This is a genomic window from Paenibacillus sp. B01, from assembly GCF_009649995.1.
Classification (GTDB): Bacteria; Bacillota; Bacilli; order Paenibacillales; family Paenibacillaceae; genus Paenibacillus_O; species Paenibacillus_O pasadenensis.
The window spans coordinates 4,554,772-4,610,748 of sequence record NZ_CP045802.1 but is presented as its reverse complement, the minus strand read 5'-3'; the positions used below and the strand labels follow the sequence as shown (position 1 = coordinate 4,610,748).

At 65.8% G+C, this 55,977-nt stretch carries 53 protein-coding genes (2 of these 53 cut by a window edge); 37 read left to right on the top strand and 16 right to left on the bottom strand.

Annotation, left to right across the window (positions count from 1 at the left end; translation table 11 throughout):
* The 8 genes from GE073_RS19730 to GE073_RS19695 all read left to right on the top strand — a co-directional run.
* On the top strand, nt 1-972 hold the 3' portion of the coding sequence (locus tag GE073_RS19730; protein WP_101808062.1) for a glycosyltransferase family 4 protein. 396 nt of this gene lie to the left of the window's left edge; 972 of the gene's 1,368 nt are visible here — the last part of the coding sequence; the start codon falls outside the window, past its left edge; the stop codon is at nt 970-972.
* Nucleotides 972-2,348, top strand: a complete 1,377-nt coding sequence (locus GE073_RS19725) for a sugar phosphate nucleotidyltransferase (protein WP_153784776.1) — start codon at nt 972-974, stop codon at nt 2,346-2,348. The genes GE073_RS19730 and GE073_RS19725 overlap by 1 nt, the downstream gene beginning before the upstream one ends.
* A gap of 61 nt (nt 2,349-2,409) precedes the next feature.
* Complete coding sequence (locus GE073_RS19720) at nt 2,410-3,609, top strand: glycosyltransferase family protein (protein WP_153784154.1); 1,200 nt, start codon at nt 2,410-2,412, stop codon at nt 3,607-3,609.
* Between the two features lie 33 nt (nt 3,610-3,642).
* Nucleotides 3,643-4,989, top strand: coding sequence for a UDP-glucose dehydrogenase family protein (locus GE073_RS19715; protein ID WP_153784153.1), 1,347 nt, complete (start codon nt 3,643-3,645; stop codon nt 4,987-4,989).
* A gap of 248 nt (nt 4,990-5,237) precedes the next feature.
* Nucleotides 5,238-7,958, top strand: a complete 2,721-nt coding sequence (locus GE073_RS19710; protein ID WP_153784152.1) for an S-layer homology domain-containing protein — start codon at nt 5,238-5,240, stop codon at nt 7,956-7,958.
* A gap of 94 nt (nt 7,959-8,052) precedes the next feature.
* A complete protein-coding gene (locus GE073_RS19705) occupies nt 8,053-8,607 on the top strand; it encodes a hypothetical protein (protein ID WP_028600490.1) in 555 nt (184 codons plus the stop codon).
* Between the two features lie 6 nt (nt 8,608-8,613).
* A complete protein-coding gene (locus GE073_RS19700; RefSeq protein ID WP_153784151.1) occupies nt 8,614-9,771 on the top strand; it encodes a copper amine oxidase N-terminal domain-containing protein in 1,158 nt (385 codons plus the stop codon).
* A 43-nt stretch (nt 9,772-9,814) separates the two neighbouring features.
* On the top strand, nt 9,815-10,726 hold the full coding sequence (locus GE073_RS19695) for a hypothetical protein (protein ID WP_101808059.1): 912 nt from the start codon (nt 9,815-9,817) through the stop codon (nt 10,724-10,726).
* A gap of 1,469 nt (nt 10,727-12,195) precedes the next feature.
* On the opposite strand, the gene GE073_RS19690 is transcribed toward GE073_RS19695, so the two are convergent.
* Nucleotides 12,196-12,558, bottom strand: a complete 363-nt coding sequence (locus GE073_RS19690; protein ID WP_028600493.1) for a helix-turn-helix domain-containing protein — start codon at nt 12,556-12,558, stop codon at nt 12,196-12,198.
* Nucleotides 12,559-12,916: 358 nt separating this feature from the next.
* On the opposite strand from GE073_RS19690, the gene GE073_RS25560 reads away from it, so the two are divergent.
* The 3 genes from GE073_RS25560 (at nt 12,917) to GE073_RS19675 (ending at nt 16,091) form a co-directional block, all read left to right on the top strand.
* Nucleotides 12,917-13,945, top strand: a complete 1,029-nt coding sequence (locus GE073_RS25560; RefSeq protein ID WP_228551655.1) for an HNH endonuclease — start codon at nt 12,917-12,919, stop codon at nt 13,943-13,945.
* Nucleotides 13,946-14,396: 451 nt separating this feature from the next.
* The gene (locus GE073_RS19680) at nt 14,397-14,945 is read left to right on the top strand and encodes a CAP domain-containing protein (RefSeq protein ID WP_323744206.1); all 549 of its coding nucleotides are present in this window, start codon (nt 14,397-14,399) and stop codon (nt 14,943-14,945) included.
* 489 nt (nt 14,946-15,434) lie between these two features.
* Nucleotides 15,435-16,091: a 3D domain-containing protein gene (locus GE073_RS19675; protein ID WP_228551653.1), complete on the top strand. Its 657-nt coding sequence runs from the start codon at nt 15,435-15,437 to the stop codon at nt 16,089-16,091.
* Between the two features lie 75 nt (nt 16,092-16,166).
* Here the strand turns inward: GE073_RS19675 and GE073_RS19670 are convergent, their stop codons facing one another.
* A complete protein-coding gene (locus GE073_RS19670) occupies nt 16,167-17,006 on the bottom strand; it encodes a polysaccharide deacetylase family protein (RefSeq protein ID WP_153784150.1) in 840 nt (279 codons plus the stop codon).
* 156 nt (nt 17,007-17,162) lie between these two features.
* Complete coding sequence (locus GE073_RS19665) at nt 17,163-18,419, bottom strand: methyl-accepting chemotaxis protein (RefSeq protein WP_153784149.1); 1,257 nt, start codon at nt 18,417-18,419, stop codon at nt 17,163-17,165.
* Nucleotides 18,420-18,687: 268 nt separating this feature from the next.
* On the opposite strand from GE073_RS19665, the gene GE073_RS19660 reads away from it, so the two are divergent.
* Nucleotides 18,688-19,116 carry a hypothetical protein gene (locus GE073_RS19660; RefSeq protein WP_028600498.1) on the top strand — a complete coding sequence of 143 codons (429 nt, stop codon included), beginning with the start codon at nt 18,688-18,690 and terminating at the stop codon, nt 19,114-19,116.
* A gap of 72 nt (nt 19,117-19,188) precedes the next feature.
* On the opposite strand, the gene GE073_RS19655 is transcribed toward GE073_RS19660, so the two are convergent.
* The 3 genes from GE073_RS19655 to GE073_RS19645 all read right to left on the bottom strand — a co-directional run bounded on the left by GE073_RS19655 (nt 19,189) and on the right by GE073_RS19645 (nt 21,355).
* Nucleotides 19,189-19,407 (bottom strand): alpha/beta-type small acid-soluble spore protein, encoded by a 219-nt coding sequence (locus GE073_RS19655; protein ID WP_028600499.1) that lies wholly within the window; start codon nt 19,405-19,407, stop codon nt 19,189-19,191.
* Nucleotides 19,408-19,479: 72 nt separating this feature from the next.
* Nucleotides 19,480-20,337 (bottom strand): TIGR03943 family putative permease subunit, encoded by an 858-nt coding sequence (locus tag GE073_RS19650; RefSeq protein ID WP_153784148.1) that lies wholly within the window; start codon nt 20,335-20,337, stop codon nt 19,480-19,482.
* 19 nt (nt 20,338-20,356) lie between these two features.
* The gene (locus GE073_RS19645) at nt 20,357-21,355 is read right to left on the bottom strand and encodes a permease (RefSeq protein ID WP_153784147.1); all 999 of its coding nucleotides are present in this window, start codon (nt 21,353-21,355) and stop codon (nt 20,357-20,359) included.
* A 451-nt stretch (nt 21,356-21,806) separates the two neighbouring features.
* On the opposite strand from GE073_RS19645, the gene trpS reads away from it, so the two are divergent.
* Nucleotides 21,807-22,790 (top strand): tryptophan--tRNA ligase, encoded by a 984-nt coding sequence (gene trpS / locus GE073_RS19640; RefSeq protein ID WP_153784146.1) that lies wholly within the window; start codon nt 21,807-21,809, stop codon nt 22,788-22,790.
* A gap of 139 nt (nt 22,791-22,929) precedes the next feature.
* Here the strand turns inward: trpS and GE073_RS25140 are convergent, their stop codons facing one another.
* Entirely contained in the window at nt 22,930-23,097 is a 168-nt protein-coding gene (locus GE073_RS25140) for a hypothetical protein (RefSeq protein ID WP_164820167.1), read from the bottom strand.
* Between the two features lie 135 nt (nt 23,098-23,232).
* Here GE073_RS25140 and GE073_RS19635 point away from each other — a divergent pair, with 135 nt between their 5' ends.
* Complete coding sequence (locus GE073_RS19635) at nt 23,233-23,454, top strand: alpha/beta-type small acid-soluble spore protein (RefSeq protein ID WP_028600503.1); 222 nt, start codon at nt 23,233-23,235, stop codon at nt 23,452-23,454.
* 145 nt (nt 23,455-23,599) lie between these two features.
* On the opposite strand, the gene GE073_RS19630 is transcribed toward GE073_RS19635, so the two are convergent.
* A complete protein-coding gene (locus tag GE073_RS19630) occupies nt 23,600-24,586 on the bottom strand; it encodes a metal-dependent hydrolase (RefSeq protein ID WP_153784145.1) in 987 nt (328 codons plus the stop codon).
* A 180-nt stretch (nt 24,587-24,766) separates the two neighbouring features.
* Here GE073_RS19630 and GE073_RS19625 point away from each other — a divergent pair, with 180 nt between their 5' ends.
* Nucleotides 24,767-25,057 (top strand): hypothetical protein, encoded by a 291-nt coding sequence (locus GE073_RS19625; protein WP_153784144.1) that lies wholly within the window; start codon nt 24,767-24,769, stop codon nt 25,055-25,057.
* On the opposite strand, the gene gerQ is transcribed toward GE073_RS19625, so the two are convergent.
* Both gerQ and GE073_RS19615 read right to left on the bottom strand, forming a co-directional pair.
* Nucleotides 25,054-25,497: a spore coat protein GerQ gene (gene gerQ / locus GE073_RS19620; RefSeq protein WP_043111933.1), complete on the bottom strand. Its 444-nt coding sequence runs from the start codon at nt 25,495-25,497 to the stop codon at nt 25,054-25,056. The two genes, GE073_RS19625 and gerQ, sit on opposite strands and share 4 nt — an antisense overlap.
* 52 nt (nt 25,498-25,549) lie before the next feature.
* A complete protein-coding gene (locus GE073_RS19615; RefSeq protein WP_028600505.1) occupies nt 25,550-25,972 on the bottom strand; it encodes a cell wall hydrolase in 423 nt (140 codons plus the stop codon).
* Nucleotides 25,973-26,263: 291 nt separating this feature from the next.
* On the opposite strand from GE073_RS19615, the gene cyoE reads away from it, so the two are divergent.
* From cyoE to GE073_RS19595, 4 genes are all read left to right on the top strand, one after another.
* Nucleotides 26,264-27,160 carry a heme o synthase gene (gene cyoE / locus GE073_RS19610; protein ID WP_416362095.1) on the top strand — a complete coding sequence of 299 codons (897 nt, stop codon included), beginning with the start codon at nt 26,264-26,266 and terminating at the stop codon, nt 27,158-27,160.
* Between the two features lie 74 nt (nt 27,161-27,234).
* Complete coding sequence (locus tag GE073_RS19605; protein WP_153784142.1) at nt 27,235-27,870, top strand: SCO family protein; 636 nt, start codon at nt 27,235-27,237, stop codon at nt 27,868-27,870.
* Between the two features lie 93 nt (nt 27,871-27,963).
* Nucleotides 27,964-28,896 (top strand): AEC family transporter, encoded by a 933-nt coding sequence (locus GE073_RS19600; RefSeq protein WP_028600507.1) that lies wholly within the window; start codon nt 27,964-27,966, stop codon nt 28,894-28,896.
* A gap of 90 nt (nt 28,897-28,986) precedes the next feature.
* Nucleotides 28,987-31,356: a bifunctional diguanylate cyclase/phosphodiesterase gene (locus GE073_RS19595; RefSeq protein ID WP_101808052.1), complete on the top strand. Its 2,370-nt coding sequence runs from the start codon at nt 28,987-28,989 to the stop codon at nt 31,354-31,356.
* A gap of 106 nt (nt 31,357-31,462) precedes the next feature.
* On the opposite strand, the gene GE073_RS19590 is transcribed toward GE073_RS19595, so the two are convergent.
* The 3 genes from GE073_RS19590 to GE073_RS19585 form a co-directional block, all read right to left on the bottom strand.
* Nucleotides 31,463-31,837 (bottom strand): toprim domain-containing protein, encoded by a 375-nt coding sequence (locus GE073_RS19590; RefSeq protein ID WP_028600508.1) that lies wholly within the window; start codon nt 31,835-31,837, stop codon nt 31,463-31,465.
* Between the two features lie 201 nt (nt 31,838-32,038).
* Nucleotides 32,039-32,176 (bottom strand): hypothetical protein, encoded by a 138-nt coding sequence (locus tag GE073_RS25135; protein ID WP_164820166.1) that lies wholly within the window; start codon nt 32,174-32,176, stop codon nt 32,039-32,041.
* A 131-nt stretch (nt 32,177-32,307) separates the two neighbouring features.
* Nucleotides 32,308-33,471 carry an MFS transporter gene (locus GE073_RS19585; protein WP_153784141.1) on the bottom strand — a complete coding sequence of 388 codons (1,164 nt, stop codon included), beginning with the start codon at nt 33,469-33,471 and terminating at the stop codon, nt 32,308-32,310.
* Between the two features lie 203 nt (nt 33,472-33,674).
* On the opposite strand from GE073_RS19585, the gene GE073_RS19580 reads away from it, so the two are divergent.
* From GE073_RS19580 to GE073_RS19500, 17 genes are all read left to right on the top strand, one after another.
* The gene (locus GE073_RS19580) at nt 33,675-34,103 is read left to right on the top strand and encodes a hypothetical protein (RefSeq protein WP_028600510.1); all 429 of its coding nucleotides are present in this window, start codon (nt 33,675-33,677) and stop codon (nt 34,101-34,103) included.
* 51 nt (nt 34,104-34,154) lie between these two features.
* Nucleotides 34,155-35,522, top strand: coding sequence for a transglutaminase domain-containing protein (locus tag GE073_RS19575; protein WP_153784140.1), 1,368 nt, complete (start codon nt 34,155-34,157; stop codon nt 35,520-35,522).
* A 251-nt stretch (nt 35,523-35,773) separates the two neighbouring features.
* Nucleotides 35,774-36,742 carry a metal ABC transporter solute-binding protein, Zn/Mn family gene (locus GE073_RS19570; RefSeq protein ID WP_052333610.1) on the top strand — a complete coding sequence of 323 codons (969 nt, stop codon included), beginning with the start codon at nt 35,774-35,776 and terminating at the stop codon, nt 36,740-36,742.
* Complete coding sequence (locus GE073_RS19565) at nt 36,739-37,659, top strand: metal ABC transporter ATP-binding protein (protein ID WP_153784139.1); 921 nt, start codon at nt 36,739-36,741, stop codon at nt 37,657-37,659. The genes GE073_RS19570 and GE073_RS19565 overlap by 4 nt, the downstream gene beginning before the upstream one ends.
* A complete protein-coding gene (locus tag GE073_RS19560; protein ID WP_153784138.1) occupies nt 37,656-38,624 on the top strand; it encodes a metal ABC transporter permease in 969 nt (322 codons plus the stop codon). Before GE073_RS19565 ends, GE073_RS19560 begins: the two co-directional genes overlap by 4 nt.
* Before the next feature lies 1 nt (nt 38,625).
* The gene (locus tag GE073_RS19555; protein WP_028600514.1) at nt 38,626-39,510 is read left to right on the top strand and encodes a metal ABC transporter permease; all 885 of its coding nucleotides are present in this window, start codon (nt 38,626-38,628) and stop codon (nt 39,508-39,510) included.
* A gap of 166 nt (nt 39,511-39,676) precedes the next feature.
* A complete protein-coding gene (locus GE073_RS19550) occupies nt 39,677-40,732 on the top strand; it encodes a glycosyltransferase family 2 protein (protein WP_153784137.1) in 1,056 nt (351 codons plus the stop codon).
* A gap of 190 nt (nt 40,733-40,922) precedes the next feature.
* The gene (locus GE073_RS19545; RefSeq protein WP_028600516.1) at nt 40,923-41,675 is read left to right on the top strand and encodes a Cof-type HAD-IIB family hydrolase; all 753 of its coding nucleotides are present in this window, start codon (nt 40,923-40,925) and stop codon (nt 41,673-41,675) included.
* A gap of 2 nt (nt 41,676-41,677) precedes the next feature.
* On the top strand, nt 41,678-42,166 hold the full coding sequence (locus tag GE073_RS19540; protein ID WP_028600517.1) for a DUF456 domain-containing protein: 489 nt from the start codon (nt 41,678-41,680) through the stop codon (nt 42,164-42,166).
* 41 nt (nt 42,167-42,207) lie between these two features.
* Nucleotides 42,208-42,936, top strand: a complete 729-nt coding sequence (locus tag GE073_RS19535; protein WP_028600518.1) for a ThuA domain-containing protein — start codon at nt 42,208-42,210, stop codon at nt 42,934-42,936.
* A gap of 229 nt (nt 42,937-43,165) precedes the next feature.
* Complete coding sequence (locus tag GE073_RS19530) at nt 43,166-44,851, top strand: putative polysaccharide biosynthesis protein (RefSeq protein ID WP_043111935.1); 1,686 nt, start codon at nt 43,166-43,168, stop codon at nt 44,849-44,851.
* Between the two features lie 77 nt (nt 44,852-44,928).
* Nucleotides 44,929-46,491, top strand: coding sequence for a copper amine oxidase N-terminal domain-containing protein (locus GE073_RS19525; protein ID WP_153784136.1), 1,563 nt, complete (start codon nt 44,929-44,931; stop codon nt 46,489-46,491).
* Between the two features lie 26 nt (nt 46,492-46,517).
* Nucleotides 46,518-46,862: a thioredoxin family protein gene (locus tag GE073_RS19520; RefSeq protein WP_028600519.1), complete on the top strand. Its 345-nt coding sequence runs from the start codon at nt 46,518-46,520 to the stop codon at nt 46,860-46,862.
* Nucleotides 46,863-49,207: 2,345 nt separating this feature from the next.
* Nucleotides 49,208-50,137, top strand: a complete 930-nt coding sequence (locus tag GE073_RS19515; RefSeq protein ID WP_028600520.1) for a COX15/CtaA family protein — start codon at nt 49,208-49,210, stop codon at nt 50,135-50,137.
* On the top strand, nt 50,134-51,906 hold the full coding sequence (locus tag GE073_RS19510) for a UbiD family decarboxylase (protein ID WP_101808046.1): 1,773 nt from the start codon (nt 50,134-50,136) through the stop codon (nt 51,904-51,906). Before GE073_RS19515 ends, GE073_RS19510 begins: the two co-directional genes overlap by 4 nt.
* Before the next feature lie 25 nt (nt 51,907-51,931).
* Nucleotides 51,932-52,657: a Cthe_2314 family HEPN domain-containing protein gene (locus GE073_RS19505; RefSeq protein ID WP_028600522.1), complete on the top strand. Its 726-nt coding sequence runs from the start codon at nt 51,932-51,934 to the stop codon at nt 52,655-52,657.
* A 26-nt stretch (nt 52,658-52,683) separates the two neighbouring features.
* Nucleotides 52,684-53,469, top strand: coding sequence for an SDR family oxidoreductase (locus GE073_RS19500; RefSeq protein WP_028600523.1), 786 nt, complete (start codon nt 52,684-52,686; stop codon nt 53,467-53,469).
* A gap of 59 nt (nt 53,470-53,528) precedes the next feature.
* Here GE073_RS19500 and GE073_RS19495 read toward each other — a convergent pair whose 3' ends face one another.
* Nucleotides 53,529-53,774: a NifU family protein gene (locus GE073_RS19495; protein ID WP_028600524.1), complete on the bottom strand. Its 246-nt coding sequence runs from the start codon at nt 53,772-53,774 to the stop codon at nt 53,529-53,531.
* Between the two features lie 67 nt (nt 53,775-53,841).
* Between GE073_RS19495 and GE073_RS19490 the strand changes: the two genes are divergently transcribed.
* Nucleotides 53,842-54,111 carry a YuzB family protein gene (locus tag GE073_RS19490; RefSeq protein WP_028600525.1) on the top strand — a complete coding sequence of 90 codons (270 nt, stop codon included), beginning with the start codon at nt 53,842-53,844 and terminating at the stop codon, nt 54,109-54,111.
* A 23-nt stretch (nt 54,112-54,134) separates the two neighbouring features.
* Here GE073_RS19490 and GE073_RS19485 read toward each other — a convergent pair whose 3' ends face one another.
* Both GE073_RS19485 and mqnE read right to left on the bottom strand, forming a co-directional pair.
* Complete coding sequence (locus GE073_RS19485; protein WP_028600526.1) at nt 54,135-55,202, bottom strand: NAD(P)/FAD-dependent oxidoreductase; 1,068 nt, start codon at nt 55,200-55,202, stop codon at nt 54,135-54,137.
* A gap of 79 nt (nt 55,203-55,281) precedes the next feature.
* On the bottom strand, nt 55,282-55,977 hold the 3' portion of the coding sequence (gene mqnE, locus GE073_RS19480; protein ID WP_028600527.1) for an aminofutalosine synthase MqnE. Its footprint extends 408 nt past the window's final position; 696 of the gene's 1,104 nt are visible here — the last part of the coding sequence; the start codon falls outside the window, past its right edge; it ends in the stop codon at nt 55,282-55,284.

The window sequence follows — 55,977 nt, the reverse complement described above, 5'->3', positions numbered from 1 at the left end:
CACATCTACAACATCCAGGACTTCAACCCCGAGCAGGCGCAGGCGGTCGGATTCATGAACCATCCGCTCCTGCAGCGGACGGCGCTCCTGCTCGACAAGCTGAACTGCCGCCTGGCGGACCACGTCATCCTCGTCGGCCAGGATATGAAGGAGACGCTCGTCCGCCGCTTCGGCGGCAAGAACGTGCCGCCGCACTCGGTCATCAACAACTGGACCGACGAGCAGGACATCGTGCCGCTGAGGCGCGACGATCCCGGCGTGGCGGCGTTCCTGAAGCGGCACGGGCTGGAGGACAAGTTCGTCGTCATGTACTCCGGCAACCTCGGGCTCTACTACGATCTCGAGAACCTGATCCGCATCGCGCCGCAGTTCCGCGAGCTGTCCGACCTGATGTTCGTGTTCATCGGCGAAGGCGCGGTCAAGCCGCTCATGGAGCAGTTCGCGCGCGAGCAGGGGCTGACGAACGTCCTGTTCCTCCCCTACCAGCCGAAGGACCAGCTCCGCTACTCGCTCGGCGCGGCCGACGTGCATCTGGTCGTCAACCAGAAGGGCATCAAGGGCGTGTCGGTGCCGAGCAAGATCTACGGCGTCATGGCGGCGGGCAAGGCGGTCATGGGCGTGCTGGAGGAAGGCAGCGAGGCGCATCGCCTCATCCGGGACAGCGGCTGCGGCACGTCGACCGAGCCCCAGCGCTACGGCGACGCCGCGCGCCAGCTGATGGCGCTGTACAGCCTCGGCCGCGCCGGCCTCGCCGAGCGGGGGCTGCAGGGGCGCGACTATCTGGAGCGCCATCTGCGCCGCAGCCTGTCGCTCGAGAAGTACCGCGAGCTGCTGCTGTCGCTGCATGCCGGCGGCGGCCGCGGCCGCAAAATTCCGGCTGGCCGCGCGGCGGCGGCCGGCCGGCCGCAAGCAGAGGCGGGAGCCGGCGCGCGCGTCCTTACCCATTCCAATCTGAAAGGCGGAGATCGATGATGAAGCTCGTCCTGTTGTCCGGAGGCTCCGGCAAGCGGCTGTGGCCGCTTTCCAACGACCTGAGGTCGAAGCAGTTCCTGAAGGTGCTCGAAGACGGCGAAGGCTCCCGCGTCTCCATGGTCCAGCGCGTCTGGGGCCAGATCGAGGAGGCGGGCTTCGCCGGCTCCGGCTACATCGCGACCGGCGCCACGCAGACGGAGCTGATCCGCGGCCAGCTCGGCCCGGACGTGCCGCTCATCGTAGAGCCCGCGCGGCGGGATACGTTCCCGGCGATCGCGCTGGCGGCGGCGTACCTGTTCTCCGTGGAGAAAGTCGATCCCGGCGAGACGGTGGCGGTGCTGCCCGTCGACCCGTACGTCGAGGACCGCTTCTTCCAGACGGTGGCGAGCCTGGACGGCGTGCTGCGGGACAGCGGCGCCGACCTCGCGCTGATCGGCGTCAAGCCGACCTACCCTTCGGAAAAGTACGGCTACATCGTGCCGGAGGCGGGAGGGGACGCTCCGGGCGCAGGCGGGACGCTGCGCGTCGGCGGCTTCCGCGAGAAGCCGTCCGAGGCGGCGGCGCAGGAGCTGATCGCGAGCGGCGCGCTGTGGAACTGCGGCGTGTTCGCCTTCAAGCTCGACTACATGCTGAACATCATGGCGGCCAAGGGCATCCCGCTCGCCTACGACCGGCTCGCCGCCGAGTACGAGAGCCTGGAGAGCATCAGCTTCGACTACGAGGTCGTGGAGCGGGCGCAGAGCATCGCGGCGGTGTCCTATGACGGCTATTGGAAGGACCTCGGCACATGGAACACGCTCACGGAGGAGATGAAGGACGCGCGCATGGGGCGCGGCATCGTCAGCGGCGACTGCACGAACACGCATCTCGTCAACGAGACGGACATCCCGGTCACGGTGATCGGCCTCTCCAACGTCGTCGTGGCGGCCAGCCCGGACGGCATCCTCGTCGCCGAGAAAGGCGCCAGCACGCGGCTGAAGGAATTCATCGGCCATGACCAGCGCCCGATGTACGAGGAGCGGCGCTGGGGCTGGGTGCGCGTGCTCGACGACCGCAGCTACGACGACGGCACCGCCGTGCTGACCAAGCGCGTCGGCATCGACAGCGGCGCCAGCATCGGCTACCGGCTGCATCAGCACCGCGAGGAGGTGTGGACGGTCGTGAAGGGCTCGGGCGAGTTCATCTGCAACGGCACTTATATGAAGATCCGCGCGGGCAACGTCGTCCACATCCCGATGAAGACGCTGCACGGCGTCCGGGCGGCGGACGATCTGGAGTTCATCTCCGTGCAGACCGGCCCGAAGCATCTCGAGAACTCGATCATGGAGCTGTACGGCAGCTGGGAAGAGATCGAGCAGAACTGCCTGCGGGCGTAGAGCGCCCGCGGATGCCGCGGTCATCCGCAGATTTCAGCTAGGGCAAAGGAGGCCGCGAGGCATGGTGTTATCGATCGCCTATTACGTTTCGGACTACGGCTACGGCCATGCCTCGCGCTCCATCGCGGTCATCCGCGAGCTGCTCCGCCAGGCGGACGAGGCCGGGCTGCCGCTGCAGCTGCATCTGGCCAGCGGCCGCACGCTGCCGCTGCTGGAGCGCTCGCTGGCAGGCGGCTTCGCCGCAGCGGCCCGGTCCGGCGGCCTCGATCATCGGCTGCTGGCGCGGCGCATCGACTCGGACCCGGGCTACGCGCTGCGTCCCGGCAGCCTGCAGGCCGATCCGCCGCGGCTGCGCGCGGAGGTCCTCGCCTACCTGGAGGGGCTGCCGCTGCGCATCCGCCGGGAGGCGGCCTGGCTCGGCTCGACCGGAGCAAGCCTGACCGTCTCGGACATCGTCGCGGAAGCGTTCCCTGCGGCCCGGCGGGCGGGCATCCGCAGCGTCGGCCTGTCCAACTTCACCTGGTACACCGCCTATCAGGAGCTGCTGCCCGAGGAGCTGCTCGCGCCGCTGGCCCGGCCTTATCTGGACATGGACGCCTTTGTGGCGTTGGCCGGAGCGAGCGAGCCGCAGTGGGGGAGCGAGCCGATCGAGCGGACCGGATATTTTTGCCGGGCTGCCGATCCGGAGCGCGCGACCGAGCTGCGGCGCCGGCTTGATCCGAGCGGAGAGAGGCGGCTGCTCGCGCTGTTTCCCGGTATGGGCTCGGGACCGGGCAGCCCGCTCGAGCGGCTCGGCCTGCTGCGCGATCCGCGCTGGCTGGCGGTCGTCTCCTCCGGCATGGAGCTGCCGGACGGGGCGGAGGCGGTCCGCATCCCGGAGAGCTGCACGGAATCGCAGCTGTACGTCGCAGCCTGCGACGCGGTGCTGACGAAGCCCGGCTGGGGCACCGTCTCCGAGGCGGTCTGCCTCGGCAAGCCGCTCGCGCTGCTGGAGCGGCCCGGCTTCCGCGAGGACCGCTGCATCGCGGAGACGCTCCGCGGCCGGCATCCGCTGCTGATGCTCGGCGAGCCGGAGCTCGCGTCGCCGGAGCTCGGCTGCCGGCTGCTGAAGCTGCTTGCCGGCGGGCCCGGCTCGGCGGCGGCTGCCGGCAGCCTGCTGGAGGAGGCGCCGCTCGCGCCGCCGGGAGAAGCGGCGCGGATCGCCGCCCGGCTGCTGGAGCGGGCCGCCGCAGGCGGACAGGCGCCCGGACTGAGCATGTAGAGAGTGTCCAATAAACGATCGGGAGTGGAAGCGATGAAGATTACGGTAGTAGGGACAGGATATGTCGGCCTCGTATCGGGCGTTTGCTACGCGGAGCTGGGGCACAGCGTCATCTGCGTGGACAAGGATCCGCTGAAGGTCGCGACGCTCCAGAACGGGGAGATCCCGATCTACGAGCCGGGCCTCCAGGAGCTGTCCGTGCGAAACGCGGAGCTCGGGCGGCTGCGCTTCACGTCGAGCCTCGGCGATTCGGTCAAGGGCGCGGATCTGATCGTCATCGCCGTCGGCACGCCGCCGCTTCCGGGCGGCCAGGCGAATCTGGCGTACATCGAGCTGGCGGCGCAGGAGATCGCGGACGCGATGGAAGGCCATCCCGTCGTCGCCATCAAGAGCACGGTGCCGGTCGGCACGAACGAAAAGGTGCGCGAGCTGATCCGGGAGCGGACCGACTGCCCGTTCGACAGCGTCTCGCTGCCGGAGTTCCTGCGGGAAGGGTCCGCCGTCTCCGACACGATGCATCCCGACCGGATCGTCATCGGCACCGACTCGCCGCGCGCCGAGGCGCTGCTGCGCGAGCTGCACGCCGGCCTCGGCTGCGCCTTCGTCGTCACCGACATCCGCAGCGCCGAGATGATCAAGTACGCCTCCAACGCCTTCCTCGCGACGAAGATCTCGTTCATCAACGAGATCGCCAACATCTGCGAGAAGGTCGGGGCCGACGTCACCCGCGTCGCCGAGGGCATGGGCCGCGACAAGCGGATCGGCGCCTCGTTCCTCAAGGCGGGCATCGGCTACGGCGGCTCCTGCTTCCCGAAGGACACGCAGGCGCTCATCCAGATCGCCGGCCACGTCGACTACGAGTTCAAGCTGCTGCGCTCGGTCGTCGAGGTGAACCAGGACCAGCGGTTCAACGTCATCCGCAAGCTCGAGACGATTTTCGGCGGCGAGCTGTCCGGCCGCACGGTCGCCGTCTGGGGCCTCGCGTTCAAGCCGGACACCGACGACGTGCGCGAGGCGCCCGCCCAGGAGATCATCGGCGAGCTGCTGGCGCGCGGCGTCGAGGTGCGGGCGTACGATCCGATCGCGATGGACAACTTCCGCAGCCAGTTCGGCAGCGGAGACGGCTCCGTCGTCTGGTGCGGCAGCGCGCTGGAGGCGGCGGCGGGCTCCGACGCGGTCTGCCTGCTCACCGAGTGGAGCGAGTTCGGCGAGACGGACCTGCAGCGGCTGCGCGCCGTCGTCCGCGAGCCGGTGCTGATCGACGGGCGCAACGCGTTCGACGAGGCCGCGCTCCAGGGAACCGACTTCATCTATTATTCCGTCGGCAGGCCGAGCCTCGCCCGCGGCGTCAAGGCTCCCGTGCCGGAGCTGAGCTACTAGAACCAAGCCGCACGCCGCTTCGGCGGCGGCTTTGCGCGTCAAGCCGAGCGCCGGGCCGAGCGGCAGGCAGAGCGTCAAGCTGCACGCCGGGCCGTGCGCTCGGGCAGCGCGCCGGGCAGCGCACTGGGGCTGCGCGCTCGGGCAGCGCTCAAGCCGCGCCTTAAGCCGGGCGCGGTACGGCGCCTTGCTCGGCGGCCGGCCTGCTATCTCCCGCAACGCCTATCCGAACAATCGAGGTGAGGAAACCTATGACGAATCATCGCAAGCTGTCTCTGGCCATGCTCGCCGCTGTCATGGCGGCCGGCCCGTTGTCCGCGCTGCCTTCGGCCGCGCTTTCTTCCCTGTCCGGCGGCGGCATCGCCAGCGCGGCCGGCTCGCTGCCGCAGCCGCCGAACATCGACGGCGCGCTGGCGCAGCTGTACGCGCTGCATGAAGCGCTGCTGGCCGGAGATCCGGCCGACCTGCAGGACGTGCTTCGCTTCCGCGAGGAGCTCGAGGCGCTCGATCCGGCCGCCGAGTTCCAGCTCGCCGCGCCGGTATGGGACAAGATCGACGCCAAGCTGCCGGCTTCGGCGGACCGCGAGTTCATCCGGAACAACCTGTTCGCGCTGTACCGCGACACGCTCGCGCTGACGTACCGTCCTACCTACGACGACCTGCGCAAGCTGCGCTCCAACGCCGACTACCGCGCGGCGCTGGCCGCGATCGTGCGCGCGGGCGGCGACAGCGATCTGACGATGGACGAGGTCGTCGCGTTCTTCTACGGCGACGGCGGCTCGCGCCTCGGCGTCGAGGGCACCGTGCGCAAGCGTATCGCCGAGCTCAGCCAGGCGCAGCTGTTCCAGCTGCTCTACGAGCCGCAGAAGCGCAACGAGCTCATGCTGCGCGTGCTGAACGACCTGCTCGCCCGCACGGACGAATATACGTTCGCCGCGATGCTGCAGGAGTACGGCATTACGAGCATGGACCTGCAGCAGACGATGGTGGGCTTCCAGGAGCGGCTCGCGTACGAGAAGCCGGCCGCGTCGGCGCTGCTCGTCGCGCTCATGCGGCTGACGAGCGCCGAGCAGGTGCAGGTGTCCCAGCAGGGACGGCAGCATCAATACTCGCTGACCGTCAGCGGCATCGCCATTCCTTCGGTAGCGCTCACCTGGGCCAAGCTGTCCGGCAGCGACGACGTGGCCGTCACGGGCAGCGGCATCGTTACGATCCCCGGCAGCGCCTCCTCGGGGAGCGCGGTCATCCAGGCCCGGCTGCTCAACCCGTACGGCGGCCCGGACAAGGTCATCTTCCAAAAGGAGATTACGCTGACGGCCGAAGGCGCGACGCCGACGCCAAGCGCGTCTCCGACGCCGACGCCGAGCGAGTCCCCGACGCCGACGCCAAGCGCGTCTCCGACGCCGACGCCGAGCGAGTCTCCGACACCGACGCCAAGCGCGTCTCCGACGCCGACACCGAGCGAGTCTCCAACGCCGACGCCGAGCGCGTCTCCGACGCCAAGTCCGACGCCGGACCCTGGCGGAGGCGGCTTCCCGGGCTTTCCCGGGTTCCCCGGGTTCCCCGGCTTCCCGACGCCGACCCCGGGCAGCGGAGGCGGGTCCGGCGAGGAGCCGGGCAACACCGGTCCGGGCAGCGTAGCGGAGCAGATCGCGGCGATCCTGCAGCAGTATTTCGCCAAGCTCGAGTCGATCAAGCAACGCTACAACGCCACGAGCTCGATCAGCGAGAAGCTGAAGCTGATCCGAGAGGCGTTCAAGGCGGCGCAGGAAGCGCTCGATGCGATCGGCAAGATCAAGATGCCGGCGCCGACGCCGCGCTCGGCCGGAGCCTTCAGCGCCGAGTGGAACGCCGAGGAGGCGGGCAGCCAGTTTTCGGCCATCTCGGACGCGGCGGCCCAGATCAAAGGCGCGCTCGCCGATTTCGAGGGAGCCGGACAAGCCGGCACGGGCTCGCTGCGGGTGAGCGCGGAGCTCGACTTTGAGACGGAGCAGGCCGACAGCTGGTCGCTCGACATCCCGGCCGAGGTGCTGGAGTCGGCCAAGAGCAGCGGCATCGACTTCATCGGGCTTCAGGCGGAGGGCGCGCGCGTCTCCGTGCCGGTGGCGGCGCGGACCGGCAAGCTGTCGATCACCTTGAGCCGCCTGCAGGACAGCGCCGTCACCTCCGCCTCCAGCCTGCCGCTGGCGTCGAGAGCGTACACGTACGAGATCGAGCAGTCCGGCCGCAAGATTACGAGCTTCGGCAGGCCGGTGCGGCTCGAGCTGCCTCTCTCGCGTTCCGGATCGGTCGACGCCGACCGGCTGAGCCTCGTCAAGATCCGGGCGGGCCGGGCAGCCGACTTCCAGTCGGGCGTCGCGGGCTCGGTCTACTCGGCGGACGTGCAGGATGCCGGCTCGGTGTACGCGGTCGTCGAGAACCGGGTGGCGTTCAAGGACATTCCGGCTTCGCATTGGGCGCGGACGACGATCGAGACGATGGCGGCCAAAGGCATCATGAACGGCGTATCGGCCGGCGCCTTCGAGCCGTCGCGCAGCGTGACGCGCGCCGAGTTCGCCAAGATGCTCGTGCGCACGTTCAACCTTGGCGCCGACGCGGTGCCGCTGACGTTCAAGGATGTCCGCGAGTCCGACTGGTTCGCTCCGTATGTGGGCACTGCGGCGGCGAGCGGCATCACGAGCGGCCGCAGCGCCGACAGCTTCGCTCCGCATGCGGCGATCAGCCGCCAGGAGATGGCCGCGATGATCGCGCGCGCTCTCCAGCAGGCGGGCGGCTATCCGACGTCGCTGCTCACCGAGCAGGCGCTCGCGAGCTTCAAGGACCGGGCTTCCGTCAGCGCTTCGCTGAAGCCGGCCGTAGCGATCGCCGCGCAGCTCGGCATCATCGGCGGCGGCGGCGAGCTGAAGCCGCAGCAGCAGGCTTCGCGCGCCGAGGCGTCGGCGATGCTGTACCGCGCCGCCAAGCAGCTGTAGCCGAATCGAATCGCGGGGGCGGAGCCTTCGCCGGACGGAGGGACATCCGTTCGGCGTCCGCCCTTGCTTTCGTTGCGGGGAAGGAGGATGGATCATGCGCAAGCGCGTGAAAAGGCTGCTGATCGGCCTCGCGGCCGCGCTGCTGCTCGGAGGCGGAGGCTGGATCGCCGCCGAGCGCGCCGCCGACAAGGCGCTGGCCGCCTTCATGGAGCAGCTCGCTCCCCAGCTGGCGGCGGAGGCGGGAGCTTCGGCAGCGGCCGCAGGCGATCCGCTCCTGGCGGGAGCGGTCCCGCCCGCTGCGGGCGCTGCCGCCCCGCCGCTGGAGGCGGAAGGGGCTCCGGCAGCGGCCGGCTCCGAGGCGAGCGGCGGCCCGTCCGGCGCGGCAGCCGCGCCGGCAGTGCCGGCGGCCTATGCCGACGCTGCCGCCCGGCTGTCCGCAGCCGAGAAGCGGGAAGCGCTCTCCATCGTCGCCGGCGCGATGGACCGGCAGGAGGCGCTCGGCCTGCTGCGGCTCGCCGCAGGCGGGGTGACGGCGGAGGAGAAGGAGCAGATCAAGCGCAAGCTGCGGGCCGGACTGGACGAGGCCGATTACGGCCGGCTGCGCGAGCTCGCGCGCAAAGCGCTGGACAAGAAGGATGAAGGAGGCTGATCGGATATGAATCGGAATGGGGCAAGCAAAGGGGCGCTGCTGGCGGCCGCGCTGCTGCTGTTCTCGCCCGCAGCGGCGGGATCCTCGGCGGCCGCTCCGGCCGCCAAGGCCGCGGCAGCGGCGAAGACGGTGTCGGCGCTGTCGCTGCCGGCGACGATCGCGGTCGGGGGCCAGGTGCTCGTGCTGGACAAGGGGAGCTCGGTCTTTTTGCATGAAGGAAGGACGTACCTGCCGCTGCGGGCGGCGTCGGAGGCGCTCGGACTGGAGGCGGCGTGGGACAACGCCGCCAAGAAGCTGTCGCTGCAGCAGCCGTCCGATGCCGGGCGCCAGGCGCTGGCGGCGAAGCTGGCCGCTCGGCTCAAGGCGGAAGGCCGCTCGGCGGACGGAGGCGTCAAGCTTGCCCTGACGCCGGTCCCGGTCCGCTTCCACGCCTTCGGGCAGGAGGCCGCGCTTCCGTCCGGGCAGCAAGTATTCATCGCCAAAGGCACGCTTTACGTCCCGCTGCGCTTCGCCGCGGAGCTGACGGGAGCGTCCGTCGCCTGGGACGGCAAGCGGCTGCGCGTCGACATCACGCCGGAAGCGCAAGCCGGCAGCGGCGGCGGGGCCGAGGACGGACTGAGCGGCGGGGAGGACGTCGCCGCTCCGCCGGCCGGCGGAGCCTCGTCGCCGGCCCCGACCGCTTCGCCGTCTCCGGCCGTCCCGCCTGCAGGCGGAGGCGGAGGAGGCTGGGCTCCGCCTCCGGCAACGCCTGCGCCGAGCGCCTCTCCGGCTCCATCGGCGCCTCCGGGCTCTCCGGCTCCATCGCCGACGGCATCGCCGTCTCCAGGCGCAACGCCGACGCCGTCTCCTTCGGCATCGGAGGAGGAGATCCACCGCCAGGCAAGGAGCGAAGCCGACGCGCTGCGCGGCAAATGCCGCAGCGATCTCGTCGCGCTCGCGCTGCGCTACTCGTCCGCCTCCACGGGCGCGGAGAAGGCGAAGGCGCGGCAGGAAGGAGAAGCCGTATTCGCGGCTTGCGACGCTGCGTTCGAGCGCATCATGAGCGGGACGAGAGCGAAGCTGGAGGCCGGGGGCTATTCGACCGAGCGTCTGCAGGAATACCGCAAGGAATATGAACGGGAGCTGGCGGAAGGGCGCGCGCTGCTGGAGGGACTGCTCGGCTGATTCAAGGACGCGCGCAGCATAAGCGAAAGAGGGGACGGTCATCATGGGCCATCGAAACAAGCGCAAGAAACGTTCCGTCGTCGGCCGCGGAGGGCCCCGGGCCGGGCGCCTGCTGCTCGCGCTGGCGATGGCGGCGGCCGTCGTGCCGGCCGTGCTCGGGTATCTGAATCATCGCGAGCTGGAACGGGGAACGACGGAGACGGCGATGGCGCTGCTGCCGCAGCGCTCCGCGGCTCCCGCGCCCTCGCCGGCAGGCGCAGCAGCGGACCCTGGCGAGGGCACGGGGGCGAGCGGCGCGGCGGCGAGCGGAGACGGAGCGGCCGAAGCTGCGCCTCCGCTCGCCGCTGGTGCCGGCGACGCTGCGAAGGAAGCTTCCGGCGAAGCTCCCCAGTCGGCCGCCGCCGGTGCCGAAGGCGACGCGGAGGAAGCATCCCAGTCGGCCGGCGCGGGAGCGGGCGGCATCGCGAAGGAGGCTTCTCGGCCAGGCGGCGCGGGAGCGGGCGGGCCTTCGCCTGCGGGAGGGCAGTCGGCCGGACAGCCGGCGGGAGCTGCTCCATCGGCGGCGCCGTCTGCGGCGAAGCCGCCGGCCGCGAGTGCCGAGCCGGACACTGCCGTCTACGAGCGGAGGCTGGAAACGATCCGCGAGCAATGCGTCTCGGCGGGAGCCTCGGTGCTCCAGGAAGGCGAGGCACGGCTCCGCGAGGCGAGGAGCGGAGAGCTGACGGAGCAGCAGCGGCAGCAGGCCGGCGCGGAGCTTGCCGGCGAGATGGAGGCTGCCGAATCTGGCTGCCGCAGCCGCTTCGACCGGCTGATCGCGGAGGCGGAGCAGGCGAATGTCCCTGAGAGCGAGCGCAGCAAGTGGAAGCAGAGCTACGAGCAGTCCCGCGTGCTGCTGCGCGCCGGGCTGAGCAAGCAGCTCGACGCCTTGGCGTCGGCTGCAGACCCGCTTAGTTAGTTAGGGGCATCTATCCCCGCCTTTTTGCCCTCTGCTTCGTCACGCAGGCTCGACGTACCCCTGGGTACGCCTATGCCTGCATTCCTGCAGGGATCAAAAATCCGGCCCTATCTGCCTCCTTCGGAGTATGCAAACACGCCCTAGAGCGTGCCCTAGAGCGTGCCCTAGAGCGTGCCCTAGAGCGTGCCCTAGGGCGTGTTCCGCGACGGCCGGCGCCTGATCCTCGACGGGCCGTGGGCGTTGGCTGGCAAGCGAAAGGGGCCGCAACTTCAAGAGGGCTGTCCCGCAGGTCGATATCTGACCTCGGCCAGCCTGTTCGTTGCTTCCGCATGCGCGGTTATTCCGCGCGTAGGAGGCGCGCCCAAGCCGCAGCGGCAAGCTACGCGCGGTTTTTCCGCGCGTAGGAGGCGCGCCCAGGCCGCAGCGGCAAGCTACGCGCGGTTTTTCCGCGCATAGGCGGCGCGCCCAGGTCGCAGCGGCAAGCTGCGCGCGGTTTTTCCGCGCATAGGCGGCGCGCCCACGCCGCAGCGGCAAGCTACGCGCGGTTTTTCCGCGCATAGGCGGCGCGCCCAGACCGCAGCGGCAAGCTACGCGCGGTTTTTCCGCGCATAGGCGGCGCGCCCAGGTCGCAGCGGCAAGCTACGCGCGGTTTTTCCGCGCATAGGCGGCGCGCCCAGGCCGCAGCGGCAAGCTGCGCGCGGTTTTTCCGCGTGTAGGAGGCGCGCCCAGGCCGCAGCGGCAAGCTACGCGCGGTTTTTCCGCGTGTAGGCGGCGCGCCCAGGCCGCAGCGGCAAGCTACGCGCGGCTTTTCCGCGTGTAGGCGGCGCGCCCAGGCCGCAGCGGCAAGCTACGCGCGGTTTTTCCGCGTGTAGGCGGCGCGCCCAGGCCGCAGCGGCAAGCTACGCGCGGTTTTTCCGCGCGTAGGAGGCGCGCCCAGGCCGCAGCGGCAAGCTGCGCGCGGTTTTTCCGCGCGTAGACGGCGCGCCCAGGCCGCAGCGGCAAGCTGCGCGCGGTTTTTCCGCGTGTAGGAGGCGCGCCCAGGCCGCAGCGGCAAGCTACGCGCGGTTTTTCCGCGTGTAGGCGGCGCGCCCAGGCCGCAGCGGCAAGCTACGCGCGGTTTTTCCGCGTGTAGGAGGCGCGCCCAGGCCGCAGCGGCAAGCTACGCGCGGTTTTTCCGCGCATAGGCGGCACGCCCAGGCCGCAGCGGCAAGCTGCGCGCGGTTTTTCCGCGCATAGGCGGCGCGCCCACGCCGCAGCGGCAAGCTACGCGCGGTTTTTCCGCGTGTAGGCGGCGCGCCCAGGCCGCAGCGGCAAGCTACGCGCGGTTTTTCCGCGCGTAGGAGGCGCGCCCAGGCCGCAGCGGCAAGCTACGCGCGGTTTTTTCGCGCGTAGACGGCGCGCCCAGGTCGCAGCGAGCTGTGGCGGTGTCTGACTGCTCTCAGGCAGATAAAAAAACCGGTCAAGGCGGTTCAGCCTTGGCCGGTTTGATCGTTGCGGAGCCTTTCGCGGACGACGCGCTCGAGCAGCAGCCGGACGAGCTCGACGTCCTCTTCCTCCAGCGGAATTCCGTCCCAGTGCAGCTGCTGGAGGTTCAGCCATTCGCGGGCGTTGCTGCTCGGCTCGACCGGCTCGGCATATTCCGTGAGGCCGAGCAGATAATCGGACGTCGTATGCAAGCGGCGCGCGATCGTCTGGATCGATTCCAGGGTCGGCTGGCGGTATCCGGACTCATAGCCGGCGTAGGTGCTTTTGGCGACCCCAACATAATCGGCTACTTCCTGCATCGTAAGCTTTCTCTTTTTACGCAGCGCTTTGAGTCGTTTCGCAAACATCCGCCACCATCCCCCCTGCGGCCTACGTTCCCGTCCGGTGCCGCCAAGGCGTTCCAGAGGGTTCATGCCGGTCTGAAAATGTCACATGTACTGAATATTCGTATTATAGCATGGCTTCTAGGAAGATGCACCCGTAATTATAGGACATTAGTAACATGGCATTGAGACTATAGTCTCAACATCGAGCCGAAAATTTGTATAAATTGTCATTATTGGACGTGACGGGTTATTTCAAGCGGGCTTTCTCGTTCCGCACAGCGGTGTTTCGAAAAGCGAACCGCTTACGGCGCTGTTTATCGGCAAGCTCCGTTATGGTATGCTTTGGAGAAAGACACTCGGCGAACGGAGCGTACGATTCATGGATACCAAACAATGCGCCGTATGCGGCCGCGACAAACCAGAAGGAGCCTTCCCGAAGCGCACCGGCCGCAAGGGGCGCAGAGGCACGTGCAGAGCTTGCCAGCGCAGGCGCAAGCGGGACGAAGTCGGTGCGGAGGCTCTGCTCCCGCCTGCCGCCGCTCGTCGTGCGCGCGGCCGCGCGGCCGTCCTCGCCCCGGGAGCGTCCGCCGCCGCGCCGACCGCCGGCGGGGGCGAGCGTGCCCCGGGAGCGTCCGTCGCCGCGCCGGCCGCCGGCGGGGGCGAGCGCGCCTCGCAATCCGTCGCCGCGCCGGCTGCCGCCGCGGCCGAACGGGACCCTGCCGCCGGCAAAGGAGCGGCCGCCGTTGCGGCGGCGCGGAGAACCGCGCCCGATCCGCCGGCCGCCGCTTCCGGACGGGAGCCGAGTCCGGACAGCCCGGCCGCGGAGGCGCGGCCTTCCGCCGGCGCTTCCGGCACGGACGCCGCGCGCTCGCCGGAGGCGGCCGTCTCGTCGGCCGATGTCGTCTCGGAGACGGGACCGTCCAAGCGCAAGCGCAAGCGCCGCCGCCGCCGCAAAGGGCGCAAGGCGGCCGTCGCCGCTTCGCATTCCCATACGCCGGGAGTGCGCTTGCCGTACAAGCCTATCCGGCCGTTCAAGGGTCCTTTTTCGTACGATCCGTCGGTGCTCAACGATAGAGGAACCGGCCTCATCCAGCTGCGGGGCCGCCGCGAGAGCGGCAAGCGCTGGCATACCGAAATCGACCGCGACATCGCGGTGCGCATGGTTCAGGAAGGGGCGGCCGGCATTCTGCATCCGCGCCTCATCCACAAGCTGTACACCAAGAGCGATTTCCGCCTGCTCATCCTGCAGCGGGACAACTATGTCTGCCACTATTGCGGCCGCTTCGGCGATACGATCGACCATGTGTTTCCCAAGTCCAAGGGCGGCCTGAGCACCCCAGACAACTGCGTCTGCGCCTGCTCCGCCTGCAACCTCAAAAAAGCCGATACGCTGCCGGACTATCTCTAGATCCAAAAGTCGAGCCGGATGCGCTCGGCTTTTTTTTTTTTCGTTCTCTTTTTCCCGTTTAGAACTCCGAACGCCGATGAGAGAATTCTCATTGCTCTCAGGACGCGTTTCGCAACCCGCATCCCGACTGAATTTCGAGCCTTCGAGCGTTCTCATTTTTCAGTCTCCAGCTTGAGTTGCCAGGAACTAACAGCGTTTTTCGGCGGATCGGCGTGCTAGGATAGAGGAGCGAAAGGCTTGCACGGCCTTTTACTCGACCTTCGGCTGACGAAGGATAACAGGAGGAGAATTCATTTTGAATAAGAAATTTCTATCTCTAGCATTGGCCGCCGGAGTCGCGTTCACGGGCGTCTCGGCCGCCGGAACAGCCAGCGCAGCGCCTGCTCAGCCTTCTTCTTCGGCCTTGCTTCAACAGCTTTATGCCGGCTCGGGCTTCAACTTTGAAGAGCTTTTGAATAAACTGCAGCAAAACGGCTTTACATGGCCGGGATATACGGCGAAGCCGACGACGGCCCCAACGGCGACGCCGAAGCCGACGACGGCTCCAACGGCGACGCCGAAGCCGACGACGGCTCCAACAGCGACGCCGAAGCCGACGACGGCTCCAGGGTCCGGACAGGAGGAGAGCGGCACGGCCACCTTTGCGCAGCAGGTCGTCACGATCGTGAACCAGGAGCGCGCCAAGCAAGGATTGGCCGCGCTCAAGAGCGACTCGCAGCTGTCTGAAGTCGCGCTCGTGAAAGCGAAGGACATGTACACGAACAATTACTTCTCGCATACGTCCCCGACGTACGGCTCGCCATTCGACATGATGAAGCAGTTCGGCGTGACGTACAGCTATGCAGGCGAGAACATCGCCAAAGGCCAGCGCACCCCGGCCGAAGTAATGAATGCCTGGATGAACAGCGCGGGCCACAAGGCCAACATCCTGAAGGCCGAGTACACGAACATCGGCGTCGCGTACCATAACGGCGTCTGGGTGCAAATGTTCAAGGCGTAATCTCTTTCTGTAGATCGGCTTGACCGGGCAAGGGCTGTCTTCGATTCGCCATGAGGCGAACGGGGGCAGCCCTGTTCGGCTTTCCGGAGAGCATCGAGGGCTCGGGCGCGATCTTGCTGCATGGAACGGAATTGAGCGGAATCTAGCGGCATCGAACGGGATCGGCAGGCAGCGGGCGGCCCGGCAAATGACGCGTCTGTACGGAGTTTTTGGTCGCCACCCTCTCGGCGAGGCTGCATTAGAGTTTTTTCATCCGCCGCCCATGCGCGGTGTCTGCGGGACGCTTCGGGCCTTGCGCGCCTAAGGATTGACCGCTGTCGGGCGAAAATGAGAGCCTTTCATAATCCGCAGCTGGTTGTTTTTGGCTGGTCCGCCGCGCGGAAGCCTGTGTTATTCTGACACCCGTAGGTTTTTGCGCGGACCGCACCATTCCGCTGCCGGGCCCGACGAACGGAGCCCGAAGCGTCCCACCAAGGAGGAACCATGCCCATGACGATGAAGACCATGCTCCGCCCGATGATCAAATCCGCCGCCGCCGTTTTGGCCGGCCTCGCGCTTTTGAGCTCTCCCGTATCGGCCTCCGCCGCTACGACGTATGTCGCCAAGGACGGCGATACGTTCTGGAAGCTCGCGCAGGCGTTCCATGTTCCGCTGGACAAGCTGATGGAGATGAACGAAGGCATCGAGCCGACGAACATCTACTCCGGCTTGAAGCTCTCCATTCCGGCCGGCACGACGATCCACGCCTCGTCCGCCGGCATCCGCCTGATCGCCGCCGACGAGGGAACGAAAAAAGTCATCGATCCGACCGGCAAATCCTACGAGGTAGGACGCACGCTTCAGATCAAGGCAAGCGCCTATACGTCCGCGGCTTCCGAAAACGGAAAATGGGGAGCGGTCGACTATTTCGGAAACCCGCTTCGCGTCGGCACCGTCGCGGTCGATCCGAAGCAGATTCCGCTCGGAACGAAGCTGTACATTACCGGCTACAGCTACGACGGCCTGCCGGTCGGCGGCATGATCGCGACCGCGACGGATACGGGCGGCAGCATCAAAGGAGACCGCATCGACATCTTCGTGCCCGGCACGACGGCCGAAGCCCGTTCGTTCGGCTTCCAATGGGTCAAGGTGCATGTCCTGACCTGATCCAAGTCAAACCAAACCATACCGCTTCATTTAGATAGAAGAACCGGCTCCTTTCGCCAAGGAGCCGGTTCTTTGTCAATAGAGGCGCATTTTCTCGATTTCTTCCGATTCGCCGAGCAGCTCCGGCACCGTCACCATCTCGTAGCCCTGATCGCGTAGCATGCGGATGAGGCGGGGCAGCGCCTTGACGGTGCCGCTCAGATCCTCGCCGATGCCGCCGCCGGCATGCTGCAGGATGATGCTGCCCGGTGCGAGCGTCTTTTGGGCGTTGCGCACGATCTGGTCGGCGGACAGCCCTCTCCAGTCCTGCGTATCGACATCCCAATTGACGACGAAGTAGCCGCGGCTCTGGGTCCACATCAGCTGGCGGGGCGTGATTTCTCCGTAGGGAGGCCGCAGGAAGCGCGGCGTGAATCCGAGATGGGTCCTGAGCAGACGGCTCGTCGACTCGATCTGCTCCTCGAACTTCGAGGGAGGCAGTTGGGCGTACGACGTATGGTCGTACGAATGATTGCCGATGGCATGACCTTCCGCGCGGATGCGGCAAAGCACGGAGGGCGCCTTCGCCGCTCTTTCTCCGACGACAAAAAAGGTGGCCCGCACATGCTCTCGGGCCAGAATGTCCAGCACCTCCGGCGTATACTGCTCGTCCGGCACATCGTCGAACGTCAGCGCCACGCGCTTGATGCCGGCCGGTCCGCGCGTGGCGAACGCCCCGGGATATTCCCGCGAGAGCGTAATCCAGGAAACCGTCCTCGGCTTGAGGGCGGCCGCCTGAACGACCGCTCCCGCCGGGGCAGCGGTCGGGGCCTCCCCGGCGGAAGCGGCGCCGGCGATCTTCGGCGTTCCGCCCAGAAGCGGCAGCAGCGCGAGCAGCAGGGCGGGCCAACCCGGCCAACGGCGCAAAGGCTTCATCGGTACACCTCCTACAGGGATCAAGCCGGCCTTCCGGATGGCGGGCCCGAGGCTTGCGGATTAGCTATTCCCTGCGTTCCCCCGCTCCATACGGCCCATCGGCCTTGAAGAGAGCAACGGACCGATGGCGGCGCCCTCCGCGGACGGGAAGACGGATCAGATTTTGAAAATCTGAATCGTGCGCTGCAGCTGGGAAGCCATCTGCTGCATGCGTCCGGTCTCCTCGACGATCGTCTGGATGGAGTCGACCTGCTCGTTCATCGAAGCGGACACCTGCTGGGTGCCAGCGGCGGACTGCTGCGTGATCGCCGAGATGTTGCCGATGGCCTCGGAGATGGCGCGCGCGTTGTCCAGCATGCTCTCGCTCTCGCGGGCGAACTGCTCGATCTGGCTGGAGATGAACTGCACGCTCTCCACGATCTCGCGGAACACCGCTTCGGTCTCGCGCAGCATCTGCGACTGGAGCTCGACGGCCTGCTCGTTGATCTTGATGTTGGCGTTGGCGTCCTTGAGGCCGTGCTCGATGCCTTTGACGAGCGTGAACACTTCCTTGGTCGACGCCGTCGATTCCTCGGCAAGCTTGCGCACCTCCTGGGCGACGACCGCGAAGCCCTTGCCGTGCTCGCCGGCTCGGGCCGCCTCGATGGAGGCGTTGAGCGAGAGCAGGTTCGTCTGCTCCGCCAGATCGGAGATCGTGCGGGTGATGGCGGAGATGCCGCCAGCCGCCTCGGACAGGCGGGCGATCGCCTCGGAGACATGGGCCGCGGCCTCAGCCGTGCGGCGGGTGCCTTCGGCCTGCGTCTCGACGGACTGCTGCCCGCGCTCGACGAGGCGCATCGCCGCCTCCGAGCGCTCGTTCATCATGCGGCTCGATTCGGCGTAGGTGGCCACCTTGGACTCGATCTCGCGGATCGAGTCGCTCATGCCGCCGACCTCCTCGGCGATTTCGCCCGCTCCGGAGGCGAGCTCGCCGGCCGAGGTGCCGACCTGCTCCATGACGGCTTTCACTTGCGAGTTTTTGTTGTAGATGCTCGTGCTCGTCTCGTTGACCATGCGCCCGATGCGGGACGTGTCGGCGAGAATCTCGCGGAGCTTGTCGATCATGCTGTTGAAGGAGTGGGCCAGCTGCCCCAGCGAGGCGCTGGACGTATCGACCCGCTGCGTGAAGTCGCCCTTGGAGATGCCGTAGGCGACCGTCGTCATCTCCTCGATCGAGCTCGTGAGCGAGCGCTCCACGACGGCGGCGAGCGGATAGGAGGCGGCGGCTCCGGCGACGAGCGCGACCGCGACCGGCCAGAGCGGCGAGCCCGCCATCAGGCTGAGGACAAGGAAAAACAGGATGGAGACAGCGAGCGCCGTAAAGATGCCGAGGCGAACCTTGTTCTTGATGGAGAGAGAATGATACCATTCCATGCTGAAATCGACTCCTATCGCTGATATGGATAAAGAAAGCGTTACCTAATAATCGGTAATCCGACCATGAAGATGTAGACCTGGGGCCAGGGAAACGAAAAAAAGGGGGAATCGCGTCGAAAGGTGCTTAAGTCCTATTGGGAAGTAGATCGATGTACCCTAAAAAGGGTTAAAACTCTATCCTATTCTGTTAATATTTAGTTGAACCTGAAAAAACGCTGTCCTATAATGTCGCTAAACGACTTCATTTCGATCGGAGGTGAATTAGATGCAAAGCAACAGCGCTTCGCCTCTGGCACGGCAAGTCGACTTTGTATTCCGTCAGCTTGAGTCCGAGCTTACCCATGCCTCCTCGGGTACAGTGCTGATCCATATCCGCAACAATACGGTCGGAAAATACGGCATCCGCCACAATCCTATCGAGCTGAAGCCTCCCGCCTCCCCCCAATCGCCAGCGGGATTGACAGCCGAGCAGGTCAAGGAATTCCGGCAGATGGCGGTGGATGCGCTCAAGAGCAAGTGGAGCTGGACCCATGGCGAGCTTCTATACGACTTCTCGGTGCGCCGCCAAGGAGCCGCCTCCAGCTGGTCGGCCAGCATGCTATGCGAATCGAATTACAATATGGCCAGTTCTCATTTCCGCTACGAGCCGAGGCATCCCGGCCTGTGGGATCGCGGCAGCGTGTCGGAAGAATGATGTTCCCTGAAAAACAGCCTTTGTCCATGGCGGACAAAGGCTGTTTTTCGTTCTATCTTCGGAGCTGCGCTCTCAGCGCATAGGACGGGCGTTGCCGGACAGCTGCTGCTCGGCGATCTCGACCAGACGTTTCGTTATGTAGCCTCCGAGAGAGCCTGCATCGCGGGTCGCCATGTTGCCGTAATAGCCGTCTTGAGGAATCTGGATGCCCAGCGCCTGAGCGGCCTCGTATTTCATCTGCTCCAGGGCGGCTTGGCAGCCCGGAACGACGAGCCTGTTGTTGCTTGCCATATGCGTCACCTCCTTTTTGATGGAGGTAGTATGCGCCTCGTCTGCCAATATATGCACATCGGGGTCCTCGATTTAAAAATCGGGATCTAGATAGACGTACGGGGAGGCGGGCGGAGGAGCGGATCGCGTCTGTTCGGCTCGGAGCACGAGCGCGGGCTGGCCGTCGTAGACGCCTTCCTCGAGCACGCCTTCCACCGTGAGCCACTCGTCGGTCCGCCGCTGCTTCGCCTGCGCGTCGAGGACCGGCAAGCCGTAGGCCCGGGCGTCGGCGGGACAGCAGGAGACGGCGAAGCGGCTGAGCAGATAGACGCCGTCCGTCGCGCCGGAATCGCGATGGACGAAGCCGGTCAGGCGGATGCGATGGCCTGCGAACGCTTTTCGGTACAGGTCGATCGACGAGAGCGTCTCGATATAAAGCGGCTCCGGAACGTCGATCAAGGGCAGCGCGTGCAGCCGGCGGGCCAGCTCGGCATAAGGACGGGTGAATTCGTCGAACGGAAACGCTTCGGCATCCGCCGACGTGTCGGAGCGCTGCGGATGCTCCGCCGCGGCGCCGTGCAGATGGATGCCGGCGCGGGCGGCGTCGGCGCTGCCGAGCGGCACGGCGGGCAGCAGCCCGAAGGCGATCGGCAGCAGGAACATCGCGTACACGGCCAGCTGCCTCGGTCCCGCAGCCGCAGGGCCGTGGGCGCCGCAGCCGCAGTCCGCTTCGGCGTCGTCGCCCTGCCAAGCGCGCAGCGCGATCCAGAGCCGGAATACGGCGAGCGCGAACAGGGCGAGCGCGGACAGCTTGACGCCGAGCTCGAGCTTCGGCGCGATGTAGCGGTTCAGCGTCCCGGTCCGTGCAAGCTGCGTGAGCGACAGCGACAAAGCCGCGAGCACGGCCGATTTGGCCGCATGATGCAGGGCGGCGAGAGCGGTTGGAGCCATTTTGCGGAGCGCCTCCTTGTCAAGGAAGATAGACGGCTTCGAGCAGCCAGGAGCCGGTCAGCGTGAAGACGGCGGCCAGGCTGGCGACGAGCAGAACCGTGCGGGCGCGGAACGAAGCGAGCAGGAGCAGCAGGCTCTTGAGATCGATCATCGGTCCGAAGACGAGGAAGGCGAGCAGCGCGCCGTTCTCGAAGCTGCCGCCGAAGGAGGCGGCGACGAACGCGTCCGACGTCGAGCAGAGCGAGAGCAGGAAGGCGACGCCCATCAGGAACAGATGCGACAGCAGCTGGTTGCCGCCGAGCTCCTCGAGGAAGGAGCGGCTGACGGCTGTCTGGAACAGCGTGGCCAGCGCGGCGCCGAGGATAAGATATTTGCCCATGTCGAAAAACTCGTCCGTCGCATGGAGCGCGGCCGACTGCAGCCGGCCTCCGAAGGGGCGCGCCGACGGCTCCTCCTGCGGCAGCGAAGCGTAGAGCGAGGCGAGATCGGCCTTCAGCGGATCGCTTTTGAGCGTCTTCCACAGGATGGCTCCGATCGCGAAGGCGACGGCGAAGGCGAGCCCGGTCCGCGCGATGGCCATCTGCGGCGTGCCGCCAAACGCGGCCCAGGTGGACGAGAAGACGACGGGGTTGACGACCGGTCCGGCGAGGATGTAGGCGATGCCCGCGTAGGCGGGCATGCCTTTGCGGATGAGGCGCCGCACGGCCGGGATCATGCCGCATTCGCAGAGCGGAAAGACGATGCCGAGCAGTCCGGCCGCCGTCACCGCGAGCAGCGGATGGCGGGGAAGGAGGCGGCGCAGCAGCCGCTCCGACAGATAGATCTGCACGACGGCGGAGATGGCGACGCCGAGCAGCAGGTAGGGCAGCGCTTCGAGCAGGATCCCGATGAAGACGGAGCCGAAGCGGGACGCGGCAGCCGCGTCCAGCCCCATGTCGCGCCGCGCGATCAGCAGCAGGATTGCACCCGCGCCGATCGTCGAAACGGCGGCGAGCAGCGGCAGCAAGCGTCGGGTCATCGAAAGGAGCTCCTTTCCGGTCCGGCTTGTCCTGTCCTGCGCCGAGAAAGGGCGGACAGGCTGGACGTTCCTCCTCCATGCCTATGCGCGCTCCGCCGAGGACAGAACGGGAAAATCCGCTTTCTGGCCGCATAGTCCGGTTTGGCCTGCTCGCCTTGACTTTTCGCAGAGCGGGACTATAATCGTTCTAAAGGCAACGACAGAATGGAGTACGCGCAGCCAAGGACGTTTCCCAGAGAGCCGGCGGATGCTGAGAAGCCGGCGGAACGGACCGCGCGGAATGGACTCTGGAGCCGGGCTTGTCCCCGCTTGATCCCCGTTAGCGGATCCAAAGGCCGATGCAGCCCCGAAGCGGGCGCCGGCGAATTAGGGTGGCACCACGGTCTCTCGTCCCTTGCGGAGGAGAGGCCTTTTTTGCGTTCAAAAATTCCAAGAGAAGGCGTGAAGCAAGATGAAAAAAGTGCTTTCCGGCATCCAGCCGAGCGGCCAGCTGACGCTCGGCAACTACATCGGAGCTCTCCAGAATTTCGTCCGCCTGCAGGAGACGCATGAATGCTACTTCATGGTCGTCGACCTGCATGCGATCACCGTTCCTCAAGAGCCTGCCGCGCTGCGCGAGCAGTCTCAGTCGATCGCCGCCCTCTATCTGGCGGCGGGCATCGACCCGCAGCATGCGGCCATCTATATGCAGTCCCATGTGCGGGCGCATGCGGAGCTCGGATGGCTGCTGACGACGCTGACGTCGATGGGCGAGCTGGAGCGGATGACGCAGTTCAAGGACAAGTCGGCGGGCAAGGAGTCGGTCGGAGCCGGGCTGTTCGTCTACCCTTCGCTCATGGCGGCCGACATTCTTGTCTACAATGCCGATCTCGTGCCGGTCGGCGACGACCAGAAGCAGCATCTGGAGCTGACGCGCGATCTCGCAGGCCGCTTCAACAGCCGCTACGGCGACTATTTCACGATTCCGGAGCCGTACATTCCGGAGATCGGCGCCCGCATCATGTCGCTCGACGACGTCTCCAAAAAGATGAGCAAGAGCAACCCGAATCCGGGCAGCTTCATCGCTCTGCTCGACGAGCCGGATGTCATCCGCAAGAAGATCAGCCGCGCGACGACCGATTCGGGCCGCGAGGTCCGGTTCGACCGCGAGTCGAAGCCCGAAGTGAGCAATCTGATGGGCATCTACTCGCTCATGTCGGGCCTCTCGCTGCCGGAGGTCGAGGCGAGATTCGAAGGCCAGGGCTACGGTCCGTTTAAGAAAGAGCTGGCCGAGCGCATCGTCGACGTGCTGGAGCCGCTGCAGCAGCGCTATCGCGAGATCCGCAGCTCCGGCATGCTCGAGGAAGTGCTGAAGCAAGGCGCGGAGAAGGCGTCCGTCGTCGCCGACCGCGTCGTCGCCGGCGTCAAGGAGCGCATGGGCTTCCTTAAGTCCTGATCTGGCCGCAGGCCGAGGCGCGGCTGGCGGCTCGCCTTCCGCGGGCTCAGGCAAGCCGCATGAGCCATGCGCGCGCAAAAAAGAAGCGTCTGCCCGTTGCGGGCGGACGCTTCTTTTCGTTTTGCCTGCAGCCGGCCGCTCAGCGCTTCTTGAGGCGCGACTTGAGCACGAAGCCGGCTCCGATGAACAGGAACGTGGCCAGTCCGAGCGCGATGGCGGCGCGGCCGCTGTAGCTGATGGAGATCGCGGTGGCGGTCATGAGCGCTACGGACAGCAGGGCGTAGACGAGAGCAAGGGGCTTGGACATGGGGAACGGCCTCCCGAATATAAAGTGGAGAAAAAAACGCGATAGTGAGAATAGAACGAAGCAATCGGAACATAATAAGCTTGCAAGCTTGCAACACACACAACACAGTGCGAACTTCGAAAGGAGCAATTCACAATGGCAAGCAACAACAGCGGCAGCAACAGACTGGTCGTACCAGGCGCAAAACAAGCCCTTGAGCAACTGAAATTCGAAGCGGCACAATCCCTGGGTGTTCAAATCCCGGCTGACGGCTACTACGGAAACGTAGCTACGCGCGACGCTGGATCGCTGGGCGGCTACATCACCAAGAAACTGGTGCAAATCGCCGAGCAGCAGCTGTCCGGAACTCAACGCTAAGCCATACAAGAAAAGGTCCAAGGGAAACCTTGGGCTTTTTTTCTGCTTTTGCCGGGCCAGGCGCACGGGAAAAATGCCGCGCGGCGCACGAAAGCCCCCATCTATTGTGCAGGATGGGGGCGCTCTCGGTCAACCGGCAGGACGTTCAATACGTATTCATCCGCAGCCTCTTCTGCAGCCGATCGTCGCTCAGCCAGCCGACGTACGAGCCGAGCGTCTTGTAGTCGCGGTCCATGACGACGACGGCGACGAACGGATATTGCTTGCGATGCCGATAGCGGACGTCGAACCAGCGCACCTCGTACCCCCAGGCATGCTCGGTCATCTCCGAGCAGGCGAACGAGGTGAAATAAAGGAACGAGCGGACGGAGGCGTCGAACTTCGACTGGTCGATCGCCTCATGCTCCTCGCAGCGGGCGGTGCCCGTCCACGAAAGCTTGCCGCCGCGCAGGTCACCGATGCGGAAGGCGCCGTCCTTGAGCTGCTTCACGACGTTCCAGCTGGCGGGCTTCAGCGTCGGGATGAGGATGTAGCGCTCGCCCTCGGCCGCTTCGGGGTCGAGTCCGGGCAGCGAGCTTGCGGTGCGCCGATGGACGAGCGTTCTCCAGACATAATAAAGCACGACGAACGCGTAAAGGACCGGGAAGACGACCTGAGGGGCGGCCGCTCCGAGCGCCCACAGCAGCAGGGCGGCGGCATGGGCGGCGAACAGGAACGGATCGAAAATATGGATGATGTTCCAGGAGATCCATTTGGACGAGATCGGACGGGCCGCCTGCGTGCCGTACGTATTGAAGCAGTCGCTGAAGACATGCACCGAGACGGCGAGCAGCACCCAGAAGGCGAGATGCGTCCACGAGACGTTTCCGCGCCAGGCGAGCGCGATCGCGGCGGTGATGAGAAGCGTCCAGCCGAGCACGGCCGGCAGCGAATGCGAGGCTCCGCGGTGGTTGCGGATATAAAGCGCGTTGCTTTTCAACCTCAGCAGGCCGTCCAGATCCGGCGCCTGGGAGCCGATGATCGTGCCTGCGAGGACGGCGCCGAACATCGCCGGGCTGGCGGCGACGATGGGATCGACGGTGGCGAGTCCGGCGAGTCCGAGACCGAATACGAGATGAGTGCCCGTATCCATCGGTGGATGTCCCCTTTCGATGTTGGACTTCTCTCTAGGCTCCCCCGGGAGAAGGCGGATTATCCGGCTTGAGGCGAGCTGGCCGGGACGGGCCGCGCTTGTCCGGCAGGCCGGTCAATGGTAGGATGAGGCGATCGACCTCGGGCGTTGCGTCGCCCGGGTGCGGACAGGAGGACAAGGATGGACGGATATGCGCTGATGGTGGAGTACAAAATTGAGGAGCGGCACCGGCTGGATTACCTGGAGCGGCTCCGGGAGCTGCGCGAGCGCTGGCCGGACGTCCGGCTCTATGAAGGCTCCGAGCAGCCGGGACTGTTCGTGGAGATTTGGCCTGCGGCCTCGGAGGCGGCGGCCAAGGCATGCCAAGAAGAGCGTCTGGACGGACGCTCTCCTTGGTCGGCAATCGGAGGCTGGACGGCAGGCGGGGCGGGCCGCATCCATGCGTGGACGTTCCGCCCGGCGCCGCTCTAGCGCTGGGCGGCCGGAGTCTGGTTCGTGATGGTCTGCCCCTGAAAGCTGTACTCGTACGCGATCGGACCGTCGAACGTGACATAGTCCAGGTTCAGCGTGAGCAGCAGGTAGCGCATGCCGGTGGACGGATCGCTGATGATGATATGGTCGCGTCCGGCCGCCTCGACGATGCCGCGGAATATTTTGGCGTTCCACTCTTTGTTGTTCTCGTACGTCATGTAGAACGTAGCCATCTTGCCGCGGTTCAGGCGCAGGATGTTCTCGACGTAGGATTCCTCGGTCGCCGGCAGCATCTGCACCGTTCCGCCCTGAGGCGTGACGACGGCGCCGCTCGGCACGGCCGGCGGCATGGCGACGAAGTTGCCTCCGTAAGGCGATTGCATCGGCATGCCGGGATAGCCGCCGTGGGCGTACATACGGTAATCGTAAACATTCGACATGGTTGTTTCCCCGCTCTCTAGTGGTTGTCGTTGCTTGGTCCTGCAGCTTGCTTCAGTAGACGTCCGGACAGTCCTCGGCGGTCGGCGCGAAGAAGCAATGCGCCTTGAAGCGGCCCGTATTGGCCTGATTGTACCAGGTGCCGGGGCAGCTGCCCGACGGCCGGAAGAACCAGAGCGCGTTGCTCGCCGGATGCTGGCGCTCGCCGGCGATGACCCGCTCGGCGAGCCGGATCTCCTTGTCGCGCGCCTTCTGATAGAAATAGCTTTTTTGCACGGCCTCGTATCCGCCCGGACTTTGATACACCATATCGGGAATCGACCGGATGTTGCGGAAGTCGAGGCAGTTGCCGAGGACGCGGTTGACGCTGACGTTGCCGACCATGAGCATGCCGAGCTCGCCTTCGCCCTCCGCCTCCGCCCTCATCAGCCGGGCTAGCAGCCTCGTATTCTCGGCGTTCGTCTTGATGACGGCCATCTTTCTGATCACGCTCCTCCTGCGGGAGTCTGGCCTTGAGCCGGATGCCCTCCGCCTGGGCTCCTGACCACATCTCTAATCTATGCGGGCCGCCGCGGTGTGTTCCTGCGGACAATCCTGCAGCTGCAAAAAAAGTCGGATTGTTGACGCTCCGGCATGTCGAAATCTTGAACAACTTCGGCGCTCCGTTGTCACCGTGTTTGATTTTCGGTATCATAAGTACCGTTGACTACTGAAGCCCTTAGCGCCCCGTTGCGCTTTTGCCGCTCCAAAAACAGGAGGCGCACGAATGTGCTGAAAGACCTGATCGCTCTTACCAAGCCGGGCATCGTCCGGATGAATGCTTTTGCCGCGTTCGGCGGCTTCTGGGTGGCGTCCAAATGGCAGATCGACTGGCTGCTGCTCGTCTGGATGCTGGCCGGAACTTGCTTGACGATGGCTTCGGCCTGCGTCATCAACAATTACTGGGACCGCGAGCTCGACACGCGCATGGAACGCACCCGCAACCGCGCGCTGCCGACGGGCCGGGTCTCTCCACGCTTCGTCATCACCTACGGCGTCGTACTCGGCGCGGCGGGACTGGCGCTGCTGTTCGCGCTCGATCCGCTGACCGGCTGGCTCGGCCTGCTCGGCTGGTTCGTCTATATCGTCGTCTACACGATCTGGCTCAAGCGCAGCTCGACGTGGAGCACCTCGATCGGCGGCGTGTCCGGCGCGATGCCGCCGGTCATCGGCTATGCCGCCGTCACCGGCGAGATCGACGCCGGAGCCTGGATCCTGTTCGCGCTGCTGTTCCTCTGGCAGCCCGCCCATTTCTGGTCTCTAGCCATCCGCAGGGTGGAGGAGTACCGCGCCGCCGGTTATCCGCTGCTGCCTGTCGTCAAAGGCATCCGTCGCACCAAGCTGCAGATGATTCCGTATGTGCTGCTGCTCATCCCGACTGTCATTCTGATGTACGCGTACGATTATGTCGGACCGTGGTTCCTGTGGATCTCGGGCATTCTCACCGTCGTCTGGTTCGTGCATACGTTCACCGGCGTCTACGCCTCCACCGAGGAGAAGACGGAAAAATGGGCGAAGGTCAACTTCCTCATTTCGGTCAATTATCTGCTGATCGTGTTCCTGCTCATGATCGCGGACACGTCGCGCCAAGCCGGCCTGTCGATCTGGACGAGCCTTTTCTCCTGATCGGCCTCGCGCCGCCGGAGCCCGCAGCGGCTCCGCCTACATAAGGCCATGGGGGCCATAAGGAGAGAATTACGTTGACCTTCATCCGCAGGCACGCCTTCAAGATCGCCCTCTTCGCGCTGTGCGCGCTGATGGGCGCCTATCTGCTCGTCACCTATCTGCAGGAGAACCGCAGCTCGGTCAGCTTCCCGATGGACACGCCGGCCCCGGCGTACACGCTGCAGAGCGAGCTGGACGGCGGCAAGGCCTTCTCATCCGCCGAATCGGACGGCAAGGTCCGCCTCGTCTACTTCTATTGGGCGAGCTGCCCGGACGTCTGCCCCGCGACGACGTTCATCCTGTCCAAGGTGCAGGACCAGCTCAAGGAAAAAGGGCTGTTCGGCACGAAAGCCGAGCTGCAGTCGATCACGTTCGATCCCGAGCGCGACACGCCAGAGGCGATCCGCTCGTTCGCGGCCAAGTTCCATGCCGATCCGGCCGGGTGGCGGTTCCTGCGCCAGGACGACGCGGCCGCCTCGGAGCAGCTCGCCAAGGACTTCGGCCTCATGGTCGTCAAGGACGAGTCACGCAATTATTCCCATACCGACGCCATTTTCGTCGTCGACAAGAAGGGCAGCATCCGCAAGTACATCATCGGCGGCAACGATCTCAAGAAGACGCCGGACGAAATCGCCGCCTCCCTCGTCGAGGCGGTCGAAGCTCTCACCTAGACCAGGCTGGCCGCTTGCGGCGCCGCGCCCTTTCCCGGGCCGCGCCGCGAGCGCCGGCCTTTTGCCGTCCCGCAAAGAAAGGAAGGCGCGCCCATGGCTCTGCTCGGCTCGATCCTGCTGCACAACATCATTCCGCTCTGCGTCATGATCCTGATCGGGGTGTCCCTGCAGCGCATCTTCACGCTCGACATCCGCACGCTGTCCAAGCTGAACTTCTACCTGTTCTCTCCGGCCGTCATCTTCAAGCTGCTGTACTCGACGGACATTCCGGTCTCGCTGATCGGGCAGGTGCTGCTGTTTTTCGCCGTGTTCATGGCGCTCCAGTACGCCTTCGTCGAGCTGGTTGTCCGCCTGCGCGGCTACGAGGGCGGGATGCGGGCGGCGATGCGCAACAGCGTGCTCTTCTACAACAGCGCCAACTACGGCATTCCGCTCAACCAGCTCGCCTTCGCGGCGAATCCGTTCACGCTGTCGATCCAGGTGCTCATCATGATGATGCAGTCGCTGCTGCCCAATACGTACGGCATCTACAGCGTCAACGCGCATAAGAGCAGCTGGGCCGGCATCCGCCGCCAGATTCTGTCGCAGCCGGTCATCTACGTCATTCCGCTTGCCTTCCTGCTCAACTGGACGCAGACGCCGATGCCGGTCTACCTGCAGACTCCGCTCGACTATGTGGCCGACGCGTTCATCGGCACCGCGCTGCTGACGCTCGGCGTGCAGCTCGGGAGCATGAAGCGGGGCGCCGCGCCCAAGGCGGGCCGCGGGCTCGATCTCGGCCTGTCGCTCGGGCTGCGCCTTGCCGCCGGCCCGGCGCTCGCCGCGCTGACCGTCTGGCTGCTCGGCATCGACGGCCTCGCCGCCAAGGCGCTGATCGTCAGCTCCGCCGTGCCGACCTCGCTCAGCAGCGTGCTGCTGGCGGTCGAATTCGACAACGAGCCGGAATTCTCCTCGCAGGCGGTGCTGCTGTCGACGGTCGCGAGCATCGCGACGGTGACGGGCGTCATCGCGCTGCTGGACCTCTAATCGCGCTTCCCCCCAGTGCCGATAAAGGGAAGAGTTGCATCAAGACGATTCGGCCTGCCCGTGGGGCCAGGCCCGGAGGGAGTCCGCCGCGTGAGAGAATCCATCCGCCGCTACATGCCGTCCCGACGCGAACGCCTGACCTTGTGGGGGCTGCTCGGCTTGCTGTTCATCCTGCTTTCGTCCATGGTGCTGTGGAGCACCGCGCTCTACCGCCAGCAGCTCGTCGACGAGGCTTACCGCGACGCTTCCCGGCAGATGGCGTTCAAGGCCAACGAGCTGAGGCTCGGCGTCGAGCGCCGGGTGCTGCTGACGGAGAGCCTGGTCGCCTTCGTCGAAACGGAGCTGCGCTACAACGGCCATGTCGATTACGGCAGGTTCAACCAGTTTTCCTCGCATTTCGTGCCGGCGCTGCCGGATGTGCGCAATCTGTCCCTCTACCCGAACGGAGTAGCCTGGTACGTCTATCCGCAAAAGGGCAACGAGCTGCTGCTCGGGAACGACTTGTTCAAGGACAAGCGTCCGGCGGTCAAAGCCAATGCGGAGCGGGCGAAAGGGCTGAGGACGGTCACGCTGGTCGGGCCGCTTGACCTGATCCAAGGCGGAAGCGGTCTCATTACCCGGCAGTCGGTCTATCTGGACGACCAGTTCTGGGGCTTCGCCTCGGTTGTGCTGGACATGGAGGACCTGCTCAAGGGCATTTCGGACGAGTTCGTGGACGAGCAGTTCGACATCGCGCTGCGGGTGAACGGCAGCGTGCTGCTTGGCGACTCCGGCTTGTTCGGGGACAGTCGCCTCAGGGAGCTCGTGGACGTGCCGGACGGGACATGGGAGCTCGCCGGGGCGCTCAAGAAAGAAGTTCTGGGACAGATCGAGCTGAAGCTGTGGCTGGCCCGCATCGGCAGCGTCGTCGTCATGATGCTCGTGCTGTACTTGCTGTACATGCAGCTGACGGGCCGCTACAAGCTGGAGGCCAAGGTCGATATGCGCACGCGCGAGCTGCAGGAGGCGAACGAGGAGATCGAGGCTTCCAACGAGGAGCTGATCGCGATCGAAGAGGAGCTGCGCGCCCAGAACCGCATGCTGGCGAGCAAGGAGCGGGAGCTGCATTTCCTCGCCTACCGCGATCCGCTGACGGGGCTGTTCAACCGCTCCTGCTTCAACCTGCATCTTGAGCAGACGATCGCCAGAGCGGGGGAGACGCCGGGGAGGAGCGTGGCGCTCCTCTACCTCGACCTGGATCAGTTCAAGCTCGTCAACGACACGTTCGGGCATCAGCTCGGCGACCACCTGCTGCGCGAGGCTTCGTTGAGGCTGACCGACCGGCAGGAGCGGGGGCTGGAGCGGATGCCGGGAGACGGCCCGGCCTGCTTCCGGCTCGGAGGCGACGAGTTCACCGTCGTGCTGCCGGATGTCTCCGGCATGGCCGAGGCGGAGGCGCTGGCCGATGCGATCATCGGCCGCTTCCGGATGCCGTTCCAGCTGCGCGGAGCGGAGTATTTCCTGACGACGAGCATCGGCATCGCCCTCTATCCCGAGCATGGGGCGGACGCGGAGGAGCTGACGAAGCACGCCGATCTGGCGATGTACCGGGCCAAGGACGAAGGCAAGAACCATTACAAATGGTTCGACGGCACCGAGGAGGCCGGAGCCGCGGAGCTGATGGAGCTGCGCAACGGCCTGCGCCGCGCGCTGGAGCGGGGAGAGTTCGAGCTGTACTACCAGCCGCAGATCGAGGCGGCCTCCGGCCGGCTGACCGGGCTGGAGGCGCTGCTGCGCTGGAACCATCCGCGGCTCGGCCAGGTGTCGCCGCAGACCTTCATCCCGCTCGCGGAGGAGACCGGCCTCATCGTCGAGATCGGCGCATGGGCGCTGCGCGAGGCCTGTGCCCAGAACAAGGCCTGGCAGGACGCCGGCGCGGCGGGGCTGCGGATCGCGGTCAATCTGTCGGCGCGCCAGTTCGCGGCTCCGGATCTGGTCGGCACGGTGCGCGGCGTGCTGGAGGAGACGGGGCTCGACCCGAGCTGCCTGGAGCTCGAGATCACGGAGAACATGGCGATGCGCAACGAGAATCTCGCCACGCTGGAGCAGCTGCGCGACATGGGCATCCTGCTGTCGATCGACGACTTCGGCACGCAGCATTCCTCGCTCAGCTACCTGAAGCGGCTGCCGGTCGGGCGGATCAAGATCGACCGCAGCTTCGTCAGCGGCATCGGCGTCGACGAGCGGGACGAGGCGATCATCCATGCGATGCTGCTCATCGCCAGGAGGCTGAAGCTGTCCGTCGTCGCCGAAGGCGTCGAGTCGGAGCTGCAGCTGAGCTATCTGCTGGAGCATGACTGCGACGAGCTCCAGGGCTATCTGTTCTTCCGGCCGCAGCCGGCGGAGCAGACCGGAGAGGTGCTGCGGCGCGTCCGCCACCGTCCTTACGGCTCGCGCCAAAAAGGCCCGGAGCGGGCCTGAGGCTGAGGCGGCTCGCCGGCCTCCCGCCCGCGCCCGCCGTGCCAAGTTTGCACGGACTTCGCCTCGCGAGAAAGAAAAAGAAGACGGCCTGCGGCGCATCCATGCGCTACAGGCCGTCTTCTTTGCTCCAGCGGACGCCCTCCGGCTGCTCCGGGAAGATCAGCTCCTCCTCGAAGCCGGCTTTCTGGAGCTGCTCCAGCAAATATTCCGGCGGCGTCTTCTCTACGCCGGGGTAGCCGCGCCGCGTGTAGATATGCTCGGCGTCCGGGAACTGGTCGCGCAGCATGCCGCGGATGCGCTTGCCGGACGCGTCGTTGTCGGTGAAGATGAACACCTGGGCGTCGCCGGCCTGCTTGCGCAGCAGCTCCAGCTGCGCCGTGCCCGGTGTGCCGTAGGTGCACAGGATGCCGACTTCCTCGCGCAGCACGCGCCGCAGCCGGCTGCGGTCGTTCTTTCCTTCGACGATGATGACGCTCCTCATTCGCCGCCACGCTCCTTTTCGCCCGGCGCGGGGGCGGCTTGTCCGCTCCCGCGCCGTCTCTGTCTTCTTACGATACCCTTCTTGGGGATCCGCTACAAGCAGGCGGGCCGGGCCGGCAACGCGCTTGTCCCTCCTCCTTTCAAAAGGAAGGCCCGCCGAGGCGGGCCTTCAAGGGGTTTTTATGAGAGCGGGGGCTCCGGATTAGTAGCAGAAGCTGCTGATGATGATTACGAGCAGAATGAACAGGACGAGGATCGCGCCCGTGGAACCCCACGCGCCGCCGACTCCGCCTACAGGACCGCAAGCGCCTGCACCTGCAACACCTTCGACATAAGACATCTGATTTGTCACCCCTTTGCTTGCATGTTGGGGTCGTTCGGAGGGAAGCGCCGACGCTTCGGCGTGTTCTCCGGCAGACATGATGCAGTATATGTACCTCCCTGGCACGCGCCCTGTGCATTCACCCAGGTTCAGCGCAATTGGGCGGTCGGGGAGGCGGAGCGGCGCCGGAAGCCGCCGTGGAACGGCAAAATCGCCGCCGCCGTCATGAGCACGAGGAACGAGATGAAATAAGGCGACACGAGGTGGCGCACATGGCCGGCGATCATCGGACCGAGGAAGGCGCCGACCGAAAAGGAGATCGACAGCATCGAGAACGTGCGCCCGTAGCGGTTGCTCGGACTGAGCTCGATGAGCAGCGTCGAGAGGGCGGGGAAGATGACGCCCTTGGCCATGCCGACGACGAACAGCAGGTAGACGAGCGGCAGCGGAGCCTCGGCGGCGATGCCGTAATAGGCGGCCGCGAGCAGAAGCGCGCCGAGCAGCGTGCGCGAGAAGGCCGAGACGCGGTTCAGGAACAGCATGCTGAGCGTGACGAGTCCGCCGAGGCTGACGACGGAGAACAGGATGCCGGTGCGCATCATGCCTTCGGTCGTGGCGGACAGCAGCGGCAGCTCGAAGGAAAGGATGCCCTGCGAGCAGCTGACCGCTACAGGCAGCGCATAGAGCAGCCACGGGATGCGGGCGGTCCCGCCGGCCGCCGCCGAGGGGGGCTCGATGGCGGGCGCGGCCGCCTCGGCCGGGGCGGTCTTCGGATCGCGCACGAACAGGATGGAGCAGACGGCGGTGGCGATCAGCACCCATCCGAGCAGGTAAAACGCGCTGGCGAAGCCGATGCGGGCGACGAGGAAGGCGCCGGCCGCCGGCGAGACGACGGACGCGAGCGTGTGCACGAGCCCGCTGCCGGACATGAGCCGGCCCTGCTGCAGCGCCGACGTGGCCATGCGCGCGAGCAGCGCGCTGCAGGCCGGCGAGAGGAAGGCGAGCACGAAGCCGCTCACCGAGCGCAGCGCGAGCAGCTGCCACGGATTGGTCACCTGCGCCTGCAGCAGCAGGATGACGCCTGCGCCGAGCAGGCTCAGCGAGATGAACAAGCGGCTGCCGAAGCGGTCGATGCCGTAGCCGGCGATCAGGTTGCCGGGCAGATGCGTGAGCGAGTACAGCCCCATCATCAGGCCGATGAAGGACGGCGCCGCGCCGAGCGAGACGGCGAACGGCGTGAGGATCGGATACTGGGCGTGCAGGTCGAAAAACGCCACGAAAAGAAACAGGTACAGCCAGACGGCTGTCTTCACGGCGAACAACCTCCTTTGCGGCGTTCATTTGCCCCGGCGGGGCATGCGGTCAGGCTCTACTACTTGTACGCCCTGCGGCGCCCGGATATGACGGGCCTGGACCGGGGCCGCGTTTACGCTCCGAAGGGAGGCGGGTATAATGGGGACTGGGGATAGAAGAAAGGCGCCGACAATCCGCGCGCCTCACACAGGGGGCTTGAACGATGGATCTTTCCGGACTCGATCTGGATACATGGAAAACGTTCTTCGAAGAAAACTGGCTCGTGCTGGCGGCGGGGCTTGTCGTGCTGCTGCTCGTCGTCGGCATCGTCAAGACGGTCGCCAAGTGGGCGCTGGCGGCGGTCATCGTGATCGGGCTCGTGCTGTACAGCGGCTACAACCTGCAGGATCTGCGCGATCTGGGGGACAAGGTGCGCGACCAGGCGGTGACGGCGATGGCCGGCGAGGCGGCGGAGGCCGTCTACAAGGACAACGGTGACGGCACGTTCACGGTGACCACCCGCAATCTCGAGCTGACGGGCTCGAAGGGCGAGGACAAGGTCGACGTCTCGTTCAAAGGCGCGCCGCTCGGCAGCTGGAGCATCGACGGCACGATCCGCGCCCTGATCGACGGCGCGAAGCGCGGCGGCTAGAAGGAAGCCGCTGCGGATGCGGCTAGCGCCGCCGGAAGGGAGGAGAAGTCGATGGAGGAGCCGGCATGGCTGCGCTCGCTGCTCGGGCTGGAGCCGGTCGCCCTGGCCGTGCTGCTGCTGATTGCCGTGTCGCTGCTGCAGGGCTTCCGCCGAGGAGCGGGGCGCTCCTCGCGGCGGCTGTTCTCGTTCGTTTGGGACGGGGTGCTGCTCGTCCTGTCGCTGCTCGGCGCGGCCAGGCTCGCGCAGCTGCTGTCCGCTCCCGCGGCCGACTGGCTGCGGAGCCGGGTGGCCGTGCCGGAGCGCGGCCTCGGCTCGTTCGAGCAGATCTGGTACACGTTCCTGACGAGCGTGCGCGATCTGCCGCTGCTGCGGCTCGGCGTGCTGTTCCTGCTCGCGTATGCGGCGCTGCGGCTGCTGCTGTCCGCGTTTACGCCGCTGGCCTGGAAGGGCTACGAGGCGCTGGCCCGTCCGCCGCGCAGCGACGACGAGGATGAGCTCGGACCGGAGCGGCATCATCGCGGCGAGCCGTACGCCGAGCATCGGCGTCGCGGGCGGGACGGCGGATACGGGCAGGATCGCTGGAGCGCTCATGACGAGCCGGATGGGACGTACGGGTACGATCCGGAGGAGCGGCATGCGGAGGAGGACGGACCGCGCCGCGGCGGTTCCTTCCGCAGTCCGCGCCCGTCGCGCCGCTCTCCGGGAGGAGGGCTGGCCAGCCGCGCGGCAGGCGCGCTGCTCGGCGGGCTGCATGGCATCGGCCGCTCGCTCGTGCTGCTGGCGGGGCTGTTCCTGTACGTCTCGCTGTTCCCGGCGGCGCCGCTGGCGGCAGGCATCGAGAGCTCGCCCGTCTACCGGCAGGCGGCGGACCGCCTGCTGCAGCCGCTTGCCGGCGATCTGCTGAAGGGCGGCGGTCCGGTCATTACCGAGGCGGTCGGCAGCGAGCTGCAGCAGGTCATGCAGCGCCGCTACGAGCTGATCGACGCCGACATTCCCGACGAGATCGCCGCGGCGGCGCTCCGGATTACGGCCGGCGCGGACGGCGACCGCGACAAGGCGCGGCGGCTCTATGACTGGCTCGGCAGCCGCATCGCCTACGATTGGGACAAGGCCGACGGCTATGTCGAGCGCGGCGTCTGGAAGGAGCAGAATCCGGAGGATACGTTCCGCACCCGCAAGGGCGTCTGCATCGACACGGCCCGGCTGTACGCCGTGATGGCGCGTTCGGTCGGACTGGAGGTCAAGGTCGTGACGGGCATGGGCGCCGACGGCCGCGGCGGCTTCGGCTCGCATGCCTGGAACGCGGTCCGGCTGACGGACGAGGACGGCGGCTGGATACCGCTCGATGCGACGTGGGCGCGGACGGGCGACTGGTTCGACTCGCCGGATTTCGAAAAGACGCATGTCGCAAAAGCATGAACGCAGCCGGTCAAGCCGGTTGCGCAGCACGGCCGCAAGGCGCGCCGTCTCCGCTCGTTCCCGATTTCGGGAGCGCGCCGGGGCGGCGTTTTTTGCGTTCGACGCGACCCGGAAATGTTAGTCCGACAAAAATATGTTGCACAAGAGAAACAAAATTGTGTAGGATGAACATATAGTCGCTCGGCCAACATGTCCTCGGGATAGGCAAGGAGCGGAAGAGGAAAAGGAAAAAGAGAGGGGAGACGCTAGCGATGCAACGAAGCATGCAGAGGCTGATCGGCAGCATGGTCCTGCTCGGAACGATGCTGGCCGTCCAGGCTTGCGGCCAAGCCGGCGAAGCGGGAGGCAAGGAGGAAGGAGGCGCAGCGGCCGCGCTGGCCGTGACCGCCACGACCGGGATGATCGCGGACGCGGCCAAGGAAGTCGGAGGAGAGCGGGTGAGCGTGACGGCGCTGATGGGACCGGGCGTCGATCCCCATCTGTACAAAGCTTCGCACGGCGACATGGTGAAGCTCGACGAAGCGGACGTCGTGCTTTACGGCGGGCTGCATCTGGAGGGCAAGATGACGGAGGTGCTGGAGAAGCTGGGCCGCTCCCGGCCCGTCGTCGCCGTCACGGACGGCATTCCCGAGGACCAGGTGCTCGAGAGCGAGCCGGGCTCGGGCTCGCCCGATCCGCATGTCTGGTTCGACGCCAGCCTGTGGAAGCATGCCGTGGAAAAGATCCGCGACACGCTGATCGAGCAGGACCCGGAGCATGAGGCGGGCTATCGCGAGCGTGCGGACGCCTACCTCTCGGAGCTCGAGGAGCTGCATGCCTACGCGCTGGAGCGGATCGGGTCCATCCCGGAGCAGCAGCGCGTGCTGGTCACCGCCCATGACGCCTTCGGATACTTCGGCCGCGCCTACGGCCTGGAGGTGACTGGGTTGCAAGGGATGAGCACCGCCTCCGAATACGGCTCCAAGGACGTCGCCGCCTTGCGCGATTTCCTCGTCGAGCGCGGCATCCCGGCCGTATTCGTGGAGTCGAGCATCCCGCGCAAGTCGATCGAATCGGTCATCGAGGGAGCAGGACGCCTCGGCCATAAGGTCGTCATCGGCGGAGAGCTGTTCTCCGACGCGATGGGCGAGGCGGGCACGCCGGAGGGAACGTATGTCGGCATGTTCCGGCACAACGTCGATACGATCGCGGACGCATTGAAAGGAGAGAGCGCATCATGAGCAGCAGCGAACGGAATGAAATCGGGCTCGAAGCCTCGCCGCCCGAGCAAGGCCAAGGCGCAGGCGCGCGGCCGGCCCGTCGGCAAGAGGGCGCGCCGCCGGTGCTGGAGGTGAGCGGCCTGAGCTCCGCCTACCGCAGCCAGGCCGTGCTGCGGGAGGTGAGCTTCGAGGCGCCGCAGGGCGAGCTGATCGCGATCGTCGGCCCGAACGGAGCCGGCAAGTCGACGCTCATCAAGACGATCCTCGGCCTGAACCCTTCGCTCGGCGGCAGCGTGCGGGCGTTCGGACGGCCGGTCGCCGAGGTGCGGGGACGCATCGGCTACGTGCCGCAGCGCGAGTCGGTCGACTGGGACTTCCCGACGCATGCGCTCGATGTCGTCATGATGGGCCGCTACGGCCGGCTCGGCTGGTTCCGGCGGCCGGGCCGCAAGGAGAAGGCGATCGCCATGGAATGCCTGAGAGGAGTCGGCATGGAGGCGTTCGCCGAGCGGCAGATCAGCCAGCTGTCCGGCGGCCAGCAGCAGCGGATCTTCCTGGCGCGGGCGCTGGCGCAGGAGGCGGACCTGTATTTCATGGATGAGCCGTTCGCCGGCGTCGACGCCGCCACGGAGAAGGCGATCGTCGAGCTGCTGCGCCGCCTCCGCTCGGAGGGCAAGACGGTCATCGTCGTGCATCACGACCTGGCGACCGTGCCGGACTACTTCGACAGCGTGCTGCTGCTCAACGTCTCGCTGCAGGCGTTCGGCCCGACGGCCGAGACGTTCACGCAGGAAAACCTGCAGCGGACGTACGGCGGGCGGATGGCGTTCGCCGCGGCGGCGGCATCTCCGTCCGCTGTCGAGTCCGGCTCGGCTGCGGCTGCCCCGCTCCACGCGGCTGAGCCTGCCTCCGCATCGGCGAAGAGGGCAGAGGCATGAACGGCCTCTGGAATTCCTTTTCCGCGCTCGCCAGCGATCCGAACCTGCGCTGGATCGCGCTCGGCTGCATGCTGCTCGGCCTGAGCAGCGGCATGATCGGCTGCTTCGCCTATTTGCGCCGCCAGAGCCTCATGGGCGACACGATCGCGCATACGGCGCTGCCGGGCATCTGCGTCGCCTTCCTGCTGAGCGGCACGAAGTCGCTGCCGCTGTTCATGCTCGGCGCCGTCGCCGCCGGCATCGTCGGCACGCTCGCCATCCGGATCATTACGGCCCGTTCGCGGATCAAGCCGGACGCGGCGATGGGCATCGTGCTGTCTTCGTTTTTCGGCGTCGGCATCGTGCTGCTGACGATGATCCAGCATAGCGGCGACGGCAGCCAGAGCGGGCTCGACAAGTTCCTGTTCGGCCAGGCGGCCTCGATGATCGGCTCGGACGTGCAGCTCATGGCCGGCGTGAGCGTCGTGCTCGCGGCGGCATGCACGCTGCTGTTCAAGGAATTCAAGCTGCTCTCGTTCGACCCGGCGTTCGCCAAGGGAGCGGGCTTCCCGGTGTCGGTGCTGGACTTCATCCTGCAGGCGCTGTTCGTCACGGCGGTCGTGACGGGCATCCAGGCGGTCGGCGTCGTGCTCGTCGCCGCGCTGCTCATCACCCCGGCCGTCTCCGCCCGCTTCTGGACGGAGCGGCTCGGCCGCATGCTTGCGCTCTCCGGCCTGTTCGGCATGGTGAGCGGCCTGCTCGGCGCGTGGATCAGCTCCCAGGTGAGCCAGCTGCCGACAGGTCCGGTCAGCGTGCTGGCCGCGGCGGCGCTGTTCCTCGTCTCGGTCGTGTTCGGCACGAAGCGAGGGCTGCTGACGGCCCGTCTGACGCGCCGCGAGGCCCGCCGCCGGCTGCTGCTGCATGCGGCCGGAGCAGCCTCGCCCGCGGCGGCATCATCCTCGACATCGGCAAAGGAGGCCGGCTGACATGAGCATGGACTTCTGGATTTTGCTGACCGGCTCGCTCGCCGCCGTCAGCTGCGCCATTCTCGGCTGCTTCCTCATCCTGCGCCGGATGGCGCTGATCGGCGACGCCATCAGCCACTCGGTGCTGCCCGGCATCGTCATCGCCTACATGGTCAGCGGCTCGCGCGGCTCGATTCTGATGCTCGTCGCGGCGGCGATCATGGGGCTGCTGTGCGTGTTCCTGATCCAATGGTTCAATCAGCGCGGCATCCAGAGCGACGCCTCCATCGGCGTCGTGTTCACGGCGCTGTTTGCGATCGGGGTCGTGCTCGTCAGCCTGAACGCGCGCCAGGTCGACCTCGATCTCGACTGCGTGCTGTACGGCGAGATCGCCTACGCCGCCTGGAACACGCTGCAGATCGGCGGCGTCGATCTCGGCCCGCGCTCGGTCTGGCTGCTCGGCGGCACGCTGCTGCTCGTGCTGGCCGTCATCGGCACGTTCTACAAGCAGTTCAAGCTATGCGCCTTCGACCCGATGCTCGCTGCGGCTGTCGGCATCCCGGCGGCGCTGTTCCATTACCTGCTAATGGGACTCGTCTCCGTCGCCACGGTCAGCTCGTTCGAAAGCGTCGGCGCGATCCTCGTCGTCGGCCTGCTCGTCATCCCGCCGTCTGCGGCTTATCTGCTGACGGACCGGCTCGGCGTCATGATCGGCCTGAGCGCGCTCATCGGCGTCGCCTCGACGGTGCTCGGCTATGCGCTGGCCGTGCGGCTCGACGCCTCCATCGCCGGCTGCATCGTCGTCGCCGCGGCCGCGCTGTTCGCCGCGTCGTTCCTGCTCTCGCCGAAGCACGGCCTGCTGTCCGCCAAGCTGCGGCGCTCCCGCCTGAGCCGCCGCGCGGCATGACGGAAGGCGCCGTCGCCGATCAGGCATGTGGCGGCGGATGGCGGAATCCATTTCAACCGAACGCCGGACTTCCTCGCGGAGGCTCCGCCGTTCTTTTTGACGAAAGAAGGAAAAACGCGAAAAAACGCGAAAATCTTCCCTAAAAATGAGGGATAGGGGAGAACTCATGCAGCCAACCGTCAGCATCGTCATGCCCGCCTATAACCGCGCCCATGTCATTTCCCGGGCAATCGGGTCGATCCGGGAGCAGAGCTTCCAGCACTGGGAGCTGATCGTCGCGGACGACCGCAGCACGGACGGCACGAAGGGCGTCGTCGAGGAGCTGGCCCGGCTCGATCCGCGCATCCGCTATGTCCGCAGCGAGCGGGCCAAAGGACCGGGAGGAGCGAGAAACTGCGGCCTGCTGGAGGCTCGGGGGGACTATGTGGCGTTTCTGGATTCCGACGACCGCTGGCTGCCGCGCCATCTGGAGGCGAGCCTGGACACGCTCCGGCGGACGGGGGCGGAGGTCGCCTTTGCCCTTTGGCTCGAGCGGCACGGTGACATCGAGACGAATACCTTCGACGGGGAGACGGAGCAGCGGCTGCTGCGGGAGATGGGCGAGCGGTTCGACCGCGACGGGACGGCGATCGTGTTCGGAAAGGGGCTGTTCGAGCAGTTTCTGCGGATGCCCCGCAATTTCTTCCAGCTCAACACGATGGTGCTGCGGCGCGAGCTGCTGGACCAGGTCGGGCTGATCGGAGAAGAGCATCATCTGGGCGAGGACACGACCTTCCTCATGCGCTTCTTCGACCGCTTCCGCATCGCGCTGCAGCCCGAGCCGCATTCGGTCTATTACGAGTCGGACGACAGCCTCTACTTCTTCTGCGACCGCCGCCGCATCGATCCCGATGCGCTCGATGCCGAGCTGCTGAGCCGCTTCGAGGCGCTCGGCGAACGCTCCGTCGCCGTCCGCCGCCAGCTGCGGCTGCAGGTGGAGCGCTCGGACGCGATCGGCGAGTCGGCGAGAAGGCGCTGCCTGAGAGGCATCGACTACGGCATTGCCGGCAAATACTTCACGATGGCCTACCTGGCCAAGCGCGACCGGGCGAAAGCGCTGACTTACTGCCGCCGCTCGCTCGCGGCCAAGCCGCATCTCTATGCGCTGCTGCTGGCGGCGCGCCTGCTGACGGGGAGAAGCGGCGGCAGCCGGATGCTGCGGCGCGCGCTGGATCTATGGTAAGCGGCCGCGGGAGCGGACATGCCAAAATCGAACGAGGATTCGCCAAGATCGGATGGAGAATGGCCGGGCCGTACGTCCTATAATGAAGAGGCCGGCACGTTCAAACGGTTGACCCTCTTCGCCGAGCGTTTGCCCGCCCGCTGTGATAGAATGGCAGGGGAAACCATCTGGCAGGGAGGAACTTCGCACAATGTACAAGCTGCTTGCCCTGGACATGGACGGAACGACTTTGACGGACACGCAGACGATCAGCGAGGAGAACGCGGAGTGGATCGGACGCGCCATGGAAGCCGGAATCACGGTCTGCTTCTCGACTGGCAGGGGCTTTCAGGGAGCGATTCCGTTCGCCGAGCAGCTCGGACTCGAGACGCCGCTCATCACGGTCAACGGCAGCGAGATCTGGAGCCGGCCGCATGTGCTGCACCGCCGGACGCTCATGGGAGCGCAGGAGATCCGCCGCCTGCACGAGCTGGCCGTCCGCCACGCGGAGCCTTGGTTCTGGGGCTATGCCGTCGAAGGCGTGTTCAACAAGGAGAAGTGGATCGAGCCGGCGGACGGCTTCGACCGTCTTCACTGGATGAAGTTCGGGTATCATACGGAGAATGACGCGATCCGCGAGTCGATCCGTCAGGAAATCGAGAGCTGGGGCTCGCTGGAAATCACCAACTCCTCGCCGTGGAACCTCGAGCTCAATCCGCTCGGAGTGAACAAGGCGTCGGCGCTGCGCGAGCTGTGCGGCCTGCTCGGCATCGCGATGGAGGAAGCGGTCGCCATCGGCGACAGCCTCAACGACATCGCCGCCATCCGCGAATGCGGCCTCGGCATCGCGATGGGCAACGCTCAGGACGAGGTCAAGGAAGCGGCCGACGCGGTCACGCTCGGCAACAACGAGCATGGCGTCGCCTATGCGATCCGAGAGCTCGTGCTGAAAGGGCGGGGATGACGATGGCGCTCGACATCGTCGGCTGGGTGCTCGTCATCGCCCTGTTCGCCGTCGGCATGGCGGGAGCGGTCTATCCGATCCTGCCGGGCGCGCTGGCGATTTACGCCGCCTTTTTCGTCTACGGCTTCTTCATCGGCTTCGAGCCGTTCGGCTGGGTATTCTGGACGCTGCAGACGATCATCGTCGCGGCGCTGTTCCTGGCCGATTATGCGGTCAACGCCTGGGGCGTCAAAAAATTCGGAGGCTCCCGAGCCTCCGTCATCGGCAGCACGATCGGCATCATCGCCGGACCGTTCGTCATTCCCGGCTTCGGCCTCCTGATCGGTCCGCTGGCCGGAGCGGTCATCGGCGAGCTGATCGCCGGCTCGAGCTTCGACAAGTCGCTCAAGGTCGGCTTCGGCGCGGTCGTCGGCCTGCTGTCGAGCACGCTCGTCAAGATCGCGCTGCAGCTCGCCATGATCGTGCTGTTCGTCATCTGGCTGCTGAATTAACCATCCATTCAATCTGAAAGTCGAAAAGGAGACCCATTCCCATGATCAAGCTTACGATCTGGAACGAATTCGTTCACGAGCAGGAACACGAAGAGGTGCGCAAGGTGTATCCGGACGGCATCCACAACACGCTGGCCAAAGGGCTGGCGGACGCCGAGCTGCAAATCCGCACCGCGACGCTGCAGGAGCCGGAGCACGGCCTCAGCGAGAGCGTGCTGGCCGACACCGACGTGCTCGTCTGGTGGGGCCATATGGCGCATGACCGCGTCGACGACGCGATCGTCGAGCGCGTGCACAAGCGCGTCATGGAGGGGATGGGCCTGATCGTGCTGCACTCCGGCCACTTCTCCAAAATCTTCAAGAAGCTGATGGGCACCGGCTGCGACCTGAAATGGCGCGAAGCCGGCGAGCGCGAGCGCATCTGGGTCGTCAACCCGGCGCATCCGATCGCTTCCGGCCTGCCGGAGCAGTTCGTGCTGGAGCAGGAAGAGATGTACGGCGAGCATTTCGACATCCCGGCGCCGGACGAGCTCGTATTCGTCAGCTGGTTCGAGGGCGGCAACGTCTTCCGCAGCGGCTGCACGTTCCATCGCGGCCAAGGCAAGATCTTCTACTTCCGTCCCGGCCATGAGACGCATCCGACGTACTATGACGCCAACGTGCTCAAGGTCATCGGAAACTCCGTCCGCTGGGCCGCTCCGTCCAACGCCGCGACCCCGGTGCGCGGACATAGCGAGCCGGCCCTCGAGCCGATCAGCGCCAAAAACTAAATCCTTATCTGCTGCGTCTAAAGCAAAAGCGCAGCAGGCATCCGAGCCGAATCCGGCCGCCTTCGCGCGGCCCGGATTCGGCTTTTTTCCATTCCGCGGCGATGCGTCCGAACGGCTGGGGCAAGCCCGCCTTTTGTGATACACTGTCAGAAGCCGGCCTGACGGCCTCTTGCACTCGTCATTCTCAGATCGACGCCAGATCTGCACAGGAAGAAGGATGGACCCTCCAATGGTCAAAAAGGACTCTCTCATTCGCGGCACGCTCATTCTGGCTGCCGCGGCTCTGATCGCCCGCGTGCTGGGCGTGTTCCAAAAGGTTCCGCTCGATTACTTGTTCACCGGCGGCGGCTCGGGCTATCTCGGCATCGCCAACAACGTCTACCTGTATCTCCTCGTCATCGCGACGGCAGGCATTCCGAGCGCCATCAGCAAGATGGTGTCGGAGCGCTATGCGATCGGCCGTCCGGACGAAGCCCAGCGCATCTACCGGGCGGGGCTGCTGTTCGGCGTCGTCACTGGCGTGACGCTCGCCGTGGCGCTGTGGGCGCTCGCTCCCTGGTATGCGGAGCATATCGCCAAATCTCCGGGGGCGGCGGCATCGGTGCGCGCCATCGCGCCTGCGCTCATCCTGTTCCCCGTCATCGCGATGATGCGCGGCTATTTCCAGGGCCGCCAGATGATGAGCGCGGGCGGCATCTCGCAGATCGTCGAGCAGATCGCGCGCGTGCTGCTTGGCGTCGCGCTCGCGGTCGCCGTCTTCAACCTCGGCTGGGGCGACACCTGGGTGTCCGCGGCGGCGACGTTCGGCAGCGTGTTCGGCAGCATCGGCGCGTTCCTCGTCATGCTGTACTACGCCCGCAAGCTGAAGCGCTCCGATCTAGAGGAGCGGCTGGCGGCAGGCGCGGAGGCCGCGGCGGCCTCCGCCGCCGAGACGGGGCGCCGCTCGGCGCCGCCGATGCGGCTGAAGGCCATCTACAAGGAAATGTTCGCGATGTCGATCCCGGTCGTCGTGACCGCGATGACGGTGCAGTTCATCTATCTCGTCGACGCGTCGTTCTTCATCCGCTGGACGGACGGCTTTTTCGCCAGCGAGGCGGCCGCGGAGCAGGTGCGGAACTACCTCATCTACAACGGCCAGTCAATCGCCGGCATCCCGCCGATTTTGGCGATCGCGCTCAGCCAGTCGATCCTGCCGGTGCTGTCGGCGGCCAACTCCGTCGGCCGGCTGGACGAGGTGCAGCGCCAGGCGTCGCTCGTCATGCGCATCGTCGTGTTCACCGGCGTGCCGGCGGCGCTGCTGCTCACCGTCGCCGCGCATAGCGTCAACGGGCTGCTGTTCGTCGACCCGGCCGCCAGCGGCATGGTCGCGGCGCTCACGGTCGGCACGATTTTCCAGATTACGATGATGACGTCCAACTCGATCCTGTTCGGACTCGGCACGCCGCGGCCGGCGATGATCAGCACGCTGATCGGCTACGCCGTCAAGATCGTCGGCAGCCTGCTGCTCGGTCCGCTGCTGGGAGGGTACGGCTTCGTGCTCGCCTCGATGCTCTGCTTCATGGTCATCACCTCGCTCAACCTGCTGGCGATCCGCCAGAAGGTGCGGCTGCAGGTGCTCGGCAAGCGCTGGACGCCTTATCTGGCGGCGGTGCTCATCACCGCGGCGGCCGGCTTCGGCACGGACATGACCGTGCGCGGCATGCTCGGCACGGCGCTGCACGCCAAGCTCGTCTTCCTCGCGGGCGCGATCGCCACGAGCCTCGTCTGCGGCTTCTTCTATCTTTTCCTGCTGATCGCGCTCGGCGTCATCCGCGAGGCCGACGCCAAAAGCTTCCCAGGCCCGCTGCGCAAGCTGCTGCTGCCGCTCGTGCGGCGGCTCGGACGGCGCGAGGGACAGGCCTCGGCAGGCTTGTGAGCCTCTCTTTCCCATTCGTTTCCTGTCATGGTAGAATAGACGGGATTTGATAGAGACGAGAGAGGATCGTGGGTCTTTTGAACCGTAAATTCCGATTAAGCTTGATCCTGCTTTGCCTGCTGGCTGTCACGGCGGCCGGCTGCCAGTCGATCGCCGGACTGGACCTCAACACGGCGATCTTGCAGTCGATGAAGGCCCAGACTCAAGAAAGCCGCAGCACGGTCGCGCTGGCCGTCGCCTTCGAGCCCGAGGCGTTCGAGGGATTGGATAAGCGCGAGCGTCAGCAGCTGGAGCTGCTGCGCGACCTGCGCCTGCGCATCGACTCCGCCAAGGTCGAGAGCGGATCCCGCAGCTCCGCGAGCGGCGCGCTGCTCGTCGGCGGCAAGGAGATCGGCTTCTCGCTGCAGCAGGACGAGACGTCCGCGATGCTGCGCATCGACGGCTTGAAGCGGCCGATCTCGCTGGCGCTCGACGAGGCGTCCTTGCTCGAGCTCGGCTCGGGCGCCTCGCTGACGGATATCGTCGGCGGCTCCGAGGCGACGCCGGAGCAGACCGGCGCGCTCGCCCGCGATCTGGTCGACCGCGCCGGCGCGTACTGGATCCACAATCTGCCGAACGCGAGCCGCTTGAATGTGCAGCCGGTCGCGCAGAGCGTCTACGGCGGCGGCTCGGCGCTGTGGCAAGTAGACGCCGGCTGGAAGGGAATGGAGCTGTTCGATTGGGCGCATGCTTATGTCAAGGCGCTGCTGTCCGACTCCGAGGGGCTCGCTGCGATGCTGGACGGCCTGTTCGAGGTGCTGCAGGACCATCCGGAGGCCGGAGCGGCCAATGAGGACGGAGAGCCGCTGTCCGACGCGGACAAGCCGGCATTCGTGGAGGAAGGCCGGGAAGCGCTCGCGGAGATGCTCCAGGAAGCTTCCGACTCGATGCAGGAAGCCCGCGACGCGGGCGAGCTCGAGGAGATGTTCACCGACGGCAGCTCGCTGAACGTCAAGCTGCTGCTGGATGCCGGCCTCGACATCCGCAGTCTGGATGCGGCGCTGACCTGGGCTCCCGGAGCCGCGGCGTCCGAGGACATCCCGGTGTCGTCGGTCTCGCTGCGGATCCAGACGGAGCTGTGGAACGTGAACGGAGCCGTCGCCGCCGACAAGCCGCAAGCGGATGCCGTGAGCTGGAGTCCGGAGCGCTGGTCCGGGACAGCCGGAGCTTCCCGCTTCCTCCGGGACTTCGACCGCGGCTCGGACGCGTACAAGCTGCTCAAGCAGGAGCTGCAGCTGGGCCGCCAGTCGGCGCAATTCTACGCGTACGGCTACGACAGCTACATCTCGGTGCCGTCCGGACAGACGCTCGTGCCGCTGCGCTCGCTCGCGGACAGCATAGGCGCGTCGCTGACCTACGACAGCGGTCGCAGCAAATGGGCGCTCCAGGATGAGGCCCGCGGCCAGACGATTTGGCTCGCCAAAGGCAGCAAGACCGTTTATTCCGGCGCCGCTAAGACGCAGCTGAGCTTCCCGCCGACCGTCGTCGACGGCACGCTTTATGTCCCGGCCCGGGACATCGCCAAGCTGCTCGGAGCGACCGCGAGCATGACCAAGGCCAGCTATTCCAACATCGTCGAGATCGTCCGCGAAGTCGGATAGTCCCGCAACCGGAAAGGAAGATTCCCATGCAGAAGCTGACGACCGAAGAGCAGTACCGCCAGACCGTCTCGAATAGCGGCGTCACCGTCGCCGTATTCAAGACGACCTGGTGCCCGGACTGCCATTTCATCGATCCGTTCATGCCGGAGCTCGAGCAGAAGTATGCCGGGCGCATCGCGTTCGTCGAAATCGACCGGGACGACCTGCCGGAGCTTTGCTCCGAGCTGAACATCCTCGGCATCCCGAGCTTCGTCGCCTTCCGCGAAGGCAAGGAGCTGGTGCGCTTCGTGAACAAGCTGCGCAAGTCCCGCGAGGAGATCGAGCAGTTTCTGGATCGGGCGCTGGAAGTGGCGGACGCCCTCCCGGGCTGACCGCCGGCGGATAGGAGGAGGCCGAAGCCGCTCTAGGCTTCGGCCTTCTTTGATGTTCCGTGTCCGGAACGGGCCGGAGACGGAAGGCGGCTGCGGGAGCCGAGCCACTCCGGTGGACAAGAAGGCGGCTGCGCAGGCCGAGCCATTCCGGTGACAAGGAGGCGGCTGCGCGAGCCGAGCCTTTCTCGGCAGGCAGCCGGCAAGTCCAATGGACAAGAAGCCCGCTGCGCGATCTGAGTGACAAGAAGGCGGCTGCGGGAGCCGAGCCACTCCGGTGGACAAGAAGGCGGCTGCGGGAGCCGAGCCACTCCGGTGGACAAGAAGGCGGCTGCGCGAGCCGAGCCACTCCGGTGGACAAGAAGGCGGCTGCGCGAGCCGAGCCACTCCGGTGGACAAGAAGCCCGCTGCGCGAGCCGAGCCTTTCTCCGATTCCACTGGAAGCCGGATGCCCTGATTTTTTGACCTCCTATTCGGAGGCCATCCGTCTTCCAAGAGGACCGCTGCCGCTTCTCCGAAAGGCATCGTCTCGCTCCGCTTGCCTTGTCCCTGCCCCGCCCCTCCCCCTTTTTATTTGGGGGAGGGGGCCGTCTCCCGCATACCTGGGAGACGGCAGCGCTTCTCGCGGCCGGTACGATTCGGCGGCTGCAGATCAGCCAGCAAGCCGCATGCGGCTTGCTGCCCCGCCCCCCTCGTCTCGGGCGTGTAAACCAAACCGCTGGCGCGAAACAAGGCGCTTGCGCCCCTTCATAGAGCCGGCGTGCCAATATCCTGCGCTCCAAGGACATCTCGACTCGGTCGTCTCAGATTGTGAAGGTCCGAACGATGGGAGATGCGCGGGAAAACCGAGTAACTCGGGCGAGTGAAGGGTCAAACGGTCGGAGATGCGCGGAAAAACCGAGTAACTCGGGTCAGTGGAGGGGCGAATGGTAGGAGTTACGCGGAAAAACCGAGTAACTCGGGCATTGGGAGGCCGAACGGTCGGAGATGCGCGGAAAAACCGAGTAACTCGGGTTAGTGGAGGGTCAAACGGTCAGAGTTGCGCGGAAAAACCGAGTAACTCGGGCGAGTGGAGGGAGAACGGTCGGGGTTGTGAGGTCAAATCAAGTCACTCCGGTAGGCAGGCGTATCGGTTGCAGCCTGAAAGAAGGGCTTGCGAGCCGCTGTAACCCGAATTATTCGGGTTGGAGCCTGAAAGAAGGGCTTGCGAGCCGCTGTAACCCGAATTATTCGGGTTGGATCCTGAAAGAAGGACTTGCGAGCCGCTGTAACCCGAATTATTCGGGTTGGAGCCTAAAAGAAGGGCTTGTGAGCCGCTGTTATCCGAATTATTCGGGTTGGAGCCTAAAAGAAGGGCTTGCGAGCCGCTGTAACCCGAATTATTCGGGTTGGAGCCTAAAAGAAGGACTTGCGAGCCGCTGTAACCCGAATTATTCGGGTTAGGGTTAAAAGACGAACGGTCGGAGATACGCGGAAAACCGAGTAGCTCGAGAGAGTGGAGGATCGGACGGGAGCAGGACTGCACTTTGGCGAGCGCAGAGGAGAATGGAACGCCGCGGGTGTCCGGGAGGAATTGGGAACCAGGAGCGAAGCGGACGGGGGCTCGTGGAGAAGCGGCAGCGGTTCCCTTGGAGGCCGGATTCCACCCCTGCTGGGGAATGGGATCAAAGGAATCTGGGCTCCAGGGAGATCGGAACGAGTCCCCGCTCCGCGAAGCGGTTTCGGTTTCGATCCCGCTGGTGGGTCCCGGCGCCGGTTCCGAGTCCCCGCTCCGCGAAGCGGTTTCGGTTTCGATCCCGCTGCGGGGTCCCGGCGCCGGTTCCGAGTCCCCGCTCCGCGAAGCGGTTTCGGTTTCGATCCCACTGCGGGGTCCCGGCGCCGGTTCCGAGTCCCCGCTCCGCGAAGCGGGGCCGTTCCGGCACCTCGTTTCGGTCCGACGTTCCGGCCTCCGCCCAATAACGGCTTGAGCTTGGTATTTGCTCCGTTTTTCCCCGTCCGCTTCCCGTCCGCACCTCGTCCGCACCTGGTCCGCACCTGGTCCGCATCTCGTCCGCTCCCCGTCCGCTCCCCGTCCGTTCCTCATCCGCTCCCCGTCCGCTCCTGGTCCACACCCCGTCCGCACCTCATCCGTTCCGCCGCCGCTTATTGCCACTTGGAACGAGGACGGGAGCACCGCTTTCGGGGCAAGCTAACGAGGCGGCCGAAAGCGTCGGAAAGACACGGCCGGAGCGGCCCGGACCGCCACGGTTTCGGGGCGGGATCGTCACATTTTCAACATGGCTTTTGCATTTTTTTGCCGCTATAATGAGGGTTGTATCCATAGGAAGAAGGGGTGACAACCGACAATCATGTTCTCCCGAGCTTACCGCCTGCTTGCATGGATGTCCTGCATCGGCATGTTCCTGGTCCTGCTGGCCGGGGCGCTTGTAACCAATACCGAATCCGGCCGCGGCTGCGGAGACGACTGGCCGCTTTGCAACGGCAAGTTTATTCCCGCCTTTACGCTGGAGACCGCCATCGAATACTCCCACCGCGCCGTAACCGGCGTCGTCGGCATCATCGTGCTCGCCACGTTTGTGCTGACCATCCGGCTGTTCCGCCGCCACGGCCATCGCGAGCCGCTCTGGTACGCCGGCCTGACGCTGGCCTTTACGATCATCCAGGCGCTCATGGGCGCGGCCGCGGTCATGTGGTACCAGAGCCCGCCGGTCATGGCGCTGCATTTCGGCATTTCCTTGCTCGCGGTCGCATCGACCGTGCTGCTCGTCATCTGGGTCCGGCGCCACAGCAAGGGCTACGACGCCGCGACCGCCCCCCGGCTGCCGCGCTCGGTCTATGCGCTCGTGCTTACGGCTTGCATTTATTGTTATGTCGTCGTTTATCTCGGCGCGTTCATCCGCCATACCGACTCCGGCGGAGGCTGCCTCGGCTGGCCGCTCTGCAACGGACAAGTCGTGCCTGAGCTGACCGGCGCGACCGGCATCGTCTTCATCCACCGCGTCGCAGGCCTGCTGCTCGGCCTGCTGTTCCTGTGGCTGTACCTGCGCGTGCGCAAGCATGCCCCGGCAGGAGACCGAGCGACCCGCTCGGCCCGCCTCGTGCTGATCCTCGTCGTCTGCCAGATCTTCAGCGGCGCCTGGCTGACCGCGACGATGCACGACGAGCAGTGGTTCCTGTTCACCAACATGCTGCACAACCTGATCATCACCATTCTCTTCTCCATCCTGATCGATCTCGGCATCCAGGCTTGGAAAAGACAGGAAGGACGGACTTCATGAATTTTGCGAATCTGAGGCAATTCACGGAAGCGCTTCGCCAGGACGGCGATCTGGCGGTCATCGACGCCCCGGTCGACCCGAATCTGGAGCTTGCCGAGATCCATCGCCGCGTCATCGAGGAGGAGGGCCCCGCTCTCCTGTTCACGAATGTGAAAGGAAGCACATTCCCCGTGCTCACCAATATGTTCGGCACGGCGCGCCGCGTCGATCTGGCCTTCGGCCCGAAGCCGGAGCAGCTCATGAAGACGATCGTCGGCGCCGCCGACCGGCTGCTCCCGCCGACGCTCGGCGCGATCTGGGGCGAGCGCGGCATGATGCTCGACCTGCTCAAGGTCGGGCTCAAGGATGTGCCGAGCGGCTCGGCTCCGGTGCTGCAGCAGGTGCGCCGCGAAGCTCCGCTTCAAGGGCTGCCGTTCCTGACCAGCTGGCAGGAGGACGGCGGTCCTTTCGTCACGCTGCCGCTCGTCTATACGGAGCATCCGCTTCATCCGAAAAAGCATAACCTCGGCATGTACCGCATGCAGATCTTCGACGACCGCACGACCGGCATGCACTGGCAGATCCACAAGGGCGGCGGCTTCCACTACCATGAGGCGGAGAAGCTGAACCAGGAGCTGCCGGTGAGCGTGTTCCTCGGCGGTCCGCCGGCGCTCATCGCCGCGGCGATCGCGCCGGTGCCGGAGCATCTGCCGGAGCTGATGATCGCCTCGCTCATCCTCGGCGGCAAGCTGCCGGTGACGCAGGATCCGCTCGGACGCCACCGCATCCCGGCCGAGGCCGAATTCGCCATCCACGGCACGGTGCCGCCCCATGAGCGCCGGCCCGAAGGACCGTTCGGCGACCACTTCGGCTACTATTCGCTGCAGCATGACTTCCCGGTGTTCAACGTCAAGCATATGCATCACCGCAAGGACGCCATCTATCCGGCGACGATCGTCGGCAAGCCGCGTCAGGAAGACTACTACCTCGGCGAATACCTGCAGCGCCTGCTCAGCCCGGCGTTTCCGATGGCGATGCCCGGCGTCAAGGACCTGTGGGCTTACGCCGAGACCGGCGTGCATGCGCTCGCGGCCGCCGTCGTGCGCGAAAGCTACTCGCGCGAGGCGCTCGGCACCGGCTTCGCCATCTTCGGCCAAGGCCAGCTGTCGCTGACCAAGTTCCTCATGCTGACCGATCAGCCGATCGACCTGTCCAGGTTCGATACGCTGCTCGAGACGGTGCTGGAGCGATTCCAGCCGGAGACGGATCTGTTCGTGTTCGACAACACGTCCCACGACACGCTCGATTATACGAGCGGCAAGCTCAACCACGGCAGCAAAGGGCTGCTGATCGGCGTAGGCGAGCCGGTGCGGACGCTGCCCTATGAATATACGGAGGGCCCGATTGCGGAGATTAACGACATCGCCGTCTACTGCAAAGGCGCGCTGGTCGTATCGGGGGCGTCCTACGCCGCCGATCCGGAGCTGGCGTCCAAGCTGCTGGAGCGCGTCGCCGAACGCGGCACCGAATGGCCGCTCATCGTGCTCGTCGACGATGCGTCCACGGTCGCCTCGGCGCAGACGCCGTTCCTGTGGACGGTGTTCACCCGCTTCAATCCGGCGGACGACATCTACGCGCTGTCCGACGCGCGCCGCCATCATCTGGCCTATCGTCTGCCGATCGTCATCGACGCCCGCATGAAGCCCGGCTACCCGGACGAGCTGTTCCCGCGCGAGGATATCGTGCAGCTGGTCGACCGGCGCTGGAAGGAATATTTCCCCGGAGCTTGAATTACATCCTAGAGGAGGTCGGCCCATGCTCCGCATGCTGTTTGGAGAAGAGCCGGCAGCGCCGGCCGGCGTTGTCGCCGATGCGCTGAAGGCCATGCAGGCTTATGCCTCCGCCATGCATCTTCATGCCGTTGCGGGACGCGACCAGGACCACAAGGCGCGTACCCGCGAGGTCATGGCCTTCGGCCTGATGGCCTCGCTCGACGAGCTGGAGCAGAGCTGTTATGCCGCTTCGCGCTTCGGCGCGCTCGTGACGAGCGATTCCTGGGCCGACATGCCTCAGGAGGAGCGGCTGCATTATCGCCGTTACGTCTATTTCGACAAAAATGCCTTCATCCGCCTGTTCTCCCTGCTGGACAAGCTCGGCACGCTGCTGAACGAAGCGCTGGAGCTGAACACGCAGCAGTTCAAGGAGCGCTTCTCCTACTTCACCGTGCTGCGGCGCATGCGGGAGAAAAAGCTGCATCTTGCGCTCGGAGGGCCGCTGAGCGACCTTAAGGCCCGGCATGAGAAGCCTGTCGCGCGGCTGCGCAAGCGCCGCAACGAGGAGATCCATAACCTGAACTCCGAGCTGCAGGACGATCTGCTGCAGATGCATCTTCATTTCGGCGAGGAGATCGGCCTGGAGAGCATCTCCGACCAGCTGGAGGACATGGCGAGCGGCCTGGAGCTCGCGGCGGCGTCCCTGCAGCTGGCATTCGCCTACTTGGCGAAGCTGGCGGAGGAGAAAGCCCCGCAATCCGGCCGATAATCGGCGAGGAGGAACGATCCGTGGAGCTGAAAGGAAAAACGGCCCTGATCACCGGCAGCGCCAAAGGGCTCGGCAAGCGGGCGGCGGAGGAGCTGGCCCGCTGCGGCTGCGATATCGTGCTCAACTACCGCACGAGCGCGGACGATGCCGAAGCGCTGGCGCGGGAGCTGGAGAGCCGCTTCCGCGTGCGCAGCCGCGCGATCCGGGCCGATCTGGCCCTGCCCGGCGAGGCGGCAGAGCTGGCCCGCGAGGCGCTGCGGCTGACCGGCCGGGTGGACATCCTCGTCAACAATGCCGGACCGTTCATCCGCGAGCGCCGGGTGTTCGGCGATTACGAGGAAGAGGAGATCATCGCGCTGCTGCACGGCAACCTGCTCGGCGCGATGCTGCTGGACCGCCATCTGCTGCCCGCGATGCGCGAGCGGCGGTGGGGACGCATCATCCACTTCGGCTTCGGCCATGCGATGGAAGGCCGCGCCTGGCCTCATCGGGCCGTTTATGCCGCGGCCAAGACCGGGCTCGTGTCGTTCACCAAGACGCTCGCCGTCGAGGAGGGCTCCCATGGCGTCACCGTCAACATGGTCTGTCCGGGCGACATCCGCGGCGACTACAAGGAAAAGTCGATCGCCGACGTGCAGGGCATCGCGGACGACGACTCTCCGCTGGGCCGTCCCGGCACGGGCGAGGACGTCGCCCGCGTCATCGCCTTCCTGTGCCTGCCGCAGTCGGACTTCCTGACGGGCAACATCATCGACGTGACGGGCGGCTTCGACCCGATCCGCACGAGCATCAAGCCGGCCTCGCCCGGCTGAACAAAAAAACGGCTGGCATCCCGGGAGGGGAGCCAGCCGCTTGTTATTTTGAAACCTTCTTAGAAGACCTGGACAACCTCTTGCACGCCTTCGACTTCTTCCAGCAGGGCGCGCTCGATGCCGGCCTTCAGCGTGATCGTGGAGCTCGGGCAGCTACCGCAGGCGCCGACGAGACGGAGCTTGACGATGCCGTCCTCCACGTCCACGAGCTCCACGTCGCCGCCGTCGCGCTGAAGGAACGGACGAAGCTTGTCAAGAACATCCAGAACCTCGTCGTACATCGTGCTTTGTGCGTTTTCGCTCATTGCATTCAACTCCTTTCTTCCCTATTATAATACAAAGCAAGACGATTGAAAACGGAGGTACGCCATGCTGAAGCCCGTCGTTGAATTCTGCTCGAGCAACATGCATCATGGCACCGACCGGCTGATGCGCGCTCTAGAACAGGATGACCGATATGAAGTCATCGAATACGGCTGCCTCGGCAATTGCGGCGAATGCTATCTGTCGCCGTTCGCGATGGTCGACGGCGAGATCGTCGCGGCCGATACGGTCGAGGAACTGGAAACGGCCCTGCAGGAGAACGTTCTCCGCAAGGCCGCCGAGCGCGAGGCGCTGGACAAGCTGATCGACGACCTGTAGGCGCGATCGGCTTGTTTTCCGTCTCATCCGAAATGGTTTTTGGAACGCCAGAGCACGCCGGTTTTGAGCACTCGCGGCACGCGGCCCATAATGGCCGTGTTGCCCATGAGGCCGAAGCCGGCTTTTTTGCCGAGCGAGCCGAGCGTGCCCTTGAGCTTGATCTTGCCGACCTTCGGCGTGCGGCCTTTCCAGATCGCCTGCATGACATCCGCGACCTGCTTGCCCATCGCGCCGGCAAGCTGTCCGCTCGGAGAGAACGGCACGGACGCGCAGTCGCCGATGACGAATACTTCCGGATAGTCCGGCAGCTGATGAAGCTCGTTGAGCACGAGGCGGCCCTGATGGTCCTTGGCCACGTTCAGCTCGCGCACGACCTCGACCGGCTGGATGCCCGCGGTCCAGACGGTGGCGTCGGTGTAGATCGGCTCCGGCGAGTTGCCGTCATGCAGGACGCCGTCCTCGAGCAGCTTGAGCGACACATGGCCGCGCATCTCCACATGATGCTCGAGGAACCACGCCGAGACGTACGTCTTGAGCTTCGGAGGGAAGGCCGAAAGGATGCTCGGTCCGCGGTCGATGATGCGGATGTTGAGATCCTTGCGCGCCTCGCGCAGCTCCGCGGCGATCTCGACGCCGCTCAGGCCGCCGCCGATGATCGATACCTGGCCGTACGGCTTGACGTCGCCGAGCACCTGGTAGGTGCGGCGCGTATTCGCGAACGTCTGGATGCTGCAGGAGTTCTTTTCGGCTCCGGGGATGCCGTGATAGTTGTCCGTGCAGCCGAGCCCGATCGTCAGCCAATCGTACGATACCGGGTCCTGCCCTTCGAGCAGGACGCGCTTGCCGTCGAGGTCGATGCCCGTCACCTCGCCGTAGGTGATGAGCAGGCGCGAGTCGCTCGGGAAAGAAACCCGGAGATCGATCTCCGGAGACGTTCCCGCGGCCAGCGCGTAGTATTCCGTCTTGAGTCCTTGGAAAGGCATGCGGTCGATCAGCACGATGATCGTATCCGAAGGGATGTCTCCGTCCAGCAGCTCCTGGGCCAGAGCCATGCCTCCGTATCCGCCGCCCAAAATGACAAATCGCTTCATTCGTATCCCAACCCTTGTTCGCTTTTCACGGTGCCGCGATGAAGATGGATGAACCTAATATGCTCGCTGCCGAGCGGAATTACTCGAATACCTTGATCTCGTTGTAAAAGGTGTCGCGCTCGACGGGAACGCGGCCCGCTCCTTTTATTAACCAGATCAGGTCCTCGCGCGACAGTCCTTCCGGCGTGAGCGCTCCTGCGGCATGGCTGATGCGCTCGCGCACGAGCGTGCCGTGCACGTCGGATGCGCCCATCGTCAGCGACACCTGCGTCAGCTGCGGGCCGATATTGATGAAGTACGCCTTGATGTGGTCGAAGTTGTCGAGCATGAGGCGGCTGATCGCGATCGTCTTGAGATCCTCGTAGGCCGAGTTGCGGCGGCGGATGCCGGCGCGCGGGCTATGCGGCTGCATGGACAGCGGGATGAACACGAGGAAGCCGTTCGTCTCGTCCTGCAGCTCGCGGATCGACATCATGTGCTGGATGCGCTGCTCATGCGTCTCGACGGCGCCGTACAGCATCGTCGTATGCGTCTTGATGCCGAGGTCGTGCGCCGTGCGGTGCACGTCGAGGTACTGGCTGACGTCGGCCTTCTCGACGCGCATCTTTTTGCGGTACTGGTCGGAGAGGATCTCCGCGCCGCCGCCGGTGAGCGATTCGAGCCCGGCCTTTTGCAGCTCCTGCAGCACCTCGCGGTAACTGAGCCCGCTGATGCGGGAGAAGAAGTCGATCTCGGCCGCCGTATACGTCTTGAGCGTCACATGCGGGTACTGCTT

Bases quoted from the DNA above. Each gene is read 5' to 3' on its own strand.
- GE073_RS19690 (WP_028600493.1), bottom strand. From the start codon at position 12,558: ATGTTTGCGAAACGACTCAAAGCGCTGCGTAAAAAGAGAAAGCTTACG.
- GE073_RS19600 (WP_028600507.1), top strand. From the start codon at position 27,964: ATGGCTCTGCTCGGCTCGATCCTGCTGCACAACATCATTCCGCTCTGC.
- GE073_RS19615 (WP_028600505.1), bottom strand. From the start codon at position 25,972: ATGGCCGTCATCAAGACGAACGCCGAGAATACGAGGCTGCTAGCCCGG.
- GE073_RS19530 (WP_043111935.1), top strand. From the start codon at position 43,166: ATGGTCAAAAAGGACTCTCTCATTCGCGGCACGCTCATTCTGGCTGCC.
- GE073_RS19660 (WP_028600498.1), top strand. From the start codon at position 18,688: ATGCAAAGCAACAGCGCTTCGCCTCTGGCACGGCAAGTCGACTTTGTA.
- GE073_RS19725 (WP_153784776.1), top strand. From the start codon at position 972: ATGAAGCTCGTCCTGTTGTCCGGAGGCTCCGGCAAGCGGCTGTGGCCG.
- GE073_RS19675 (WP_228551653.1), top strand. From the start codon at position 15,435: ATGACGATGAAGACCATGCTCCGCCCGATGATCAAATCCGCCGCCGCC.
- GE073_RS19705 (WP_028600490.1), top strand. From the start codon at position 8,053: ATGCGCAAGCGCGTGAAAAGGCTGCTGATCGGCCTCGCGGCCGCGCTG.
- GE073_RS19635 (WP_028600503.1), top strand. From the start codon at position 23,233: ATGGCAAGCAACAACAGCGGCAGCAACAGACTGGTCGTACCAGGCGCA.
- GE073_RS19560 (WP_153784138.1), top strand. From the start codon at position 37,656: ATGAACGGCCTCTGGAATTCCTTTTCCGCGCTCGCCAGCGATCCGAAC.
- GE073_RS19505 (WP_028600522.1), top strand. From the start codon at position 51,932: ATGCTCCGCATGCTGTTTGGAGAAGAGCCGGCAGCGCCGGCCGGCGTT.
- GE073_RS19650 (WP_153784148.1), bottom strand. From the start codon at position 20,337: ATGGCTCCAACCGCTCTCGCCGCCCTGCATCATGCGGCCAAATCGGCC.
- GE073_RS19555 (WP_028600514.1), top strand. From the start codon at position 38,626: ATGAGCATGGACTTCTGGATTTTGCTGACCGGCTCGCTCGCCGCCGTC.
- trpS (WP_153784146.1), top strand. From the start codon at position 21,807: ATGAAAAAAGTGCTTTCCGGCATCCAGCCGAGCGGCCAGCTGACGCTC.
- GE073_RS25140 (WP_164820167.1), bottom strand. From the start codon at position 23,097: ATGTCCAAGCCCCTTGCTCTCGTCTACGCCCTGCTGTCCGTAGCGCTC.
- GE073_RS19665 (WP_153784149.1), bottom strand. From the start codon at position 18,419: ATGGAATGGTATCATTCTCTCTCCATCAAGAACAAGGTTCGCCTCGGC.
- gerQ (WP_043111933.1), bottom strand. From the start codon at position 25,497: ATGTCGAATGTTTACGATTACCGTATGTACGCCCACGGCGGCTATCCC.
- GE073_RS19545 (WP_028600516.1), top strand. From the start codon at position 40,923: ATGTACAAGCTGCTTGCCCTGGACATGGACGGAACGACTTTGACGGAC.
- GE073_RS19520 (WP_028600519.1), top strand. From the start codon at position 46,518: ATGCAGAAGCTGACGACCGAAGAGCAGTACCGCCAGACCGTCTCGAAT.
- GE073_RS19485 (WP_028600526.1), bottom strand. From the start codon at position 55,202: ATGAAGCGATTTGTCATTTTGGGCGGCGGATACGGAGGCATGGCTCTG.
- GE073_RS19550 (WP_153784137.1), top strand. From the start codon at position 39,677: ATGCAGCCAACCGTCAGCATCGTCATGCCCGCCTATAACCGCGCCCAT.
- GE073_RS19715 (WP_153784153.1), top strand. From the start codon at position 3,643: ATGAAGATTACGGTAGTAGGGACAGGATATGTCGGCCTCGTATCGGGC.
- GE073_RS19535 (WP_028600518.1), top strand. From the start codon at position 42,208: ATGATCAAGCTTACGATCTGGAACGAATTCGTTCACGAGCAGGAACAC.
- GE073_RS19670 (WP_153784150.1), bottom strand. From the start codon at position 17,006: ATGAAGCCTTTGCGCCGTTGGCCGGGTTGGCCCGCCCTGCTGCTCGCG.
- GE073_RS19540 (WP_028600517.1), top strand. From the start codon at position 41,678: ATGGCGCTCGACATCGTCGGCTGGGTGCTCGTCATCGCCCTGTTCGCC.
- GE073_RS19565 (WP_153784139.1), top strand. From the start codon at position 36,739: ATGAGCAGCAGCGAACGGAATGAAATCGGGCTCGAAGCCTCGCCGCCC.
- GE073_RS19710 (WP_153784152.1), top strand. From the start codon at position 5,238: ATGACGAATCATCGCAAGCTGTCTCTGGCCATGCTCGCCGCTGTCATG.
- GE073_RS25560 (WP_228551655.1), top strand. From the start codon at position 12,917: ATGGATACCAAACAATGCGCCGTATGCGGCCGCGACAAACCAGAAGGA.
- GE073_RS19510 (WP_101808046.1), top strand. From the start codon at position 50,134: ATGAATTTTGCGAATCTGAGGCAATTCACGGAAGCGCTTCGCCAGGAC.
- GE073_RS19645 (WP_153784147.1), bottom strand. From the start codon at position 21,355: ATGACCCGACGCTTGCTGCCGCTGCTCGCCGCCGTTTCGACGATCGGC.
- GE073_RS19630 (WP_153784145.1), bottom strand. From the start codon at position 24,586: ATGGATACGGGCACTCATCTCGTATTCGGTCTCGGACTCGCCGGACTC.
- GE073_RS19625 (WP_153784144.1), top strand. From the start codon at position 24,767: ATGGACGGATATGCGCTGATGGTGGAGTACAAAATTGAGGAGCGGCAC.
- GE073_RS19720 (WP_153784154.1), top strand. From the start codon at position 2,410: ATGGTGTTATCGATCGCCTATTACGTTTCGGACTACGGCTACGGCCAT.
- GE073_RS19570 (WP_052333610.1), top strand. From the start codon at position 35,774: ATGCAACGAAGCATGCAGAGGCTGATCGGCAGCATGGTCCTGCTCGGA.
- GE073_RS19655 (WP_028600499.1), bottom strand. From the start codon at position 19,407: ATGGCAAGCAACAACAGGCTCGTCGTTCCGGGCTGCCAAGCCGCCCTG.
- GE073_RS19515 (WP_028600520.1), top strand. From the start codon at position 49,208: ATGTTCTCCCGAGCTTACCGCCTGCTTGCATGGATGTCCTGCATCGGC.
- GE073_RS25135 (WP_164820166.1), bottom strand. From the start codon at position 32,176: ATGTCTTATGTCGAAGGTGTTGCAGGTGCAGGCGCTTGCGGTCCTGTA.
- GE073_RS19575 (WP_153784140.1), top strand. From the start codon at position 34,155: ATGGAGGAGCCGGCATGGCTGCGCTCGCTGCTCGGGCTGGAGCCGGTC.
- GE073_RS19590 (WP_028600508.1), bottom strand. From the start codon at position 31,837: ATGAGGAGCGTCATCATCGTCGAAGGAAAGAACGACCGCAGCCGGCTG.
- GE073_RS19700 (WP_153784151.1), top strand. From the start codon at position 8,614: ATGAATCGGAATGGGGCAAGCAAAGGGGCGCTGCTGGCGGCCGCGCTG.
- GE073_RS19495 (WP_028600524.1), bottom strand. From the start codon at position 53,774: ATGAGCGAAAACGCACAAAGCACGATGTACGACGAGGTTCTGGATGTT.
- GE073_RS19580 (WP_028600510.1), top strand. From the start codon at position 33,675: ATGGATCTTTCCGGACTCGATCTGGATACATGGAAAACGTTCTTCGAA.
- GE073_RS19695 (WP_101808059.1), top strand. From the start codon at position 9,815: ATGGGCCATCGAAACAAGCGCAAGAAACGTTCCGTCGTCGGCCGCGGA.